General features: G+C 55.8%; 49 protein-coding genes and 2 pseudogenes (1 of these 51 running past the window's edge). 17 read left to right on the forward strand and 34 right to left on the reverse strand.

The genetic code is table 11. The features are described 5' to 3' along the window. Positions 1–404 precede the first annotated feature (404 nt). From AACY50_RS04850 to AACY50_RS04865, 4 genes are read left to right on the forward strand one after another with little or no spacing between them, the layout of a single operon-like run. On the forward strand, positions 405–1514 hold the full coding sequence (locus tag AACY50_RS04850; RefSeq protein ID WP_339538235.1) for a DegT/DnrJ/EryC1/StrS family aminotransferase: 1110 nt from the start codon (positions 405–407) through the stop codon (positions 1512–1514). Position 1515: 1 nt separating this feature from the next. Continuing rightward, a complete protein-coding gene (locus tag AACY50_RS04855) occupies positions 1516–2451 on the forward strand; it encodes a glycosyltransferase family 2 protein (RefSeq protein ID WP_339538236.1) in 936 nt (311 codons plus the stop codon). Next, positions 2448–3398 (forward strand): WxcM-like domain-containing protein, encoded by a 951-nt coding sequence (locus AACY50_RS04860; RefSeq protein ID WP_339538237.1) that lies wholly within the window; start codon positions 2448–2450, stop codon positions 3396–3398. Before AACY50_RS04855 ends, AACY50_RS04860 begins: the two co-directional genes overlap by 4 nt. A 1-nt stretch (position 3399) precedes the next feature. Next, positions 3400–3795: a GtrA family protein gene (locus AACY50_RS04865; protein WP_339538238.1), complete on the forward strand. Its 396-nt coding sequence runs from the start codon at positions 3400–3402 to the stop codon at positions 3793–3795. 229 nt (positions 3796–4024) lie between these two features. Here AACY50_RS04865 and AACY50_RS04870 read toward each other — a convergent pair whose 3' ends face one another. The 3 genes from AACY50_RS04870 to ltrA form a co-directional block, all read right to left on the reverse strand. Then, positions 4025–4771 carry an acyltransferase gene (locus tag AACY50_RS04870; RefSeq protein WP_339538240.1) on the reverse strand — a complete coding sequence of 249 codons (747 nt, stop codon included), beginning with the start codon at positions 4769–4771 and terminating at the stop codon, positions 4025–4027. Between the two features lie 113 nt (positions 4772–4884). After that, complete coding sequence (locus tag AACY50_RS04875; protein ID WP_339538242.1) at positions 4885–5748, reverse strand: 3-hydroxyacyl-CoA dehydrogenase family protein; 864 nt, start codon at positions 5746–5748, stop codon at positions 4885–4887. A gap of 258 nt (positions 5749–6006) precedes the next feature. Next, positions 6007–7689: a group II intron reverse transcriptase/maturase gene (gene ltrA, locus AACY50_RS04880; RefSeq protein WP_445261468.1), complete on the reverse strand. Its 1683-nt coding sequence runs from the start codon at positions 7687–7689 to the stop codon at positions 6007–6009. Between the two features lie 269 nt (positions 7690–7958). Between ltrA and tnpA the strand changes: the two genes are divergently transcribed. From tnpA to AACY50_RS04910, 6 genes and pseudogenes are all read left to right on the forward strand, one after another. Then, entirely contained in the window at positions 7959–8276 is a 318-nt protein-coding gene (tnpA, locus tag AACY50_RS04885; protein WP_095188479.1) for an IS66-like element accessory protein TnpA, read from the forward strand. Continuing rightward, a complete protein-coding gene (tnpB, locus tag AACY50_RS04890; protein ID WP_157815118.1) occupies positions 8273–8608 on the forward strand; it encodes an IS66 family insertion sequence element accessory protein TnpB in 336 nt (111 codons plus the stop codon). The genes tnpA and tnpB (AACY50_RS04890) overlap by 4 nt, the downstream gene beginning before the upstream one ends. A 49-nt stretch (positions 8609–8657) precedes the next feature. Next, positions 8658–10028, forward strand: a pseudogene (gene tnpC, locus AACY50_RS04895) (IS66 family transposase); the annotation flags it as partial. Positions 10029–10108: 80 nt separating this feature from the next. Beyond that, on the forward strand, positions 10109–10468 hold the full coding sequence (gene tnpB / locus AACY50_RS04900; protein WP_339538244.1) for an IS66 family insertion sequence element accessory protein TnpB: 360 nt from the start codon (positions 10109–10111) through the stop codon (positions 10466–10468). Positions 10469–10486: 18 nt separating this feature from the next. Next, entirely contained in the window at positions 10487–12031 is a 1545-nt protein-coding gene (gene tnpC / locus AACY50_RS04905; protein WP_339538245.1) for an IS66 family transposase, read from the forward strand. Between the two features lie 56 nt (positions 12032–12087). Next, positions 12088–12339: pseudogene (locus AACY50_RS04910) on the forward strand (transposase domain-containing protein); the annotation flags it as partial. Positions 12340–12629: 290 nt separating this feature from the next. On the opposite strand, the gene AACY50_RS04915 reads toward AACY50_RS04910, so the two are convergent. The 21 genes from AACY50_RS04915 to mtnA all read right to left on the reverse strand — a co-directional run bounded on the left by AACY50_RS04915 (position 12630) and on the right by mtnA (position 40210). Beyond that, the gene (locus AACY50_RS04915) at positions 12630–13646 is read right to left on the reverse strand and encodes an MraY family glycosyltransferase (protein ID WP_339538246.1); all 1017 of its coding nucleotides are present in this window, start codon (positions 13644–13646) and stop codon (positions 12630–12632) included. A 103-nt stretch (positions 13647–13749) separates the two neighbouring features. Further along, positions 13750–17940: a glycosyltransferase gene (locus tag AACY50_RS04920; RefSeq protein WP_339538247.1), complete on the reverse strand. Its 4191-nt coding sequence runs from the start codon at positions 17938–17940 to the stop codon at positions 13750–13752. Beyond that, a complete protein-coding gene (locus tag AACY50_RS04925; protein ID WP_445261470.1) occupies positions 17937–19247 on the reverse strand; it encodes an ABC transporter ATP-binding protein in 1311 nt (436 codons plus the stop codon). Before AACY50_RS04925 ends, AACY50_RS04920 begins: the two co-directional genes overlap by 4 nt. After that, positions 19234–20052 (reverse strand): ABC transporter permease, encoded by an 819-nt coding sequence (locus tag AACY50_RS04930; RefSeq protein ID WP_339538250.1) that lies wholly within the window; start codon positions 20050–20052, stop codon positions 19234–19236. The genes AACY50_RS04925 and AACY50_RS04930 overlap by 14 nt, the downstream gene beginning before the upstream one ends. A 118-nt stretch (positions 20053–20170) precedes the next feature. Continuing rightward, the gene (locus tag AACY50_RS04935; protein ID WP_339538251.1) at positions 20171–21175 is read right to left on the reverse strand and encodes a glycosyltransferase family 2 protein; all 1005 of its coding nucleotides are present in this window, start codon (positions 21173–21175) and stop codon (positions 20171–20173) included. A 432-nt stretch (positions 21176–21607) separates the two neighbouring features. Continuing rightward, positions 21608–22561, reverse strand: a complete 954-nt coding sequence (locus AACY50_RS04940) for a UDP-glucose 4-epimerase family protein (protein WP_339538283.1) — start codon at positions 22559–22561, stop codon at positions 21608–21610. After that, complete coding sequence (locus AACY50_RS04945; RefSeq protein WP_339538252.1) at positions 22558–23481, reverse strand: glycosyltransferase; 924 nt, start codon at positions 23479–23481, stop codon at positions 22558–22560. The genes AACY50_RS04940 and AACY50_RS04945 overlap by 4 nt, the downstream gene beginning before the upstream one ends. 56 nt (positions 23482–23537) lie before the next feature. Beyond that, positions 23538–24428: a glucose-1-phosphate thymidylyltransferase RfbA gene (gene rfbA / locus AACY50_RS04950; RefSeq protein ID WP_339538253.1), complete on the reverse strand. Its 891-nt coding sequence runs from the start codon at positions 24426–24428 to the stop codon at positions 23538–23540. Continuing rightward, positions 24425–25318: a dTDP-4-dehydrorhamnose reductase gene (gene rfbD / locus AACY50_RS04955; protein WP_339538254.1), complete on the reverse strand. Its 894-nt coding sequence runs from the start codon at positions 25316–25318 to the stop codon at positions 24425–24427. The genes rfbA and rfbD overlap by 4 nt, the downstream gene beginning before the upstream one ends. Further along, the gene (gene rfbB / locus AACY50_RS04960) at positions 25315–26391 is read right to left on the reverse strand and encodes a dTDP-glucose 4,6-dehydratase (RefSeq protein WP_339538255.1); all 1077 of its coding nucleotides are present in this window, start codon (positions 26389–26391) and stop codon (positions 25315–25317) included. Before rfbB ends, rfbD begins: the two co-directional genes overlap by 4 nt. Positions 26392–26617: 226 nt before the next feature. Beyond that, positions 26618–26857: a lipopolysaccharide assembly protein LapA domain-containing protein gene (locus AACY50_RS04965; protein ID WP_339538256.1), complete on the reverse strand. Its 240-nt coding sequence runs from the start codon at positions 26855–26857 to the stop codon at positions 26618–26620. Positions 26858–26884: 27 nt separating this feature from the next. Continuing rightward, positions 26885–27181 carry an integration host factor subunit beta gene (gene ihfB / locus AACY50_RS04970; protein ID WP_003189779.1) on the reverse strand — a complete coding sequence of 99 codons (297 nt, stop codon included), beginning with the start codon at positions 27179–27181 and terminating at the stop codon, positions 26885–26887. Positions 27182–27334: 153 nt separating this feature from the next. Further along, positions 27335–27613, reverse strand: coding sequence for a hypothetical protein (locus AACY50_RS04975; RefSeq protein WP_339538257.1), 279 nt, complete (start codon positions 27611–27613; stop codon positions 27335–27337). Between the two features lie 215 nt (positions 27614–27828). Next, positions 27829–29514: a 30S ribosomal protein S1 gene (rpsA, locus tag AACY50_RS04980; protein WP_221729258.1), complete on the reverse strand. Its 1686-nt coding sequence runs from the start codon at positions 29512–29514 to the stop codon at positions 27829–27831. A 119-nt stretch (positions 29515–29633) separates the two neighbouring features. Continuing rightward, positions 29634–30323 (reverse strand): (d)CMP kinase, encoded by a 690-nt coding sequence (cmk, locus tag AACY50_RS04985; RefSeq protein ID WP_339493573.1) that lies wholly within the window; start codon positions 30321–30323, stop codon positions 29634–29636. Continuing rightward, positions 30320–32527: a bifunctional prephenate dehydrogenase/3-phosphoshikimate 1-carboxyvinyltransferase gene (locus AACY50_RS04990; protein ID WP_339538284.1), complete on the reverse strand. Its 2208-nt coding sequence runs from the start codon at positions 32525–32527 to the stop codon at positions 30320–30322. The genes cmk and AACY50_RS04990 overlap by 4 nt, the downstream gene beginning before the upstream one ends. 28 nt (positions 32528–32555) lie before the next feature. After that, positions 32556–33668, reverse strand: coding sequence for a histidinol-phosphate transaminase (gene hisC, locus AACY50_RS04995; protein WP_339493574.1), 1113 nt, complete (start codon positions 33666–33668; stop codon positions 32556–32558). Positions 33669–33680: 12 nt separating this feature from the next. Continuing rightward, positions 33681–34775 carry a prephenate dehydratase gene (gene pheA, locus AACY50_RS05000; RefSeq protein ID WP_027620100.1) on the reverse strand — a complete coding sequence of 365 codons (1095 nt, stop codon included), beginning with the start codon at positions 34773–34775 and terminating at the stop codon, positions 33681–33683. Then, positions 34775–35860 (reverse strand): 3-phosphoserine/phosphohydroxythreonine transaminase, encoded by a 1086-nt coding sequence (serC, locus tag AACY50_RS05005; protein ID WP_339431146.1) that lies wholly within the window; start codon positions 35858–35860, stop codon positions 34775–34777. The genes pheA and serC overlap by 1 nt, the downstream gene beginning before the upstream one ends. A 110-nt stretch (positions 35861–35970) precedes the next feature. Continuing rightward, on the reverse strand, positions 35971–38760 hold the full coding sequence (gene gyrA / locus AACY50_RS05010; protein ID WP_221729263.1) for a DNA gyrase subunit A: 2790 nt from the start codon (positions 38758–38760) through the stop codon (positions 35971–35973). Positions 38761–39133: 373 nt separating this feature from the next. Continuing rightward, positions 39134–40210: an S-methyl-5-thioribose-1-phosphate isomerase gene (gene mtnA, locus AACY50_RS05015; protein WP_339431145.1), complete on the reverse strand. Its 1077-nt coding sequence runs from the start codon at positions 40208–40210 to the stop codon at positions 39134–39136. Positions 40211–40318: 108 nt separating this feature from the next. Here mtnA and AACY50_RS05020 point away from each other — a divergent pair, with 108 nt between their 5' ends. The 5 genes from AACY50_RS05020 to AACY50_RS05040 all read left to right on the forward strand — a co-directional run bounded on the left by AACY50_RS05020 (position 40319) and on the right by AACY50_RS05040 (position 45188). After that, positions 40319–41653, forward strand: coding sequence for a TRZ/ATZ family hydrolase (locus AACY50_RS05020; protein WP_339538258.1), 1335 nt, complete (start codon positions 40319–40321; stop codon positions 41651–41653). A gap of 56 nt (positions 41654–41709) precedes the next feature. Then, entirely contained in the window at positions 41710–42408 is a 699-nt protein-coding gene (gene ubiG, locus AACY50_RS05025) for a bifunctional 2-polyprenyl-6-hydroxyphenol methylase/3-demethylubiquinol 3-O-methyltransferase UbiG (RefSeq protein WP_339431143.1), read from the forward strand. A gap of 4 nt (positions 42409–42412) precedes the next feature. After that, entirely contained in the window at positions 42413–43084 is a 672-nt protein-coding gene (mupP, locus tag AACY50_RS05030; protein WP_339431142.1) for an N-acetylmuramic acid 6-phosphate phosphatase MupP, read from the forward strand. 75 nt (positions 43085–43159) lie between these two features. Then, positions 43160–43900 (forward strand): YciK family oxidoreductase, encoded by a 741-nt coding sequence (locus AACY50_RS05035; protein WP_339431141.1) that lies wholly within the window; start codon positions 43160–43162, stop codon positions 43898–43900. Between the two features lie 361 nt (positions 43901–44261). Then, on the forward strand, positions 44262–45188 hold the full coding sequence (locus AACY50_RS05040; protein WP_339431140.1) for a GGDEF domain-containing protein: 927 nt from the start codon (positions 44262–44264) through the stop codon (positions 45186–45188). A 116-nt stretch (positions 45189–45304) separates the two neighbouring features. Here the strand turns inward: AACY50_RS05040 and AACY50_RS05045 are convergent, their stop codons facing one another. The 7 genes from AACY50_RS05045 to AACY50_RS05075 form a co-directional block, all read right to left on the reverse strand. Further along, positions 45305–46063: a TenA family transcriptional regulator gene (locus tag AACY50_RS05045; RefSeq protein WP_260455454.1), complete on the reverse strand. Its 759-nt coding sequence runs from the start codon at positions 46061–46063 to the stop codon at positions 45305–45307. A gap of 79 nt (positions 46064–46142) precedes the next feature. Then, positions 46143–48602: an EAL domain-containing protein gene (locus tag AACY50_RS05050; protein ID WP_339431139.1), complete on the reverse strand. Its 2460-nt coding sequence runs from the start codon at positions 48600–48602 to the stop codon at positions 46143–46145. 209 nt (positions 48603–48811) lie between these two features. Next, complete coding sequence (locus AACY50_RS05055) at positions 48812–50629, reverse strand: ABC transporter ATP-binding protein (RefSeq protein ID WP_339493579.1); 1818 nt, start codon at positions 50627–50629, stop codon at positions 48812–48814. Beyond that, positions 50622–51224, reverse strand: a complete 603-nt coding sequence (locus AACY50_RS05060) for a DsbA family protein (RefSeq protein WP_339431269.1) — start codon at positions 51222–51224, stop codon at positions 50622–50624. The genes AACY50_RS05055 and AACY50_RS05060 overlap by 8 nt, the downstream gene beginning before the upstream one ends. Positions 51225–51259: 35 nt before the next feature. Continuing rightward, positions 51260–52201: an oxygen-dependent tRNA uridine(34) hydroxylase TrhO gene (trhO, locus tag AACY50_RS05065; RefSeq protein ID WP_339464827.1), complete on the reverse strand. Its 942-nt coding sequence runs from the start codon at positions 52199–52201 to the stop codon at positions 51260–51262. Between the two features lie 176 nt (positions 52202–52377). Then, on the reverse strand, positions 52378–52671 hold the full coding sequence (locus tag AACY50_RS05070; RefSeq protein WP_339431136.1) for a BolA family protein: 294 nt from the start codon (positions 52669–52671) through the stop codon (positions 52378–52380). A gap of 12 nt (positions 52672–52683) precedes the next feature. Further along, positions 52684–53205 (reverse strand): DUF2059 domain-containing protein, encoded by a 522-nt coding sequence (locus AACY50_RS05075; RefSeq protein WP_339538260.1) that lies wholly within the window; start codon positions 53203–53205, stop codon positions 52684–52686. Between the two features lie 194 nt (positions 53206–53399). On the opposite strand from AACY50_RS05075, the gene AACY50_RS05080 reads away from it, so the two are divergent. Next, positions 53400–54794 carry a class II fumarate hydratase gene (locus tag AACY50_RS05080; protein ID WP_339431134.1) on the forward strand — a complete coding sequence of 465 codons (1395 nt, stop codon included), beginning with the start codon at positions 53400–53402 and terminating at the stop codon, positions 54792–54794. Positions 54795–54898: 104 nt separating this feature from the next. Here the strand turns inward: AACY50_RS05080 and AACY50_RS05085 are convergent, their stop codons facing one another. After that, positions 54899–55858: a DMT family transporter gene (locus tag AACY50_RS05085; RefSeq protein ID WP_339538261.1), complete on the reverse strand. Its 960-nt coding sequence runs from the start codon at positions 55856–55858 to the stop codon at positions 54899–54901. A gap of 213 nt (positions 55859–56071) precedes the next feature. On the opposite strand from AACY50_RS05085, the gene AACY50_RS05090 reads away from it, so the two are divergent. Further along, entirely contained in the window at positions 56072–56257 is a 186-nt protein-coding gene (locus AACY50_RS05090) for a DUF6316 family protein (protein WP_339431132.1), read from the forward strand. Positions 56258–56331: 74 nt separating this feature from the next. Here AACY50_RS05090 and AACY50_RS05095 read toward each other — a convergent pair whose 3' ends face one another. Continuing rightward, complete coding sequence (locus tag AACY50_RS05095; protein ID WP_339431131.1) at positions 56332–57516, reverse strand: thiolase family protein; 1185 nt, start codon at positions 57514–57516, stop codon at positions 56332–56334. Between the two features lie 103 nt (positions 57517–57619). Then, positions 57620–57671 carry the 3' portion of a polyphosphate:AMP phosphotransferase gene (pap, locus tag AACY50_RS05100; protein ID WP_339431130.1) on the reverse strand. 1463 nt of this gene lie beyond the right edge of the window, so only the last 52 of its 1515 coding nucleotides appear in the window; its start codon lies off the right edge, out of view — the gene reads right to left on this strand; the stop codon is at positions 57620–57622.

A 57671-nucleotide genomic window follows, 5' to 3' on the forward strand; every position in this document is an offset into this window, starting at 1 on the left:
GAAGCAGCATCTTAAGTAATGCGGCTCTGCGTTCAGGTGAATAGTACGGCACGACCAGTCTCTTTCCGCCCCCGATATGCTTTTTTTGGAAAAACCGGAGAGGCGACAACTATCCTGACACCGGGGGTCAGTGGAAAAAGCGGTTGCTTTAAAGCTACCTATGACTGAGCCGTTGTGGCAACTGTATTTTGGACGACACGGCCCATGGATGTCCTATACAACGTATTTAATTAGTGGTGCCCTTATGTTGGTATTTTTCACCTCGTGGCTTCTAGCAAAAGACAAGGTCATCCCGAAAAAAATGGGTGCCGAACGGCGTTAAACCCAGTCGACATCGCACTTGAATTGTGTAGTAAAATTTCAGCCATTATCATGCGTGCAGTCAAAAATTTTCTGGATGGATCATGGACGTAAATCAACAAATTCCGTTGTTTTCTGCAGTTGCGGCCAATGCTGGCATCGATTTTTCTGAACCCTTGATGCGCGTAGTCAATCGGCATTGGTACATCATGGGTGAAGAAGTAAAGGCATTTGAACGCGAGTTTGCTGACTACGTTGGTGCAGAACACTGCATTTCCGTCGCCAACGGCTCCGACGCACTGGAGATCGCCCTCCTTGGTCTGGGCGTTGGACCTGGCGATCGTGTTGTTACAGTGGCCAATGCCGGGTTCTACAGCAGCACGGCCATCCGCGCAGTCGGTGCTGAGCCGGTGTACGTGGATGTCGACGATACTTCCCTGACGATGTGCCCTGCTTCGCTGAAGATGGCACTGTCCAAGCCTGCAAAGGTCGTTATCGTTACTCATCTTTATGGCCAGTTGGCTGATATCGAGACGCTGGCGGCCATTTCTCGCTCCGCCGGCGCTGCGGTATTGGAAGATTGCGCTCAATCCCACGGAGCAAAGTCCCCCAAGGGGCAATGCGGTTCTTTTGGGGATCTGGCCTGTTTCAGCTTCTACCCCACAAAAAACTTGGGAGCACTCGGTGATGGCGGTGCAATCGTCACTTCTTCCGCTGATATAGCACAACGCTTGCTCACATTGCGCCAGTATGGCTGGTCGACCAAGTATCACGTCACAGTACCACTGGGGCGCAATAGCCGACTCGATGAAATGCAAGCTGCTATTTTACGCGTGAAGCTCCCACTGCTGGACCAGTGGAACTCGGAACGTCGTTCGATAGCGAGCCGATACTGTGCTGCATTTGCAATGCTACCTGTAAAACTACCGGCGAGTTTGGGTGACGATTTTGTTGCTCACTTGTTTGTATTGCGCGTTGAAGACAGAGACGCCTTTATGTCTTACCTCAAAGTACACGGCGTCAGCACCGATGTTCATTACCCAGTTCCTGATCACCGGCAAACGGCTTATGTGTTAAACGAAACATTCGACCTGCCTGTGACCGACTTGGCGAGTTCCAAACTGGTCTCCCTACCCTGCTTCCCTGGGCTTACCAGCCACCAAATCGATCGGGTGATTGAAGTCGTTTCCAACTACTTCGATCAGGGGGTTTAGTGTGCTATCGCTCGTTATCCCGGTCTACCGAAATGAGGAATCACTTCCATCACTTTTGAAAGCTGTTGACGATCTTAATGCCCAGTTGCAGGGGGCATTGGAAGTAGTATTTGTCGTAGACGGTAGCCCGGATCGCTCCTACGAGATTTTGCGAGACAGCTTGCCCCGGCAGGCCTTCTCCTCTCAATTAATCTTGCTTTCGAAAAACTTCGGCTCGTTCATGGCCATCAGAATAGGATTGCAGCACGGCAAAGGTAGAACATTTTCTGTAATGGCCGCCGACCTGCAAGAACCGCCGAGCTTGGTTCTTACGATGAACCGCATACTCAATAGCGAACCCGTCGATGTAGTCGTGGGCGTCCGAGAAAGCAGGCAGGATCCATTTTTTTCCAAACTGGCATCAAATATTTTCTGGGGCTTGTACAAGCGATATGTAATTCCAGAAATGCCAGACGGTGGCGTAGATATGTTCAGCTGCAATCTGGAGTTCCGTAACAATCTATTGAAGCTAGAAGAACGCCACAGTTCGCTGATCGCACAAATTTTCTGGCTTGGCTTCCGTCGCCAAGTTGTCCCCTACTCTCGAGCAGCAAGAGAACACGGTAAGTCGGCCTGGACACTTAGAAAGAAAATCAACTATCTGATGGACAGTGTTTTCTCGTTCACAGACTTACCTATCCGCCTGTTGATTCGGGTCGGCGCTACCGGTTCCGTACTTTCTGCACTGTACGGTGTCAGCGTCATACTGGCCAAGCTTGGTGGACTGATTGATGTTCCGGGCTATGCGATGACACTTTTCACGATCACGCTACTGGGTAGCCTTAACCTGCTGGGCCTTGGCGTTATCGGTTCGTATGCATGGCGCACCTATGAAAATACTAAAGGACGCCCTCTGGCGATCCCTATGAAAGTTTCGGAATTTGGAGCGAACAAATGAGTGAGTCACGTAATTTCTTCGTTCATGAACGTGCGATTTGTGAATCCTCTGCAATCGGGTCCGGCTCAAAAATCTGCGCGTTCGCTCATGTACTACCAAACGCGCGCATTGGAGCTAATTGCAATATTTGGGACCACGTCTTTGTTGAAAATGATGTCGTCATAGGCTCCCGCGTCACCCTCAAATGCGGCGTATATGTCTGGAATGGCATAACAATCGAAGATGATGTCTTCGTTGGACCTAACGTAACATTCGCCAACGACACACTCCATCAAAACAACATCTATCCAACAGAATTAGCTAGAACTGTTATTAAAAAAGGTGCTTCGCTGGGTGCGAACTCCACAATTTTGTCAGGTATTACTATTGGCTCATTCGCGACAGTCGGTGCGGGAGCGGTAGTCACTAAATCAGTACCGCCCAATGCGATTGTGGTTGGTAATCCTGCAAAAATTGTTGGCTACGTGGACACTAAACCAACCGACGGAAAACTGGTAGAAAGCCCTACTAAGATTGGAACTTCAGAAGTTTACCCATGTGGCGTGACACTGCATCGCATGCTTGAGGCCGTTGATATTCGTGGCAGTTTGAGCGTCGGCGAGTTTGAGCGAGATGTTCCCTTCGCTGTAAAACGCTATTTTTTGGTTTCCAATGTGCCGACCGAAGAAACCAGGGGTGAGCACGCCCATCGCGAATGTCATCAGTTTCTGGTTGCAGTCAAAGGCACAGTTCATGTTGTCGCTGACAACGGCAGGAATAGACAGGAATTTGTTCTGAACTCACACACTCTGGGCCTTTTCCTTCCGGCTATGACATGGGGAATCCAGTACAAGTACTCTGCCGACGCAGTGTTACTGGTGTTTGCATCAGAACACTACGTAGCCGAAGACTACATTCGTGACTACGATCAGTTCTTGATTGAAAAGAAGAACAAATTGGCTAACTGACGTGAACATTACGAAACTGATAGAAATTAAATTTTTCCGGTTCCTCCTTACTGGAGGTTTGAACACCGGAATTACCTACGCGCTGTACCTGATAATGCTGAATTTCTTTCCATACATATGGAGCTATTCAATTAGTTATGTCTGCGGGATTTTGATGGCATTCGTCTTGAATCGGTTCTTCGTATTCAAGGAACATCAAGGGTTAAAATCCGTATTGTTTTTTCCTTTCATCTACGTCGCGCAGTATATCTTAGGGATATTTGTAGTTTGGTTCTGGGTCAAAAAACTGATGCTCCCCGAGTCCCTGGCTCCACTTGCTGCGATAATCCTATCACTACCGCTTACGTATGCACTGACCAAACTGGTGTTCGTCAAGGCCAAACAAAATACGCTTTGAGCTCATACCTACAAACACATTGAAAACCAGACTATCGAACAAAATAAAGCAAGCACATCTCAACCGGATGTTTGATTATCCGGTTGAGAACCTCATATTCCAAAACTTCTCGAACTCCATCTCAGTAGGACGCCACAGTGTCTCCGCAACTAACCCTGCTGCCACACTTGTGCTGCAGCAAAATAACCTTTAACTTTGCACTGAGTGCGACCTTAATAGATTACTAATCTTAAGAGGTAGCAAACTCTGCTACCCATGCAGCCACGGCCGCCTCTGGGTATCCCCTGTGAAAATGCCTTCTCCAGGGATACGCACTTTTCCCCGAGCCATCTTTGAGCTTGATTGCTTTAGTTTCACAAATGAATTTCGCGGGACTACCAACGACAACAGTGTCAGCCGCAACGTTTTTGCTGACGGAACTATGAGCCCCGACCAAAGCCCCAGACTTTACGGTAACGCCTGGTAGGATGACCGTCATAGTAGCGATAGCAACAAAATCCTCAATTGTAACGCCCTTCATAACATTACTTGGCGGATGTGGATCATTAGTCAACACTACGTATGGAAATATCCAAACATAGTTCCCAATTGTAGAATGCTGACCGATATGCACATTACTATGAAATTTGACGTACTCCCCGATTTCGCAATGACCCTGTATATCGCTGAGAGTTCCAATCTGAAGCCCGGCACCAGCTTTGGTCTGCTCCCGGACTGTAACTCTGTGGCCTGTTGAGAGCTTTTCTCCAAACACAGATCCTTCATAGAAAACGCTATGAGACCTAATCAGAGATGAGTTTCCGATAATTAACGGAGAGCCATCTGATAACGAAGAAGGAACACCAATTTCACAATGCGATCCAATTTCACAATTGTCGCCAATCACAACATTGCCGTGAATAATAGTATATGCACCTACGCGCACACCACTTCCCAACTTTGCGTCAGCATCAATCAGTGCAGTTGCATGTATCATAAGACACCTCGCTTTCGTAAGCAGTCCGTAATTTTTGAGGCGCCTTTAGCGCTCGACGCCTCGGTCGCTTTGCCTCTTTTTTGAGGCAGCGGCATTTACTCTAATTGGCAGCTTCAGTATTTATAAAAACCCTGGCCGGTTTTTCTTCCAAGATGATTTGCCCTTACCATTTTTCTTAGTAACGAGTGAGCCCTATATTTCGGGTCGCCTGTTTCATTATGGAGGGTTTCCATGATCGAGAGATTGACATCATTGCCTATCAGGTCAGCGAGCGCCAAGGGGCCGATTGGATGGTTTGCTCCATAGCGCATTGCCTTGTCTATCTCCTCGACGGTGGCAACGCCCTCGGCCAATATGCCTATCGCCTCATTGATCATCGGTATCAGCATTCTGTTTACAATGAACCCAGGAGCTTCATTTACCATGACAGGCACTTTATCCAATGACTTCGAGAACTCAAATGCCCAGTCCAGGGTAGTTTTGGATGTTGAAAGACCCGCGATAATTTCGGTTAACTTCATCACAGGAGCAGGATTAAAAAAGTGCAGGCCAACAACATTTTCCGGAAAGGGACAAAGTGATCCTAACTCTGTAATCGACAGAGAAGACGTGTTCGATGCCAAGATCATCTTATCGGTGGCGATACAGGAAAGATTTTTAAATATCTCTCTTTTTGACTCCATACACTCTGCCACAGCCTCTATCACAAGCGTTGAATCTATAACCGAATGGTAATCGTCAGATGGAATGACTTTACTTATGTACTCGCTGTACTGAGAGGCTGACAGTCGATTCTTTTTTACTTGCCGATCCCAATGATCGTTCAATGAAGAAAGCGCGCTGTCTACGCTAGAAATATTTCTGCCGATCCATACGACTGACACGACATGGTCAGACTGCGCCATGATCTGGACAATTCCCTTACCCATCACGCCAGTTCCAATGACGGCTACAGAGTATTTTTCAAGCGTATCCATTGTGTGTAGCTCACTTCAGCAAAAAATTGGCATCATAGCGAATGATGAGTGTCCAGTGATAGGGCTCAGCTTGAGCGAGGCTCAATAAGGAGCATTGATCGCTTGCGCGAAATCGATTTTTTACCCTATCACGGTGGTGATATTGGAAAATACGGAAAGTACAGGGATATAGCACCGCCCCCAGAAGCTCCCAACGAGGTCGCGGTAGGGACGGCAGTTACCTGCCGCCCCCCCCCGCACAGATCCGTACGTGCGGAACTACCGCATACGGCTCCTGCCTCGGGTATGTGACGCGAAGCGATCCTCAGGGTAAGGATGTGCATTTCTAGGTCTAGGTATGTAGAGGTCGACAAGGCGTCCGTAGCGTGACCATTGAAGCCTATTACGCTGGCTGCGCCGTTTGAGGGCTTGCCGCCATAGACGGCAGACCGCTGAACGAAAACCACCAAGACGTATCAGGTTTCCCGGCACCGCGTGGTAATTGAAGTAGCCCCTGACCACCCGAGTAAGCCATTGCCCTTGAGCCCGGATGGGCTCATGACGTCGGCGTTTCAGCTCATCCCGAATAGCCAGCAGCGTCGCACGCATTCGCTTCTTGACCGTCAGTCGCAGTATTTGAAAACCACCGCTTCTGTTGGTACTGCAACAGTGCGTGAAGCCCAGGAAGTCAAACGTCTCCGGTTTACCTAACCCTCGCTTCCTACGATTTCTCGCAGCAAAACGACCAAACTCAATCAGCCGTGTCTTCGAGGCGTTGAGGGATAAACCGAACCTGGCCAAGCGCTCCTGCAACTGCACCAGAAACTGCTGAGCCTGCCATTGCGTCCTGAAACCCACCACGCTGTCGTCCGCGTAGCGCACAACAATCACATCGCCACGGGCATGCCGCTGGCGCCACTGCCTTGCCCACAGATCCAGCACGTAGTGAAGATAGATATTCGCCAACAATGGCGATATCACTGCGCCTTGGGGAGTCCCCTTGGTCGCAACCACCCTACGACCATCCTCCATAACACCCGCCTGAAGCCATTTGCAGATAAGTCCGAGCATCCGCCGGTCTGCAATCCGGTGTCCCAGAAACATCAGCATCCATTCATGGTCGATCTCATCAAAGAACGACGTGATATCCGCATCCAATATCCAGTTCACCTTCTGGCCCTTGAGCGCGACCGTCAACGCATCCAGCGCATCATGCTGGCTACGTCCCGGCCGAAACCCATACGAGAATCCTAGAAAGTCTTCTTCATAGATCGCATTCAGAACGGTAACGACCGCCTGCTGTACGATCTTGTCCTCCAGAGAGGCAATACCCAACGGGCGCTGCCTGCCATCGGCTTTGGGAATGTAGACCCGCCGCGACGGCGTTGCCCGATAGGCTCCGCTGTGGAGCCTTCCGTGCAAATCGGTGACCCGCTGGAGAAGACCTTCCTCATATTCTCGCCACGACATGCCGTCCACGCCTACCGCTGCATCGCGGCGCAGGGCATAGAAGCTCTGCGCCAATAACTGCGGTGTGATGTGGTGCAGCAATGCCGTGAACTGCGTACCCTTGTTCCTTCGGGCTGCTTCACGTACACCTTCAAGTCCCATCGACGCGCAACTGATCCGGCTCAGTGTCCGGGGCGCGGGGGGCGTGTCGGTGTTTCCCTTGGCTACGTCCCTTTCCTCCACCATCTCCGCAGGGCTTGGCTCCTTGTTCGATGGCTTCTCAGGTACTACGGACGTATCCGACTTCTCAGCGACGTGAACAGCAGGGTTACGGCTTTTGGCCTTTCCTGCTCCGCCCGGTGCTTGCGCACTGGGCGCCGCTGAGATCTCCCAGTTTCTGTGCGGAGGACTTCCCGACGTGCACAGGGTCTCCGACCGCGCGGGATCAGAGCATGACTGGCGTATAACGCCATGCTCCGTGTTGCCTTCTGCTTCGCTTAACAGCATCGGCATCCCGAATTCCTGATTACGCGGCTCAATGGCTGGCCCATCGGTTTCCCCTGTCAACGCTTCACCCTGCACCTCACGGTGCAACGTGCATGACTCGGGGCCTGGTTGATTCGCCATTTCTTACCAGTATCGAACTTTCATCGACTATCCTCCGCCAGCTTTAACTGGCGCTCTAAGCGGCCAGCGAACACACCTTCAGAAATCCGGAATTAAGGGCGATGGTGTCCGCCTATTTTTAAGCGGACGCGATCACCCTTATCGCCAGGATTTCCATGCGCCAACGAAGCTCCTATCCCAAACCCTTCAAGGCCCAGGTTGTGCAGGAATGCCTGAAACCCGGTGCCTCAGTTTCCAGCGTCGCCATCAGCCACGGCATCAATGCCAACGTGATTCGCAAGTGGCTGCCGATTTACCGTGATAAACCTGTCGCGCCACTTCCCGCGTTTGTACCGCTGCAACCAATGCCTAAACGGCACGCTGATGAAGCGGTGGTGATCGCACTGCCGCTGGGCGACAAAGCCATCACGGTCAAATGGCCCATCACCGACCCGGACGGCTGCGCACGTTTTATCCGCAGCCTCTCGCAATGATACGCATCGACGCCATCTGGCTCGCCACTGAGCCCATGGACATGCGCGCCGGCACCGAAACTGCGTTGGCCCGCGTGGTCGCCGTGTTCGGTGCGGCGAAGCCGCACTGCGCTTATCTGTTCGCCAACCGCAGGGCCAACCGGATGAAGGTGCTGGTGCACGATGGCGTGGGCATCTGGCTTGCCGCACGGCGTTTGAACCAAGGCAAGTTTCACTGGCCTGGCACTCATCGCGGTTTGGAAGTCGGGCTCGACGCTGAACAACTTCAAGCGCTGGTGCTCGGTTTGCCATGGCAGCGAGTTGGCGCTAACGGCGCAATCACAATGATTTAGCCTTGCTTTTCAGCTGTGGCAGGTGGATCGCTTTGGTAAAAACCACGGCATGACTTCCTCTCCCAATCTCGACCAAATGACACCCGAACAACTGCGCGCACTCGCTGCGCAGTTGCTGTCGAAGGTCGACACCATGGGCCGAAAAATCCATCGTGACGAGACGATCATCGAGCAGCTCTCTCACGAGATTGCCATCCTCAAGCGCCACAAGTTCGCCAAGCGCAGTGAGCAGATCAGCCCGGCGCAAGGCAGCTTGCTCGATGACCTGCTCAACACTGACCTTGAGGCTATCGAGGCAGAACTGAACGCGCTTCGTCCCGCCCCAACGTCGGACGAAACCCGCCAAAAACCCAAGCGCGCGCCGCTGCCGCCGCAGTTCCCACGTACCGTCATTCGTCACGAGCCAGAGAACACCCAGTGTGTCTGCGGGTGTCAGCTTCAGCGCATCGGCGAAGACGTCAGCGAGAAGCTGGATTACACGCCGGGCGTGTTTACCGTTGAGCAGCATGTACGTGGAAAGTGGGCCTGCCGCCAGTGCGAAACACTGATCCAAGCACCGGTGCCGGCCCAGGTGATCGACAAGGGCATCCCGACCGCAGGCCTGCTGGCGCATGTGATGGTGGCCAAATTCGCTGATCATCTGCCGCTGTACCGGCAAGAAAAGATCTTTGGCCGTGCAGGCCTGGCGATCCCGCGTTCAACGCTGGCTCAGTGGGTGGGCCAAACTGGCGTACAGCTACAACCGCTGGTGGATGCACTGCGCGAAGCGGTGCTGGCTCAGCGAGTCGTGCATGCCGATGAAACGCCGGTGCAGATGCTGGCGCCCGGCGAGAAGAAAACGCACCGAGCTTATGTCTGGGCTTATTGCACCACGCCGTTCTCGGCACTGAAGGCCGTTGTCTACGACTTCAGCCCCAGCCATGCTGGCGAACATGCACGGAACTTCCTTGGCACGTGGAACGGCAAGCTGGTCTGTGATGACTTCGCGGGTTACAAGGCCAGCTTCGAGCTGGGCATCACCGAAATCGGCTGCATGGCGCATGCCCGCCGTAAGTTCTTCGACCTGCATGTGACGAACAAAAGCCAGTTGGCCGAGCAAGCGCTGCACTCAATCGGCGGGCTGTACGAAGTTGAACGGCAGGCCAAAGACATAAGTGATGAAGAACGATGGCGATTACGCCAAGAAATAGCGGTGCCCATTGCACAGAAATTACATGAGTGGATGCTGGCTCAGCGCGACCTCGTGCCCGAGGGCTCGGCCACGACCAAGGCTCTGGATTACAGCTTGAAACGCTGGGTAGCGCTGACGCGCTACCTGGATGATGGTGCCGTGCCCATCGACAACAACCCGGTGGAGAACACGATCAGGCCATGGGCGCTTGGGCGCTCCAATTGGTTGTTCGCCGGGTCTCTGCGTAACCGCTCCATGAACTACACATTCAAAGCACTCCCCTGACGCCGGATGCTGTGCTCCCGTTTTTCTCCGGAGCCAGCCCCACCATGATGCGACCCGACGCCAAAGTCGAAAAAGTGTACCTCTACCCCAAACCCGTGGACTTGCGAAAATCCATCGACGGCCTCGCCGCTCTGGTCGAACTGGACCTCAAGGTTGCGGTGTTTGACACGGTGCTTTTTGTCTTCCTCAACAAATCCCGCAACCGGGTGAAGATTTTGTATTGGGAGCGCAACGGCTTTTGCCTTTGGCTCAAGCGCCTCGAATCCGAGCGCTTTAAAACATCGCCCGATGTAACCGACGAGGCCATTGTGTTGAGCGTCCAGGAACTGAACTGGCTGCTCGACGGTTTCGACCTCTGGCGCAACCGCCCTCATCAGGTTTTGACGCCGCGCTACGTGGCGTGACCCGGTATAATCCGGGCCATGATTTCTCTGCCCGATGACCTTCCTGATGATCCTGTTTTGCTCAAGCAACTGCTGCTTGAGGCACTCAGTCGCCAAGAGGAATCGGCCCAGGCTTATCAGACCCACATCGTCGACCTGAAAGAACAGATCAAGCTGTTGCGCGACCGTCTGTTCGGGCGTAGGTCCGAGCAAACCATCGAGCCCAACACCCCGCAATTGGCCTTGTTCAACGAGCCCGAAAGCGAACCCATGCCGTTGGTTGGCGACGCTGATGAAGAAGTTGTTGCCGCGACACCGCGCCGAGGCAAGCGCAAGCCACTGTCGGCTGATCTGCCGCGTATCGAAGTCATCCACGAACTACCCGAACACGAACTGACCTGTGCCTGCGGTTGCCGCAAGCATGTGATCAGCGAAGAAACCAGCGAGCAGCTGGATATCGTGCCGATGCAGATCCGCGTCATCAAACATATCCGCAAGATCTACGGTTGCCGTGGTTGTGAACGTGCACCGGTCACCGCCGACAAACCGGCGCAATTGATCGAAAAGAGCATGGCCAGCCCGAGTGTTCTTGCCATGCTGCTGACCACCAAGTACGTCGACGGCTTGCCGTTGCACCGGTTTGAAACGGTACTGAGCCGACATGGCATTGATATTCCTCGTCAGACGCTGGCACGCTGGATCATCCAGTGCAGCGAACACTTTCAGCCGCTGCTGAATTTGATGCGTGACCGGCTGCTGGAAAGTGCGGTGATCCACTGCGATGAAACTCGCGTTCAGGTCCTCAAGGAACCGGATCGAGACCCGACCAGCCAATCCTGGATGTGGGTACAAGTCAGCGGCCCACCCGATCGCAAAGTCGTGTTGTTTGACTACACGTCCAGTCGTGCGCAGGAGGTGCCGTTACGGCTGCTGGAAAGTTATCGCGGTTATGTCATGACCGATGATTACGCCGGCTATAACGCCTTGGCGTTGCAATCGGGTGTGGAGCGCCTGGCGTGCATGGCCCATGCGCGCCGCAAATTCGTGGACGCGCAGAAGGTTCAGCCCAAGGGCAAGACCGGGCGGGCCGATATTGCACTGACGATGATCAACAAGCTGTACGGGATCGAGCGTGAACTTAAGGAAGCCGATGATGAACAGCGGTTTATCGCTCGCCAGGAAAAGAGCCTGCCGATCTTGGGGCAGCTGAAAGTCTGGTTGGATAAAACCCAATCCCAGGTGACGCCGCAAAGTGCATTAGGCAAGGCGGTGCATTATCTGGCGAATAACTGGAGCCGACTGGAGCGTTATGTCGAAGCGGGTTATTTGCCCATCGACAACAACGCGGCCGAAAGAGCGATCAAGCCGTTTGTCATCGGACGCAAGGCCTGGTTGTTCAGCGATACCGTCAACGGCGCCACTGCCAGCGCAAAGATCTACAGTCTGGTCGAGACCGCCAAGGTCAACGGCCAAGAGCCCTATACGTGGCTGCGCCACGTACTGGAGCGGTTGCCGCATGCCTCGTCGGTCGAAGAGTACGAAGCGTTACTGCCGTGGAACTGCTCGCCGCAGATGCCACGGTAGACCGTTGCCCCACCACAGGGTAGGTGGGGTTTATGGATCGCATACGGTTATTTGCCATCGACAACAACGCGGCCGAAAGAGCGATCAAGCCGTTTGTCATCGGACGCAAGGCCTGGTTATTCAGCGATACCGTCAACGGCGCCACTGCCAGCGCAAAGATCTACAGTCTGGTCGAGACCGCCAAAGTCAACGGCCAAGAGCCCTATACGTGGCTGCGCCACGTACTGGAGCGGTTGCCGCATGCCTCGTCGGTCGAAGAGTACGAAGCGTTACTGCCGTGGAACTGCTCGCCGCAGATGCCACGGTAGACCGTTGCCCCACCACTGGGTAGGTGGGGTTTATGGATCGCATACAGAAAGCCAGTGAGATCGAGCATCTACTGCCGCATCAATGGATGCCTGGCTGATCTACGCAAGGCGTATTCCCCATACGCTTACCCCAACGAGGCTTGAGCACCGAGACCACGCTTGGATTTTGGAACTCACAAGCTTCGTGATTCAGCTAACGCATGGCGAGACCGAAGGTGCTGGACTCCAAGAGAGAATTTGGAGCCCCCCATTAGGCCCTGTGTCGGTGCTGGAAGGGGGTCATCGCTCAATTATTCCACCTCGGACTTTCCTGCGTGATACTTCTGCGCAAGGAACACCAGAGGTGAATATGCCAACAGGACGCCCAGCAGCCCATCGAGCTTGTATCGGGTGATGCAGACGGCAATCGGCAACAACCAGAACAGGTTGATCAAACCGACCGCGATGGTTACCGGTAAGTGCTTACGATAGCGGCGAGAGGCGAACTGATAAGCATGACTGCGATGAGCCTCATACACCTTTTCACCACGGAGCAAACGGCGAAACAGTGTAAAGGTGGCATCGACGATGAATACCCCAAGGAGAATCATCCAACCCCAGAAAAAATCAAATGACGCCCATGCGGCCTGAAGCGACAGAACTGCCAGAACCACGCCGAGAAATCCGCTACCTGCATCGCCCATGAAAATCCTGGCTGGCGGAAAGTTCCAAACGAGAAAGCCTGCAGCAGAAGAGGCGAGTAAAAGTGGTGACCAGATCAGGTCATGAGCGCCAGCAATCCAATACAAAGTGCATGCACCAACACAGATAGTCACGGCTTCCACGCCAGCGATGCCATCAATGCCATCCATGAAATTGTACAGATTGAGCATCCAGACCAGGTACAGGGATGCAAGCAGATACCCTATCCAGCCTAGGCTGAATTCATGTCCAAATGCACTAACAAGGGGTAATCCTCCGAGCCAGTAGAGCGCCCATATTGCCGCGGTAAAATGCCCTAGCAAACGCCAGCGCGCAGCGATATGCCCATGATCGTCCATGAATCCGACTATCGCGACCAACGCCCCAGCACCAGCCCCCGCCAGAAAAAATGCGCCTGAGAGCAAATCGCTCGCAAACAACACACACAACGCTGCCAGGAAGGTAACAACGATAGCCACGCCTCCGCCTCTTGGTGTAGGGACGGAGTGAGAGCTGCGAGCATTGGGAATATCAATCAAGCTTCTGGAAAGGGCATATCTTCGTATTGCGGCAGTCAGAATGAACGCAGCAACAAAAGCTATAGGAATGAGCCATCCGTAGTTCATAACGTCAGTGGGTTCCGAAAAAATGCATTCATAAACAACTTCCGAACTGATTAAAGGCCGTCTTATTGCTGGACTTGGCAGACAATAAGACGGCTACACAGCTTCACCGTTTATGTATATCTACTATTTCATGCAGAGGTCGCCTGGTAAGCACTCTCTTGATCTTTTGCCTGACGCCATACGGCACGACATTGCTAAGTCGCTGCATGCGAGGATTACGGTATAGCGTCCAAAGAGCCAAAAGAGCGATCTCTTTGGTTGTTAGCGGTGCTTCTGATGCCATCGACGAAACTCGAAATTCCGGTAGCTCGACAGCAGTACTTTTTGGCAGTTTTTCAGCATTAAAATTCGAGCCACACATCGTTGTATATGTAGACGTATAAAACGTTCGATCGAGCAAACTATTGGCATGCTGCGGTGCAGTGACATTCTCTCCAGCTGCGAGTTTTTTCACGAACTCATTTATTTCAGCCACCAGCGCAGCGGGTTCGGTACCGTATTGGTACACGAGCGTATGATCTCTGCCGGAGAGGCGCTCAGGGAACGCACCGATATCAGGAGCAATAATTGGCAGGCCTGACTCCAATGCATAACTTAGCGTGTAGCTGTAAGTTTCAGGGCACTGGCTCGGAAACAAAATCAAGTCAAAATCGCTCTCGGTAATGAGAGAACTTAAGCGGTGCGAGTCGTAACGACCTGTGTTGAGAATACCTTTAAGCTCTCTGTAGCCGAAGCCGATGAGTCTAAAGTTCAACGGCGCGTTGACACTGGCTGCTTTTTCCGCAATTTGCTCCAGATAATCCGCACCTTTTTCCTTACCCAATGCACCAATAACACCCACGTTGTAGCGGAATTTGAGGGGCACGGAGGATACCGCCGAACTGATTGCACGTTTTTCTTCCACGTGCGCAGCCACTACAGGGTTACGTAACGCGTAATGCTGTTTATAAATCGCCAGTGTGTACTCGGAAGGGAAAACAATTGTTTTTGCGCTCTCGATGAAGCCTCGCAATTGATCGCGCCACAACTCAGTGGAGATACCCTCGGGTAACAGGAAGTTAGGGTTGACGGTGCCATCGACATACTGACCAGCATAGACTCCTTGTTCATTGGTCAGGGTTGGATTCCCGCAAAGCCAGTAATAATCATGAACGGTCAATGCATATTCGGTACCGAGCTGGGCCGGCAAGTCGAACAATTCGTTGTTCAAACCAAGCGAATGGTGAAAATGAACAAAGTTAACTCCACAGCCTTCAAGAAACGCCACAAGCCGTGGGTGCTCTTCTGGCAATCGGAACATCAGTACGTCGGCACCGGGGAAGTTCCCCATGCGCAGAGCAACCGCTCCCTGCCCTTTATGAGGGGTAAGGAACAGACAGTAAGCGTTCGGTTCAATGGATTCCGCCAACTCTTCAAGATGCTGTTCAACACCACCACCCGCCTCATGAGAAATCTGCAAAATCTTGGGTCGGTCCAGTACAGAAATAAGTTGGACCAGTCGTTTCACTCTGACAGATTTTAACGGATCTACTGCAATGAACCTCTGTATATCCAGATGGTATTCGGGGTGAAGCTCAGCAATGGCCTTGGAAGCATGCTCGGTCAATGCTTGCTTGGATGATGAAAAACTAACGCCGCCCTCATGGAACGCGTACAAGTTGGGAGTAATGATGTTCAGCCAACCAGCTTTGATCGCACGCTGACATAGATCATTCTCTTCCCCATAGCCCCTACCGAATTTCTCCTCGTTCAATAGGCCAATTACGTCAAGACAATCTCTGCGAACATACATGCAGAACCCAACGCCAGTAGGGGCTTTGACATTCGGCAGGCGCGACCCGGAAAACACAGCATCGATCTGTTCTACGCTCAGCCCGAAAGCAGATTCGTTTTCAAAAAGAAATGCCGGAAAACTACAAATCGTTGCGTTATTCGAAAATGGAGTAACCGTACCAATATTCTGCGAGATGTAGGCTTCGGCAGTCAGTCGAGTCAGCCAATCAGTTGGAACAATTACGTCACTGTTCAGAAAGACGACATCATCCTGCGGAGCATGGCGCATTCCACGATTGACGGTTTTAACAAAGCCCAAATTTACTTCATTTTCAAGAACTGTTAACACATCAGGCCATTGTTGCTGCAACTCAAGCAGCATGTCCTGCATGCCTGCATCCGGACTAGCGTCGTTGATGGCAATGAGTTTCGAATCAGCGAATGTGGTAATACCGGGCATCGCCGCCAAAATGCATCGCTTTGTCATCTCGACATCTTTATAGATAGGCAAGATCACACTAACGGCGCGGGCACGCTCAATGGGGGCTTCCAGTACATAGCTTTCTGACTCTGGCACCGGCCTCGTCAGCTCCTGCCCCCGTAGGTAAGCTGTTGCAGCAAGCTTGGAACGCTCCAGGTTACTGCGAAAACTTCCTTTACCATTGCGCAACGAACGAACCAAAAACCGGAAAGGTTTGGTAATAAACCAAGAGCTGGAATTGATCACGTCGTTATACGCCGAACCTACCTCAGCAAGTTCCGCCAATAATCTTTCGATTTCCAGCTCGGCAGCACTTTGCGCAATGGCGCTCGATGCTAGAGAGGTTTGCGATTTATTGAATGCCGAAAACAGATTGTCTTCAACGATAACCTGATCCTCACCCCACGTTAAAAACTCGACTGGGCTGCGCCCATTGATGGCGTTCTGGATAGAAGACTCAAGTAACAAAAACTCTTTTATGTCGTCGTCATCAATAGCGTAGCCAGCGGCTTCGCACGCGGCAAAAACGAAGGCTTTCTTTGTGAAAGGTCCCGCCTCAGCGCTTTTGCTAAAGCGACTGATCGAACCAAGCAACTGAAGCAACGCCCTGAAGAGCAAGAATTCGAGACGGAAGTTCTTGATTAACGACCACTCCTTGTCAATCAGCTCTGGCTTGCCGCTTTTATCGACAACGATATTCTGTGGCACGGCATCGATCATGGATCCAGGAAGCAGGTCTAGGATGCTCTCCGAGCAGCCCGAAATTTCATTCAATATCGAAACATAACTTTTCAGGAAGTCGCCAACTCTGGAGTACGTCCAACCTTCAGCATTGACAATATCAATCAGTTTTGTGGACAGTACAAATCCGTTTATATAGGGCTCTGACTCGCTCAGATTGAACTCAACGACAGGTTGATCGCTGGATGGCACACCGCCCGACTTCCCGAGTTTTTTATAGTGCACATTGATTGTATTAAGCGGGCCCTTCCTGAACTCGGAACGCTTGCAGTAGTTCGAACGTCGGTCGCTGCTGTAATGAAACGCTAATGTTCCCGCATCCAATGTCTTGCGAGACACAGGCGAAGCGCCAATCAAGAACGAGTTGGACAAGTCCATGCCAAGACCATTTTTAAAGATCTGCGGCCACGCCAACTCAAGGGAAAACGTGCAAAGCTCAGGAAGCTGTGGATCACGCTGAACACTTTGCCAAGCGAAGGCAGAAGCGTCGAAGCCAGGCGCCTTGAAGCCCTCTTCAGTCACAATTGACACGGGTAGCTTGTAATCAGGAAAAGGGGCAAAGAATTCGCTTGATGCGAAACCGGCTTCTGCGAGGAGCGACGTCAGCACCTGCTTGCCGTAAGTTTGCGGCGTTGAACTGTTATAGCGACCTTCAACGCCATACATCGGGGCAGCCACATGATCTTCAGGCGCGCCTGCAAAGTATTTCAAGCCTAGCTGATTCTCGATGGCGACAATCAGCAGTCCGTCAGGCTTTAGCAGTGAGCGCACTTTTTGAAGCATTCTTGATCCCGGGTTATCACCCGAAATAAAGAGATTGGCGTATTCGAATACGCCGATCAGGGTAATGACATCAAATTTTGTATCGATATTAAAACTTTCGAACGACTCCGCCAGAACAGAGACGTTCGGCAAATCCCTCGTTCGTGCCCGGGCAATGCTAGCTCTTCGGCTACTGCCTTCCAACGCCAGCACCCGTCCGCCTTGCTCCCCAAGATAACGGGTAATCGCTCCGCAACCCGCACCGATTTCGAGAATATCCCCGGAAAGATCGGCGTCAAATACACGAAGTAAATTGGATCGAGTACTCGAAAGATAATAAAGCGATGGCCAATCCGTACACGACTTCCGCAATTCGTCTGAAAAGACACTCACGTCGCTTGCTTGATCAATCAAGAATTTTATGCGCAGTTCGGTGCTATCACCATCACTATAATTGATACTCGCATAATCCGGCCTGGACCAGATCTTGAGCTCCTCATTCAGTTGATAGCCCGCTTGCTTCAATAAAATATTCAATTTGAAACCTTCTTCGCACGAATGCTGGAATCTAGATTTACAAGCCCAAAGAACTTATCTGTCGGACGAACCTGGAGGTGAATCGAGTCGTAACGCCTATCTCGCGGAGTAACCTCCTCCCCATCCTTGGTCGAAATGCCCAATGATATGAAGTAGTCACCAGGTGCCAGATCACAGGAAATAAATACTTCTGCTTCGACGATTTCGCCTTTCTGGCCACAGGTCCTAAACTCTAGGCAATCCAGGCTTTCGGTATTGACGCCGTAGACGGTAACGCCTTCCTTGGTTTTTATAGTCATCCCCAGGATCGGGCATACCAAGTCGGTGTCGAACCTCACAAACACTGAAAGCTTGACCTGAGCGCCGGTATCTACCGCGATCGGATAGTCGAGGCCGGCCGCACTCAAATGGAAGTCGATAATCGTTGCCGATCGATCGCCCCATCTATATTCGTTCGGATTGTAGTTGGGGTGCGTTTCAAACACGTCCGCACCGCCTTCAGGCGTCTTATAGGACGTCAGTTCGCTGCCCTCTTCCGCACTTTCAACCGAGGCTGACTTCTGGGTTTTACCAAAGAGCAGATCCAAATAACGATTCACTACTTTTCGTGGCTCGCCCTCTTCCAGTTGTAAGCCATCATTCAATAAGAAGGCGTGATCGCAGTGAGTAACAATTTGTTCACTGGAATGGGTAACCAACAATATGCTTGTGCCATTTTCCTTAAGCTTCTTCAGACGATCAAAGCAACGTGCCTGAAACTTGGCATCGCCAACCGCCAAAGCCTCGTCGACAATGAGAATATCAGGTTCCACTTGGGCTTGAACAGAAAAGGCAAGCCGCACCAACATACCACTTGAATAGGTCTTTACGGGCTGATTGATAAACTCACCAATATCAGCAAATTCTATAATCGCATCGTATTTCTCATCTATTTCTTCTTTGCTTAACCCGAGGATAGAGGCATTTAAGTAAACGTTCTCACGTCCTGTAAACTCTGGATTGAAGCCCGAACCCAACTCAAGCAAAGCAGCAATTCGACCGTGTGTTTCTACGGTGCCACTGGTCGGATTCAGTGTGCCGCACAGAATCTGCAGCAATGTCGACTTACCGCTGCCATTGCGACCGACAATGCCAACTGTTTCACCCTTACGTATTTCGAATGAAACATCACGAAGTGCCCAAAACTCTCGGCAATACTTTTTCTTGCCGCGACTGAGCATCTGAAGCAATCGGTCTCGCGGCTTGTCATAAATCTCATAGCACTTGCTGAGATTCTGAACTTTAATAGCGATTTCAGATGACATCAGCAAATCCTTTCCGAGTTTTCTGAAACCATGCAAACCCCAACCATGCAATCAATGTAGAGCCTAACAGGTAGACACCCAACACAGTAAAATCAGGCATCTTCCCCCAAAACAAGATATCCCGCGCATATTCAATAGCCGGCGTGAGGGGATTCAACATAAGCAAATGCTGGTATTTTTCCGGAAGTGCACTTGCCGGATAGAATATTGGAGAAAGGAACATCAGAACAGTGGTCAAAATTCCAATAAACTGCGCAACATCCCTCAAATATACTCCAAGCGAGGCTAGCGCCCACGTCAACCCCATAATCAATAGAAGCAATGGCAAAATAACCAGGGGAAACAACAACACCGTCAGATGAGGAGCACCAAACAATATCAGATAGGCCAGTAACCAAACCGTCAAACTGATGATCATATGAAACAGTGCCGAGCCCACCGTGATCCAAGGAAGAATCTCCAGGGGGAATACCACTTTTTTCACATAGTTTGCATTCGAAAGAATCAGCGTCGGGCTACGATTAAAACATTCGGCAAAAAGATTGAAAACGATCAACCCAGCGAACAGGATAAGCGCGAATTCGGTTTTCGAGTCGCTACCACCACTCCAGCGGGCCTTGAAGACGACACTGAACACGAATGTATAGACAACCAACATAAACACGGGGTTAAAAAACGACCAAAGAATCCCCATGAACGACCCACGATAGCGCCCTACAACCTCTCGCTGCACGAGAGCCTTTATGAGACTCCGGTTGCGCCAAAAGCTATTGACCATTTCCTTTGGCGACGTGGAAAAATTAAGCATTAAGCGCACACCTAAAAAAATCGAGGGAGATGAACTTCATCAGTAAACTCTCTTGTTCAAATACTACTTAATGCCTACAGAAAAATTCCCGAAGGAGCCTTCTAGGCTCGAATATGCATCAGATTCTATTGAATACTGCGGCCAGTATCAGCCCAAGGTTGCCCCAACGTGTCTGCCGGTAGACCCTGGATCGCCTTAGCCAAATGAAGCGGGCAATACCCCTAGAGCTACGCGCCTTTTTAAATTGTTCCAGCGTCAGCTGGCTTTCTTGACTCAGTCGAGTATGAATGGAGTCCAGAGCCGCGATATTTTGTTGATTCCAGCCACGGAAACGCCCACTGAACATCATTTGTAATCTCATCAAGCGTGCACGCATGCCTGAGTTGGAGCCGATCAGGTTCGCCTCGTGCTGCCTATAGAGGATGGTGGGGGACTGGTCATAAAAAACCTGCCCGCCCGCACCGGAAACAAGCAGATAAGCCCACCAGTCATGGGAAACGATCTCCAGATGCGATCCAGCGTTCTGAAAAAGCTCCCGGGCCACTCGATTGAACACCATGGTGTTCCCCCCACCAATACTCTGCACGAGTGCATTAGCGAAACTGACCGGCCGCCCAAACAATGGAGAGCAACCAATAATTGCACCGGTATCGCTGATCAATTCGGTACGAGCGCAATACAGCGCCGGGATATCCCTCGGCACTGCCTGCAACAACTGCAACGCAGTCTCCAGCTTGTTGTCCTGCCAAATGTCATCCTGGTCTGCCCAGGCATAAAAATGTGATTCGGCGGGCTCATCGCAAGTGACCGACATGAAGTTCGCGGCAAAGCCGCGCTTCGGCCCTTGGCGAACGGTTAGCTTCCCCTCCCCCCAGGATTCGCTGTATTGACTCAGGATTTCCAGTGTCGAGTCGGTTGAGCCGTCATCAGACACCACAACATTCCACTCGGAGTAAGTTTGACGAGCGATCGAGTCAAGCTGTTCGGCCAGAAAGCGCTCACCGTTGTAGGTACACATCAGTACCGTAACGCGCTCCAATCGCGTGTTTTCCCCCAGAGGGATACCACCGTCGCCGGAGCTTGATTCGTTTTTCTGAACAACTAGCAGAAGAGGGGCTACCACCGAGCACTCCATTGCGTTAAAGATAAAAAAATGACGACGTTGGTTCGTTCGACATAGAAATGCGCTCGACCAGCAGAATCAGCCTCACATGCTCTTCTCATGAGCCGCTCCCGACTGCGCAAAATTTGTCATTATAACGACTAGCCATTGCGATTTGATAGCCCAGTGACATCATCGCTTCAGGTAGCCCAAGCGAAGAAAAAGGAAGGTAAAGAGAATCCGTATGTAAATCGTATTCAGTAGAGCTGAAAATCCAGCTGGGGAGTTCTGACGGCACGCTTGTATAGGGTATCAAGTGCCCCCGATTGGCAAAAGGGTGGCAATATGCCAATGACTAAAACCAAGCAAAATGGGGCAGCTGCATCGCTTGATTCACTCCGTAGCGCCCCGAACAAGCACAGGTTCACACCGCCCCCACCACACTCAACGATTTCACTTTGCAGAGTAATGAGAAGCAGTGTTCTGCAATGCCCTGTCCACACTCACTGGTGGCAACCATCCCAAAATTGAACATGTCTTCTCAATATCCACCTGCAATGAACCACACAACCTTTGCGCCATTGCGTGCTTGCCTAGTAGCGATGCTCCGAGACGCAACGCCGCTTCCGGCACAGGCAACAAATACGCGCGCACCTTCAGCGCACCAGCCATGCGTCGAAGCAGCTGCGTTGTAGACAAGTCCTCACCATCACTCACCAGAAACGTCTGGTTTGCGGCATCAGGATGAGAGATGCAAGTGACAGCCAGATCCACCAGATTGCCAATTGCCACTAGACTGCGACGGTTATTTAGCGCACCCAGCGGTAGCGGCACTCCCTTGTCCAGCCAACGCATCATGCTTAGAAAATTGGCTTTAACACCGTGACCGTACACCAGTGGCGGCCGGATAATGACAACCTCCATTCCGGTATTCCGACTGACTTGTCGCAGAGCGTCTTCAGCCTCCTTCTTCGACACTCCGTACGGATCAGCGGGGGCAGGTTGATCGTCAGCCTTGAACGGCACACCCGGCAAGGTCCCTTCACCGTTGACTTTGATCGAACTGATGAAGATGAACCGCTTAACACCCGATTCGGCGGCCTTGCGAGCCAGTCGAACGGTCCCCTCCACATTGATCTTACGAAACTGCGCAAGCGGATCTGACGCCGCGTCATTCATCACGTGCACCCGAGCCGCGCAATGAATAACTACTTGAACCCCCGCCAAGGAAGGCAGCGCGATTTTGTCACTCAGGTCGAAGGGCACAACACTACACAGCCCACCCAATCGGGTCTCGCCACGCACGGCAGCGACAGGGGTGAACACCTTGTCGAGCAACAACCGGAACACAATAGCTTCGCCTACAAACCCGGTGGCTCCCGTTACTAAAACCCGAGGACCTTTCATTTGGCTTTTTTCCCAATCACAGCGGTGGCGCAACAAATACAAAAAAAGAACACCTTATCCCGGGTTCGCCGACGACATTTCCACGCACTCAGTGACAGCCTCAGCAACTGCAAGCGTCCTAGCGACAACCACTGTCGTACAAAGGGGTCATCGCCCCGCCCTACCAGACAAGCAATCATCCGCACTTGGGAAAACCACCAGCCGTCATGGATCATCTTGTAGCGCGCGATCAACGGGCTGATACCAGTATTGGCCCCAACCTGATTTCGTTCATGCTGGCGGTACTGCATGGAAGGCTGCGGATCGATAAACCAACCAAAACCTTGGCTGCGCGCAAAGGCGTAGCAGTACCAGTCATGCAGGCTGACACCTTGCAGGTCAGCCCAATTGACCAACATGGAGGTCTTTAAAGGTGCCACCATTTTCTGGCTCATTACATATGTGCAACCTGGCCCAGCAGCTTCAAAAAGGAAGTCCCACGCAACCTGAGGTTGAGCCTTGTCCAGCAACTGCGTTCTGCCGTCCGGCCAAAAAGCGGTGACATTGCTGGAGTACGCCTCTACTTTGCGGGACTGAATTGCATGGGTCGCACGCTGAAGCTTATCCACGTGCCATACGTCATCCTGATCGGCAAAGGCAACATAGTCGTACCCTTCAAAATCGACATCGCGAACCAACCTGAAAAAATTACGTGAAGCGCCGCCGAAGGTGCCAGCAGCGGGCAGCACAATAACGCCTGGTTGCTGAGCGGCGTAAGCCGCGCACCACGCTTCCGTACCGTCAGTAGAGGGGTCGATACTGATATGAACGGTTACGTCGACCCCTGACTGGCCGAGGATCGAGGCCAACTGCTCCTCGATCCACTGCATGCCATTGTAGGCAGCCAGCAAAACCGCAACCTTGGGATGTTTTACTGGCATGCCATTCCTGCTTGCACCGGTTAAACGCTACTGCTCGAAAAGATTGAGCGTTCGAATCAGTGGGAAGGCGAGTCCAGCAGCTTCTGCAAGTACTGACCGTAGCCAGTCTTCTTAAGGGCATTGGCTTGAGCGCCTAGCTGCTCGTCAGTGATCCAACCATTGTTGTACGCAATCTCTTCCAGGCAAGCCACTTTCAGGCCTTGGCGCTGTTCGATGGTGTGCACGAAGTGACTGGCTTCCAGCAGCGAATCATGGGTACCGGTATCGAGCCAGGCGAAGCCACGGCCCAGCATTTCGACATTGAGCGTCTTCCGCTCGAGGTATGCACGGTTAACGTCGGTGATTTCCAGTTCGCCACGCTCGGACGGCTTAATGCTCTTGGCGATCTCGACAACATCGTTGTCGTAGAAGTACAGGCCGGTCACGGCATAGTTGGATTTTGGTTTCAGCGGTTTCTCTTCAATGCTCAGCGCCCGACCGCTTTTGTCGAACTCAACAACACCGAAGCGCTCCGGATCGGAGACGTGGTAGCCAAATACAGTAGCGCCATGCTGTTGAGAGCTGGCGGAACGCAAGTTATCGGAGAAGTGCTGACCGTAGAAGATGTTGTCTCCCAGGATCAGGCAGCAAGGATCTTTACCAATGAACTCTTCGCCAATGATGAAGGCTTGTGCCAGACCGTCCGGACTAGGTTGTTCGGCATAGGTCAGCTTGATGCCGTACACGCTGCCGTCACCCAGCAGCTTGCGGAAACATGGCAAGTCTTCTGGCGTGGAGATAATCAGGACTTCACGCATACCCGCCAGCATCAGCACCGACAGCGGATAGAAGATCATCGGCTTGTCGTAGATCGGCAGCATCTGTTTGGACACGCCGAGGGTCAACGGATGCAGGCGCGTACCCGAGCCGCCAGCGAGGATGATGCCTTTACGATTTGTCGTGCTCATTTATTCAGAACTTCCCTAAGCATTCGGGTTACACCACTTTGCCAATCCGGCAAGTGCAGAGAAAAATTGTCACGCAGCTTCTGGGTATTCAATCGCGAATTCAGAGGGCGGCGCGCAGGTGTCGGATAAGCCGTCGTTTCAATCGGATTGATCGCCGTGACGGCGAGCTGCTCGCCGTTGGCATGGGCGAAACCGATCACATGGCTAGCATAGCCGTGCCACGACACTTCACCACTGGCCGCCAAGTGATACATGCCCGACAGCTCGGGACGCGGCAGAACTTGCTGGATGGCCAGCGCGGTCACGTCAGCAATCAGGTCTGCACCCGTCGGGGCTCCGATCTGGTCGGCGATGACGCTCAAGGTTTCGCGATCCTTGGCCAGACGCAGCGTGGTTTTGGCGAAGTTGTTACCGCGAGCGCCATAGACCCAGCTGGTGCGGAAGATCAGATGCTTGCAGCCCGACGCGGTAATCGCCTGTTCACCAGCCAGTTTACTGGCGCCGTAGTGATTCACCGGGGCGACTGTGTCTGACTCTTGCCACGGAGCAGAGCCCAGGCCGCTGAAGACGTAGTCAGTCGAATAGTGAATCAGCCAAGCACCCAAGGTCTTGGACTCTTCGGCCATGACTTGGCTTGCCTGACCGTTCACACGGTCAGCCAGTTCAGTCTCGGACTCAGCTTTATCGACGGCCGTGTAGGCCGCAGCGTTGACGATGACGTCAGGTTTGACCTGACGGATCGTTGTGCGCAAAGCGTCGAGATCGGACAGATCACCACACAAACCATCGACTGCATGACGGTCCAGGGCGATTAATTCACCCAGCGGCGCGAGGGAGCGCTGCAGCTCCCAGCCCACCTGGCCGTTTTTTCCGAACAGGAGGATTTTCATGCCTTGTTCGAACGATCTGCGTAGTTCTGATCGATCCACTGCTGATAGCTACCGCTCTTCACATGAGCGACCCATTCAGTGTTGTTGAGGTACCACTCGACCGTTTTGCGGATGCCGGTTTCAAAGGTCTCTTCCGGCGTCCAACCCAGCTCACGCTGGATTTTGCTGGCGTCGATTGCGTAACGCTGATCGTGGCCCGGGCGGTCCTGAACGTAAGTGATCAGGCTGGCATGTGGACGGTGAGCAGAATCGGGACGCAATTCGTCGAGCAGTGCGCATAGGGTATGCACCACTTCGATGTTTTGCTTTTCGTTATGGCCACCGATGTTGTACGTCTCGCCGATAACACCTTCGGTTACGACTTTGTACAGTGCCCGGGCGTGATCTTCGACGTAGAGCCAATCACGGACCTGATTGCCTTTGCCATAGACCGGCAGCGGCTTGCCTTCCAGGGCATTAAGAATGATCAGCGGGATCAACTTCTCAGGAAAATGGCACGGGCCATAGTTGTTTGAGCAGTTGGTGACCAGGGTCGGCAAGCCGAAAGTACGGCTCCAGGCGCGAACCAGGTGATCGGAACTTGCCTTGCTGGCCGAGTATGGCGAGCTTGGCTGATAAGGCGTGGTTTCAGTGAATAGGTCTTCCGGACCTTCGAGGTCTCCGTAAACTTCATCAGTCGAAATATGGTGAAAGCGGAAGTTGGCTTTACGTGCATCGTCTAGCGCTGCCCAATAGTGGCGCGCAGCTTCCAGCAAGGTGTAGGTGCCGATGATGTTGGTCTGGATGAATTCAGATGGGCCCGAAATCGAACGATCGACATGGGACTCTGCAGCCAGGTGCATGATGGCATCGGGTTGGTGTTCACGCAGGACACGGTCGATTTGATCGCGGTCGCAGATATCGACGCGCTCGAAAGCATAACGAGGATCCTGGCTCACTTCAGCCAACGACTCCAGGTTACCGGCGTAAGTCAGCTTATCGACGTTAACGACTGAGTCGGTGGTATTGGAAATGATGTGACGGATGACTGCCGAGCCGATGAACCCGGCGCCGCCGGTAACTAGAATTTTCACGCGAAACCATACCCTTGAGCTGCGGACAGTGACACCAACGATCACCGCCTAATCCATGAATGCAGAAACCATCAAAACCTGTGGCTTCTGTCAGAGTCAGTCTGAATCGATGTGGGAATGTGCCACTATCGAACAAGGGCTGCATTTTACAGCTTAATGAACGTTTTACTAATGGATATAGACAGGCTGAGGCGCAATTTCGACAGATGCCATGCACCTGTCGTTTTCAGACAATTCGTTTGCGTGCCGCCCTGGACGAACGTCCCAGAAACCAGCCTAGTATCGGGCCAATCAACATACCGATGAGCAATGCCAAAACCACTACCAGCGAGACCGGCAATTGAGGCCCGGAAAAGCCTAGAAACAATAACGACACCGATTGCTGATTTTCCAGAACAAACGCCAGAATCACCAACACCAGCAAAAGAATAAAAACGCCAAGAAGTATGCGCTTGAGGTTACGCATGAGTAACTCCTTGAGAGATAGCGACTGTCAAACCCCCTCCTCCTCTTCCTCGTTCACTCGATCACGCAATTCTTTACCCGGCTTGAAATGCGGAACGAATTTTCCATCCAGACTTACAGACTGGCCGGTCTTTGGATTGCGACCAACGCGCGGCGCACGGTAGTGCAGGGAGAAGCTGCCGAACCCACGGATCTCGATGCGATCACCAGTGGCCAGACACTGGGACATTTGTTCAAGCATGGTCTTGATGGCCAACTCCACATCCTTGGATGAGAGCAGCCCTTGATGGGTGACAATTCGTTCGATCAACTCCGACTTCGTCATATTTTTCCCTTCTTTTTCAAGCAGCTAGATCAGCGCTTGAAAGGTTTTAGCATGCCCGGAAGATTTTGAACAGCCCAGGGATTGACATATCTTCTTCAGCGCTGAAACGCCCGCTTTCAGGGCATAAACTCACTCGCCAGGATCACCCCACGCTCAACGGCATATCACCAGCATGGTCCGGGTCACGTACCCAGCAGGATTGAAACCAAACGGAAACTCATCTTCGTCTTTGGCATCATCAGATCGAGTGATCACCTTGTAACCCGCCCCCTTACACTCCTTCGCCGCTCGCTTTTGACACCTCTCCCAGCCAGAGCCCAGCCCAGAGCAATCAACTTCAATGCCGCTGACACCACGCACCGCATGGGTCTTGGCATTTGTAGTACAGCCTGCAAAAACCAGTACCGCTATGAGGACAATAAGCTTGTTCATCCACTTCCTTATGCCAGGCAACGCCCGACTACTACACGCTTAAGACCAAGCTTAGTCGCGAATAGGCGATTGATCCCATTAAAGAAACAGACAATCTGGCGACTGGAATGGTTTCACAGGCAGCACTGATTCGCGCAGAAGAAAACCAGGACTCATCAAATCGCAGGCACAAAAAAGGGCGACCTAAGTCGCCCTTTTTAATGATCAAGCAGAACTTAGTTCTGTTTGGCCATTGCCTGGCGCAGCAGTGCCGCCATGGTGGTTTCGCCGGTAGCAGCTTCCGGAGTCTCTTTCAGGCTCTGGATTGCTTCTTTCTCTTCAGCGTCGTCTTTCGACTTGATCGAGAGCTGGATTACGCGGCTCTTGCGGTCAACGCTGATGATCTTGGCTTCAACTTCCTGGCCTTCTTTCAGCACGTTGCGCGCGTCTTCAACGCGGTCACGGCTGATTTCGGAGGCTTTCAGGGTCGCTTCGATGTCGTCAGCCAGAACGATGATGGCGCCTTTGGCGTCAACTTCTTTCACGGTGCCAGTAACGATTGCGCCTTTGTCGTTAACCGAGACGTACTCGGAGAACGGATCGCTTTCCAGTTGCTTGATACCCAGGGAGATACGCTCGCGCTCTGGGTCAACCGACAGGATAACGGTGTCCAGTTCGTCGCCCTTCTTGAAACGACGTACGGCTTCTTCGCCCACTTCGTTCCAGGAGATGTCGGACAGATGAACCAGACCGTCGATGCCGCCGTCCAGACCAATGAAGATACCGAAATCGGTGATCGACTTGATGGTGCCGGAGATTTTATCGCCCTTGTTGAACTGGCCAGAGAAATCTTCCCATGGGTTAGATTTGCACTGCTTGATGCCCAGGGAGATACGACGACGCTCTTCGTCGATGTCCAGAACCATAACTTCCACTTCGTCGCCGACTTGTACGACTTTCGAAGGGTGGATGTTTTTGTTGGTCCAGTCCATTTCCGAAACGTGTACCAGACCTTCAACGCCTTCTTCCAGCTCAGCGAAGCAGCCGTAGTCGGTCAGGTTGGTTACACGAGCGGTAACGCGAGTGCTTTCTGGGTAACGGGCTTTGATAGCAACCCATGGATCTTCGCCCAGTTGCTTCAGGCCCAGGGAAACACGGTTGCGTTCGCGATCGTATTTCAGAACCTTAACGTCGATTTCGTCACCAACGTTGACGATCTCGGAAGGATGCTTGATGCGCTTCCAGGCCATGTCGGTGATGTGCAGCAGGCCGTCCACGCCACCCAGATCGACGAATGCGCCGTAATCGGTGAGGTTTTTGACGATACCTTTGACTTGCTGGCCTTCCTGCAGGGATTCCAGCAGAGCTTCACGCTCGGCGGAGTTCTCGGCTTCCAGGACGCTGCGACGGGAAACGACAACGTTGTTGCGCTTCTGGTCCAGCTTGATGACCTTGAATTCCAGCTCTTTGCCTTCCAGGTGCGTGGTGTCGCGCACTGGACGGACGTCAACCAGGGAACCTGGCAGGAACGCACGGATGCCGTTAACGTCGACAGTGAAGCCGCCTTTAACCTTACCGTTGATAACGCCCTTGACCACTTCCTCAGCTGCGAAGGCTGCTTCCAGAACGATCCAGCATTCAGCGCGCTTGGCTTTTTCACGGGACAGCTTGGTTTCACCGAAACCGTCTTCAACCGAGTCCAGCGCAACGTGAACTTCGTCACCGACATTGATAGTCAGATCGCCAGCGTCGTTGTAGAACTGCTCAAGCGGGATGAGTGCTTCAGACTTCAGGCCAGCGTGAACGGTTACCCAGCGAGCTTGGTAATCGATATCAACGATAACACCGGTGATGATGGAGCCTGCCTGAAGGTTCAGGGTTTTTAGGCTTTCTTCAAAGAGTTCCGCAAAGCTTTCGCTCATTTTAATTCCTGTAAATGAGGGCGAAGGATACGCCCATCTCCACACCCCAGACGGTGTGGGTTAGTTTCATATAGAAGAAGCGCCGCAGGACTATGACTGGTCCCCTGCAACCTTCTTGGTCACCCGGCGATATCGCGAATGGCGATCTCGCTCATGATGCGTTCAAGCACCTGATCGATGGACAACTCCGTGGAATCCAGCTGTATTGCGTCAGCCGCCGGTTTTAGCGGGGCTACCGCTCGCTGGGTATCACGCTCGTCGCGTGCACGGATCTCATCTAGCAGACTCGACAGACTAACACCCTCGACTTTGCCCTTCAACTGCAAATATCGGCGGCGCGCCCGCTCCTCGGCACTGGCGGTCAGGAAAACCTTCAGCGGCGCACTTGGAAAAACGACCGTGCCCATGTCGCGACCATCGGCCACCAGCCCCGGCGCCTCCTGAAAAGCACGCTGGCGCTGCAGCAGCGCCTCGCGCACAGCCGGCAATGCCGCCACCTGAGAGGCGCCGGAACCGACGCTTTCAGTGCGGATGACATCGCTGACTTCATCGCCTTCCAGAATGATGCGCTGCAGCTGACCGTCGGTCGCCGCGATGAACTGCACATCCAGATGAGCGGCGAGCTTCTTCAGCAGCTCCTCATTGGTCAGGTCTACACCATGGTTGTGCGCAGCGAATGCCAGCAGGCGATACAGCGCACCGGAATCCAGCAGGTTCCAGCCCAGACGCTTGGCCAGAATCCCGGCGACCGTGCCCTTGCCCGAGCCGCTTGGCCCATCGATGGTGATGACCGGTGCAATGTTTTTCACGACTGAGCCTCTTGTGCCACACGAATACCGACCTGCCCGCACAGCGCGAGGAAGTTCGGGAACGACGTCGCGACGTTGGCGCAATCATGGATGCGGATCGGTGCAGTGGCGCGCAGGGAGGCCACACTGAAAGCCATGGCGATACGGTGATCGCCGTGACCATGCACTTCGCCGCCGCCAATCTGGCCACCGTCGATGATGATGCCGTCCGGTGTTGGCTGGCACTTGACGCCCAGTGCCAGCAAGCCGTCCGCCATCACTTGAATGCGATCCGACTCCTTGACGCGCAGCTCTTCGGCACCGGTCAGCACGGTACGGCCTTCGGCACACGCCGCCGCCACGAACAGCACCGGGAATTCGTCGATGGCCAGCGGAACCAGCTCTTCAGGAATCTCGATACCTTTGAGTTTAGCTGCTCGCACGCGCAGGTCAGCCACTGGCTCTCCGCCGACTTCACGCTGGTTTTCCAGGGTGATGTCCGCCCCCATCAGGCGCAGGATGTCGATCACGCCAGTGCGGGTCGGGTTGATACCGACGTGTTCGAGCACCAGCTCCGAACCTTCAGCGATCGATGCCGCGACCAGGAAGAACGCCGACGACGAAATGTCGCCCGGCACTTCAATGTGAGTCGCGGTGAGTTTGCCGCCGGACTCGACCGAAGCCGTAGCGCCATCCACGGACACCGAGTAACCGAAACCGCGCAACATACGCTCGGTATGGTCACGGGTCGGAGCAGGCTCGGTGACGGTGGTCTTGCCTTCAGCGTACAGGCCGGCAAGCAGCAGGCAGGACTTCACCTGAGCACTGGCCATCGGCATGGTGTAAGTCAGGCCTTTTAGCTTGTGCCCGCCACGAATGGTCATCGGCGGACGACCTTCAGCCGCGGTTTCGATCACAGCGCCCATTTCACGCAGCGGATTGGCCACGCGATTCATTGGACGCTTGGACAGCGAAGCATCGCCCGTCAGGGTGCTGTCGAAGTTCTGCGCGGCCAGCAGGCCGGACAGCAGACGCATCGACGTGCCGGAGTTACCCAGATAGATCGGGCCCGGCGCAGGCTTCAGGCCGTGCAGGCCGACACCGTGAATGGTCACGCGACCGTGGTGCGGGCCTTCAATGACCACACCCATATCGCGGAATGCCTGCAAGGTCGCCAGGGCGTCTTCGCCCTCAAGGAAGCCTTCGACTTCGGTGACGCCTTCGGCCAGCGAACCGAGCATGATCGAACGGTGGGAAATCGATTTGTCGCCCGGTACGCGAATCCGACCGGACAGGCGGCCACCAGGTTGAGCCAGGAAGATCAGATCGTTGGAATTCATAGCGTCCACATAGGCCCTGCGGGCCAGGATTTTACTGAAATGCTCGCGGGCAACCCGGGCGCGTGTGAAAACGCCCAACAATTGGTGCCCATCCCCTGCATCGACCGCGTCGCGCAAGGCGTCGAGGTCGCTGCGAAATGTATCGAGTGTGCGCAGGACAGCCTCGCGATTGGCGAGGAAGATGTCGTGCCACATCACCGGGTCGCTTCCGGCGATTCTTGTGAAATCGCGGAAACCGCCCGCAGCGTAACGGAAGATCTCAAGGTTTTCATTGCGCTTGGCCAACGAATCGACCAAACCGAAGGCCAGCAAGTGCGGCAAATGACTGGTTGCGGCCAATACTTCGTCGTGGCGCTCGACTTGCATGTGCTCGACGTCGGCACCCAATTCACGCCATAGACGATCAACAACAGCCAGCGCGGCCGGGTCGGTTTGCTCAAGCGGCGTCAGAATTACTTTGTGACGACGGAACAATCCAGCGTTGGAAGCCTCCACCCCGCTCTGCTCGGAGCCGGCAATCGGGTGCCCCGGCACGAACCGCACCGGCATGCCGCCAAAAGCTTCGGTCGCCGCACGCACCACGTTGCCCTTGGCGCTACCGACATCTGTCAGGATCGCCTGCCCCAGATCCATGCCCGCCAGACGGGCCAGCACTTTCTCCATGGCCAGAATCGGCACTGCCAATTGAATCACGTCAGCGCCACGGCACGCCGCTACCAAGTCATCTTCGCAGCGATCAACCACACCCAACTCGACCGCGAGCTTGCGCGATTGCGGGTCGAGATCGACCCCGACCACCTCGCGGCAGATACCGCTTTCACGCAAGCCTTTGGCAAATGAACCACCGATCAACCCCAGTCCGACCACCACCAGGCGACCGATCATAGGTGCAGCAGATTGCAACGCAGTGACATCACCCACGAGCCAGAACCTTGCGCAGCGCTTCGAGCAAGCGGCTGTTTTCCGCCGGCAGACCGATGGTCACCCGCAGGTGATTCGGCATACCGTAGTTAGCCACCGGACGCACGATCACGCCCTCAGCCAGCAAGCCTTGAAACACCGGGGCCGCCACTTGGCCGAGGTCGACGCAAACGAAGTTGCCTTTGGATTCGATCCAGCGCAAACCCAACTCACGAAAACCTGCTTGCAGTTGTTGCATGCCGGCCTCATTGAGCTGACGGCTTTGCGCCAGATATTCCTCATCCTTCAGCGCTGCACAGGCCGCAGCCAAGGCCAGGCTGTTGACGTTGAAGGGCTGGCGCACGCGGTTCAGCACGTCCGCCACCACCGCCGTGGACAGACCATAACCCACGCGCAATGCCGCCAGACCGTATGCCTTGGAGAAGGTGCGCGAAACCAGCAGATTCGGATACGCCGCCAGGAAATCCAGACCATCGGGCAAGTCGCTGCCTTCGGCGTATTCGATATAAGCCTCATCGAGCACCACCAGCACATGCTCCGGAACGTCCTGCAGGAACTCGTCCAGCGCCTCTGCGCCGAACCAGGTACCGGTCGGGTTGTTCGGGTTGGCGATAAACACCACGCGGGTATTGGCATCAATGGCCGCGAGCATGGCCGGCAGGTCATGCCCCCAATCCTTGGCCGGGACTACTTTGGCCTGAGCGCCAACAGCCTGAGTCGCAATCGGGTACACCGCGAAAGCATGCTCGCTGAACACGGCGTTAAGGCCCGGCGCCAGGTACGCGCGCGCGACCAATTCGAGAATATCGTTGGAGCCGTTGCCCAGAGTGACCTGGTTCAGCTCGACACGACACTGCTCGGCCAGCAGGGACTTCAACGCAAAACCGTTGCCGTCCGGGTAACGCGTCAGCTCAGCCAGCTCTTCGCGGATGGCCGCCAAGGCTTTCGGACTGGCGCCCAGCGGGTTTTCGTTGCTGGCCAGTTTGACGATTTTCGCCGGATCCAGACCCAGCTCGCGCGCCAGTTCGTCCACAGGCTTGCCCGGAACGTACGGCGAGAGTTGTTGCACGCCCGGCTGTGCCAGAGCGAGGAAGTTGCCACTCATTTGCTACCGCCCTTAGAGAACTGCTTTCGGGTAGGAACCCAGCACCTTGAGTGCTACCGCTTCCTGACTGATCTTTTCCAGTACACCTTTGACCAACGGATCACGGTGGTGGCCGACGAAGTCGATAAAGAACACATAGGTCCATTTGCCGCTGCGCGATGGACGGGTTTCGATGCGCGTCAGGTCAATGCCGTTGTCATGGAACGGCACCAGCAGCTCGTGCAGCGCGCCAGGCTTGTTGCTCATGGACACTATGATCGACGTCTTGTCGTCACCGGTCGGCGGCACTTCCTGGTTACCGATCATCAGGAAGCGCGTGGAGTTGTCCGGACGATCCTCGATTTTCTCGGCCAGACGGGTCAGACCATAGAGCCCAGCCGCCATATCACCGGCAATCGCCGCCGAGTTCCATTCACCTTTAACCCGTTTGGCCGCTTCGGCGTTGCTGGACACCGCCACGCGCTCGACATTCGGGTAGTGCGCGTCCAGCCACTTGCGGCACTGGGCCAGCGACTGCGCGTGGGAATAGATGCGGCTGATGCTGTCGGTCTTGGTGTTTTCACCGACCAGCAGATGATGGTGAATGCGCAGCTCGACTTCGCCACAGATCACCATGTCGTGCTCGAGGAAGCTGTCCAGCGTGTGATTGACCGCGCCTTCGGTGGAGTTTTCCACCGGCACCACGCCAAAGTTCACCGCACCGGCGGCCACTTCGCGAAACACTTCGTCAATCGCCGCCATCGGCTTGCTGATCACCGCGTGACCGAAGTGCTTCATGGCCGCCGCTTGGGTGAAGGTGCCTTCAGGGCCGAGGTAGGCCACTTTCAGTGGCTGCTCCAATGCCAGGCACGAGGACATGATTTCGCGGAACAACCGCGCCATCTCTTCGTTGCCCAACGGCCCTTGATTGCGCTCCATCACACGCTTGAGCACCTGAGCTTCGCGCTCGGGACGATAGAACACCGGCACTTCGCCTTCGGCCAGCGAGGCCATCTTTACTCGCGCGACTTCCTGGGCGCAACGCGCACGCTCACTGATCAGCTCGAGGACTTTGGTGTCCAGAGCGTCAATGCGAACGCGCAGTGCCTTGAGTTCTTGCTCGGACATCAGCCGTGTTCCTTCTCGAATTCAGCCATGTAGGCCACCAGCGCATTGACGGCGGTGATGTCGACGGCGTTGTAGATGGAGGCGCGCATACCGCCCACAGAGCGGTGGCCCTTGAGGTTGAGCAAGCCGCGCTCATCAGCGCCAGCCAGGAACGGCTTGTCCAGACGATCATCAGCGAGACGGAATGGCACGTTCATCCACGAGCGATCCGATTTGTTGATCGGGTTGCTGTAGAGGCCGCTGGCGTCGATGAAGTCGTACAGCGTGCGCTGCTTGACATCGTTCAGCCTGGCGATGGCTTCAACGCCGCCCTGCTCTTTCAGCCACTGGAATACCAGACCAGACAAGTACCAGGCCAGAGTCGGCGGGGTGTTGTACATCGAGCCGTTATCGGCCGCGACTTTGTAGTTGAGCATGGTCGGGCACAGCGAGCGCGCCTTGCCCAGCAAGTCTTCGCGGATGATGTTGACCACGATGCCGCTCGGACCGATGTTCTTCTGCGCACCGGCGTAGATCATGCCGAAACGCGAAATATCGACCGGACGCGAAAGGATGTCCGAAGACATGTCGGCCACCAACGGCACGTCGCCGGTTTCCGGGATCCACTGGAATTCCAGACCGCCAATGGTTTCGTTCGGCGCGTAGTGAACGTAAGCGGCGTCCTTGGACAGATTCCACTCGTTCTGGCCCGGAATGGCGAAATAATCGTAAGGCTTGGCGGTAGCGGCGACGTTGACGTGACCGTAGCGCGAGGCTTCTTCGATGGCTTTCTGCGACCAGATACCGGTGTCGATATAGTCGGCCGAGCCATTTTCCGGCAGCAGGTTCAGGGGAATCTGCGCAAACTGCTGGCTCGCGCCACCTTGCAGAAACAGCACTTTGTAGTTCGAAGGAATATTCAGCAGGTCACGCAGATCCTGCTCGGCCTGATTGGCAATGGACACGAACTCATCGCTGCGATGGCTCATTTCCATGACCGACAGCCCCTTGCCGTGCCAGTCAAGGAGCTCACCTTGAGCGCGTTTCAGGACAGCTTCAGGAAGCGCCGCAGGGCCGGCGCAGAAGTTATAGGCTCGCTTGCTCACATCCAATCTCGCTCTGACTTGGTGATACACAATAATTCGGTCATTCTGAAACTTTCATAGCGGACAAATAACAAGGGGGCGAATTCTCATCCGCCCCCTCGCTTGCCCGCTTATTCCTGCGGTTCTTCGTCAGCTGCGGCGTCGAGTTGCTGATCTTCAACAGCGTCGTCGATCACGACCTCCGCGCCGGACACCAGCCCTTCTTCACCTTCAAGCTCCTCGCCCTCGACTTCCGACGGCTCCTGAACCCGCTCCAGACCGACCAGCGTTTCATCGGTGGCCAGCTTGATCAGGGTCACCCCTTGGGTGTTGCGACCCAGGCTGGAGACTTCATCAACGCGGGTCCGCACCAGCGTGCCCTGATCGGAAATCAGCATGATTTCCTCGCCTTCCTGAACCTGGATTGCACCGACGAGCTTGCCGTTGCGCTCTTTGGTGACCATTGCAATCACACCCTGACCACCGCGACCACGGCGAGGGAATTTGCTCAGCGCGGTGCGCTTGCCGAAACCACGCTCGGAAGCGGTCAGAATCTGCGCGCCCGACTCAGGAATCAGCATGGAGATCAGCTTCTGATCCTTGAGGATCCGCATGCCGCGGATACCGCGAGCGCCACGACCCATTTCACGCACGGCGGCTTCAGCGAAACGAATCACCTTGCCAGCGTCGGAGAACAGCATGATTTCTTTCGCGCCATCGGTGATGGCAGCCGCGATCAACGTGTCACCTTCCTTCAGCTTCAGGGCGATCAAGCCATTGGAGCGCGGACGGGCGAAGCGTGCCAGCGGCGTCTTCTTGACGGTACCGGAAGCCGTGGCCATGAAGATGAATTCGCCAGTCGGCTCAGCGACCAGTTCGGCCGTTTCGCCGTCGATTTCTTCCAGTTCGGCAGCTTCTTCAGCTTCAACCACTTCGCCTTCGATGATCACATCGTCGGCATCATCTTCATCGTCAGCACCGGCGCGTTTTTGCAGGGCTTCGAGGTCGATCTGCAGCATCGTGGTGATGGTTTCATCGGCTTCCAGCGGCAGCAGATTGACCAGCGGACGACCCCGCGCGGCACGCGATGCCTCAGGAATTTCGTAAGTCTTCAGCCAGTACACCTTGCCTTTGCTGGAGAACAGCAAGAGCGTGGAGTGACTGTTGGCAACCAGCAGGTGAGCAATGTAGTCCTCATCCTTGACGCCAGTCGCCGATTTGCCTTTACCGCCACGACGCTGAGCCTGGTACGCAGCCAACGGCTGGGTCTTGGCGTAGCCACCGTGGGAAATGGTCACAACGCGCTCTTCTTCCGGGATCATGTCGCCCAGAGTCAGGTCGAGGCGTGCATCGAGAATCTCGGTGCGACGCTGATCGCCGTATTCGGCACGGATCACTTCCAGCTCTTCGCGGATCACTTCCATCAGGCGCACGGCACTGTTGAGGATGCGGATCAGCTCGCCGATCTGGTTGAGGATCTCTTGATACTCGGCCAGCAGCTTTTCGTGTTCCAGGCCGGTCAGGCGGTGCAGACGCAGTTCCAGAATGGCTTGCGCCTGTTCTGGCGACAGGAAGTACTTGCCCTCGCGCAGACCGTATTGCGGATCAAGGTTTTCCGGACGGCACGAATCGGCACCGGCACGCTCAACCATCGCCACCACCGCCGAGGATTCCCAAGGCGTGCTGATCAGCGCTTCCTTGGCTTCCGACGGCGTTGGCGACGCCTTAATCAGGGCGATCACCGGGTCGATGTTCGACAGGGCAACGGCCTGACCTTCAAGGATGTGACCACGCTCGCGGGCTTTACGCAGTTCGAACACGGTGCGACGGGTGACGACTTCGCGACGGTGACGAACGAAGGCTTCCAGCAGATCCTTGAGGTTGAGGATCCGCGGACGGCCGTCGATCAGCGCAACGATGTTGATGCCGAACACCGATTGCAGTTGGGTCTGGGCGTAGAGGTTGTTGAGGATCACCTCTGGCACTTCGCCGCGACGCAGTTCGATCACGACGCGCATACCGTCCTTGTCGGACTCGTCGCGCAGTTCGGTGATGCCTTCGAGTTTCTTCTCTTTTACCAGCTCGGCGATCTTCTCGATCAGACGCGCCTTGTTCAACTGGTAAGGGAGTTCGGTGATGACGATCTGCTGACGGCCACCGACCTTGTCGATGTCTTCAACGATCGAACGCGCACGCATGTAAATGCGCCCGCGACCGGTGCGGTAGGCTTCGATGATACCGGCGCGACCGTTGATGATCGCGGCGGTCGGGAAGTCCGGACCGGGAATGTATTGCATCAGCTCGTCGACAGTCAGCTCGGGATTGTCGATGAGTGCCAGGCAACCGTCGATGACTTCACCGAGGTTGTGCGGCGGGATGTTGGTCGCCATGCCCACGGCAATACCGCTGGAACCGTTGACCAGCAGGTTGGGAATACGGGTCGGCATGACCGCCGGGATCATTTCGGTGCCGTCGTAGTTCGGCACCCAGTCGACGGTTTCCTTGTGCAGGTCAGCCAGCAGCTCGTGCGCCAGCTTGGTCATGCGCACTTCGGTGTATCGCATGGCCGCGGCGTTGTCGCCGTCCACCGAACCGAAGTTGCCCTGACCGTCGACCAGCAGATAACGCAGCGAGAATGGCTGCGCCATACGGACGATGGTGTCGTAGACCGCTGTATCACCGTGCGGGTGATACTTACCGATCACGTCACCGACAACACGGGCAGATTTCTTGTACGGCTTGTTGAAGTCGTTGCCCAGCTCGCTCATCGCGAACAGCACGCGACGGTGCACGGGCTTCAAGCCATCGCGCGCATCCGGCAGTGCACGGCCGACGATCACGCTCATCGCGTAATCGAGGTAGGACTGTTTCAGCTCGTCTTCGATATTGACCGGGAGGATTTCTTTGGCCAGTTCGCCCATGAGAAGCCTGATTCCTTTTTCTGGTGAAACCTCGTCATATCCATAGGGATCACGAAGCTCGTCGATGCAGGCTGAGTGCCATGCGCCGACTTACGACAAATCAACAAGTTGGACCCTGGATTTGCGCAGTGAAGACAACCCCGTGGGACTGCCTCGGAAAACGCCGGATGCTACCACAATCGCCGCCACGCACCTATCCCCCACAAGCGCATGGAGCATAGTTAGTTGGCCGGTAATCGCCTGAAAGGGGGACGAGAGACGCTTAGAGCCTCTTCGAATGCAGAATCGGAGGCTTGTTTACGTATGTTTATTGACTTTTAAGGCCCCATCGCTGACAAGCCAGCGATGGGGCCCTTTGAGGCACAACAGCCCGTTAATGCAGGCGTTTGCGACACATCAACTGGGCCATTTTCGCGGTATCCGGACGCTCGACGATGCCCTTCTCGGTAACGATCGCGTCGATCAGATCCGCCGGCGTCACGTCAAACACCGGATTGAACGCCTCGACATCTGCGCCGACACGCTTGCCGCCCACCTCCAGCAACTCGGCGCCGTCACGTTCCTCAATCGGGATGTCATCACCACTGGCCAGGTTCATGTCGATGGTCGAACTCGGCGCCACGACCATGAAACGCACGCCGTGGTGCATCGCATTGACCGCCAGTTGATAGGTGCCGATCTTGTTCGCCACGTCGCCGTTGGCGGTGATCCGGTCAGCACCGACGATTACCCAGGTCACACCTTTGGTTTTCATGATGTGTGCGGCGGCAGAGTCGGCATTAAGGGTCACCGGGATACCTTCATTGACCAACTCCCAGGCCGTCAGGCGCGAGCCTTGCAGCCACGGGCGGGTTTCGTCGGCGTAAACGCGCTCAACCATACCTTCAAGGAACGCCGCACGAATGACACCCAGCGCTGTACCGAATCCGCCCGTCGCCAGCGCGCCAGTGTTGCAGTGGGTCAGAATCGCCTGAGCATTGCCCTGATGCTTACGAATCAGGTCGACACCCAGTTGCGCCATGGTCAGGTTGGCTTCGCGGTCACTTTCATGAATTGAGATCGCCTCGGCTTCCAGTGCCGCCAGCGGATCGGCATTGTCTTTCAGGCGCTCAAGCCGATCACGCATGCGGCCCAGCGCCCAGAACAGGTTGACCGCGGTCGGACGAGAGCCGGCCAACAGCGCGAAGTCCTCTTCCAGCACCGCACGCCAATCGCCACCCTCGACAATCCGCGCACGAGCCGCGAGCACGATGCCATAGGCGGCACTGATGCCGATGGCTGGCGCGCCACGCACCACCATTGAGCGAATCGCCTCGGACACGCCGGCGGCGCTGGTGCAGGCGATCCAGGTTTCCTCGAACGGTAAAATACGCTGATCCAGCAGGTGGAGCGCGCCGTCTCGCCAATCGATGGCCTTCACTTTCTCCGCAGCCAACAGTCGATCGCGCATCCCTAACCCCGCACTCATGAACAAAAGCCGCCGATTATAGCGATCCCCCCGCGAAGACGCTCGGGTATACTTCGCCATCCTTTACAAAAGCACTGGAACCGACCCTCGATGCCGAAACCTGCCATTGCGCTCGACTTACTATTGCTGCCGACCTGGCTGGTACCCGTCGAACCTGCAGGCGTTGTGCTTAAGGAGCACGGTCTGGGCATCCGCGACGGTCGCATCGTGTTTATCGGCCCGCGCGCCGAAGCATTGAAGTGTAACGCCACACAAATCCGCGAATTGCCGGACATGCTGCTCAGCCCCGGTCTGATCAATGCTCACGGCCACGCCGCAATGACACTGTTCCGCGGTCTGGCCGATGACTTGCCGCTGATGACCTGGCTGGAAAATCACATCTGGCCAGCCGAAGCCAAATGGGTCGATGAAGATTTTGTCCGAGACGGTACTGATCTGGCCATCGCCGAACAGATCAAGGGCGGCATCACCTGTTTCTCGGACATGTATTTCTTCCCGAAAGTTGCCAGCGAGTGCGTGCACAAAAGCGGCATTCGCGCGCAGATCGCGATTCCTGTCCTCGACTTCCCGATACCCGGCGCCAGCAACACTGATGAAGCCATTCGTCAGGGCGTCGAGTTGTTCGGTGATCTGAAGCACCACGAACGGATCAAGATCACCTTCGGCCCCCATGCACCCTATACCGTCAGCGACGAGAACCTCGAGAAGATCCGCGTGATTGCCGAGGAACTGGATGCATCGATCCACATGCACGTCCACGAAACCGCCTTCGAAGTGCAGCAAGCTGTCGAACAACGCGGCGAGCGGCCACTGGCCCGCCTCGGCCGCCTGGGCCTGCTTGGCCCGCGCTTCCAGGCCGTACACATGACCCAGATCAGCGATGACGATCTGGCGTTACTGGTAGAAAGCAACACCAGCGTGATCCACTGCCCCGAATCGAACCTCAAACTGGCCAGCGGTTTTTGCCCGATCGAGCGATTGTGGCAGGCGGGTGTGAATGTGGCTGTCGGCACTGACGGTGCGGCGAGCAACAATGATCTCGACCTGCTGGGTGAAACCCGCACTGCCGCGCTGCTGGCCAAGGCCGTCGCCGGCTCTGCCACCGCGCTGGACGCCCACCGCGCCCTGCGCATGGCCACACTCAATGGTGCCCGAGCGCTGGGGATCGAAGCGCAAGTCGGCTCGCTGGAAATCGGCAAAGCCGCCGACATCGTCGCCTTCGACCTGTCGGGCCTGGCGCAGCAACCAGTCTATGACCCGGTTTCGCAGCTTATATATGCCACCGGCCGCGACTGCGTGAAACACCTGTGGGTTGACGGTAAGCAACTGCTCGACGACCGGCGCCTGACACGCCTGGATGAGGCACAACTGGGCGCCACCGCCCGTGCCTGGGGCCAACGCATCAGCGGCCACACCGAATCGTAAACACTGCGCATAACCTGCGCAGCTACAGCCTTTTTCAAGTTTTAGAGGAATGGAACATGAGCAACGTCGACCACGCCGAAATCGCCAAATTCGAAGCCTTGGCCCATCGCTGGTGGGACCGTGAAAGCGAATTCAAACCGCTGCACGACATCAACCCGCTGCGGGTCAACTGGATTGACGAACGGGTCAACCTGGCCGGCAAGAAAGTGCTCGACGTCGGTTGCGGCGGCGGCATCCTCAGCGAAGCCATGGCCCAACGCGGTGCCACCGTAATGGGCATCGACATGGGCGAAGCGCCTCTGGCGGTCGCGCAATTGCATCAACTGGAATCCGGCGTCAGCGTCGATTACCGCCAGATCACCGCCGAAGCTCTGGCCGAAGAAATGCCCGAGCAGTTCGACGTGGTCACCTGCCTGGAAATGCTCGAACATGTGCCGGATCCATCGTCGGTCATTCGCGCCTGCTTCCGCATGGTCAAGCCCGGCGGTCAGGTGTTCTTCTCGACCATCAACCGCAACCCGAAGGCCTACCTGTTCGCCATCATCGGCGCCGAATACATCATGAAGTTGCTGCCGCGTGGCACCCACGACTTCAAGAAATTCATCCGCCCGTCCGAGCTTGGCGCCTGGAGCCGCATGGCCGGCCTGACCGTCAAGGACATCATCGGCCTGACTTACAACCCGCTGACCAAGCACTACAAGCTGGCCAACGACGTTGACGTCAACTACATGATCCAGACCCTGCGCGAGGAATAAGCCGATGGTCATCAGAGCAGTCCTTTTCGACATGGACGGCACCCTGCTCGACACCGCACCGGACTTCATCGCCATCTGCCAGGCGATGCGCGCGGATCGTGGCTTGCCGCCAATCAACGACAAGCACATTCGCGACGAGATCTCCGGCGGCGCCAAAGCCATGGTTGCGGTGACGTTTTCGATGGACCCGGAATCGCCGGGGTTTGAAGAGTTGCGCCTGGAATTCCTCGAGCGCTACCTCGTCGGCTGCGCGGTGCACAGCAAGCTGTTCGACGGCATGGCCGAACTGCTGGCTGATATCGAAAAGGCCAACTTGATCTGGGGCGTGGTGACCAACAAGCCGCTGCGCTTCGCCGAGCCGATCATGCAGCAGTTGGGACTGGCCGAGCGTTCGGCGCTGCTGATCTGCCCGGATCATGTCAAAAACAGCAAGCCGGATCCGGAGCCGCTGATCCTGGCGTGCAAGATGCTTGATCTGGATCCGTCGACGGTTTTGTTTGTGGGCGATGATCTGCGCGATATCGAATCCGGGCGCGACGCTGGCACCAAGACTTGCGCGGTGACGTTTGGCTACATCCATCCCGACGACAACCCGCGGCATTGGGGCGCGGATGTGGTGGTGGATCATCCTCTGGAGTTGCGCAAGGTGCTCGATAGCGCGCTCTGCAGTTGCTGAGACTTGACGCAGAGCGTCATTGGCTGCTTTCCCATGCGGAGCGTGGGAATGATCTGACTCTTGATGAGGTTTTTTATGTTTGATTACACAGCTCGTCCCGAATTGCTCAAGGACCGGGTCATTCTGGTCACCGGTGCCGGTCGTGGCATCGGCGCGGCTGCCGCGAAAACCTACGCTGCCCATGGCGCAACCGTTTTGCTGCTGGGCAAGACTGAAGCCCATCTGACACAGGTCTACGACGAAATCGAAGCCGCCGGGCACCCCCAGCCAGCGGTGATTCCGTTCAATCTCGAGACCGCCCTGCCGCATCAGTACGATGAACTGGCCGCAATGATCGAGGCTGAATTCGGCCACCTCGACGGCCTGCTGCATAACGCCTCGATCATCGGCCCGCGCACGCCCATCGAGCAGTTGTCCGGCGAAAACTTCATGCGTGTCATGCAGGTCAACGTCAACGCCATGTTCATGTTGACCAGCACATTGCTGCCGCTGCTCAAGCTGTCGCAGGATGCTTCGGTGGTGTTCACTTCGAGCAGCGTCGGACGCAAGGGCCGTGCTTATTGGGGGGCCTATGGCGTTTCGAAATTCGCCACCGAAGGCCTGATGCAAACCCTGGCCGATGAAGTCGACGGCGTGGCGCCAGTGCGCTCCAACAGCATCAACCCGGGCGGCACTCGCACCAGCATGCGCGCGCAAGCCTATCCGGGGGAAAATCCGCTGAACAATCCGACGCCCGAGGAAATCATGCCGGTCTACCTGTACCTGATGGGCCCGGACAGCACCGGCATCAATGGTCAGGCATTCAACGCGCAGTAATGCCATACGTCGCATTTGTAGCCGTGGCGGATTTCCGTCACGGCATGCATTAACCGTTAGTGGCCGTCACAATACAGTCAAATATCCAGCACACCTTAGTCTTCCGAAAAGCCAAGCTATTGATTCGTATAGCTTTAAATAAAACAGAACTGAATGGCACGACTTTCGCTCTAATTTTCCTCAAAGCATGCCGTGTGAAGGCAATGGGGCAAGACCTGATTCGATAGCTCACTAATCGTCATCAGGCAGACTAGACTTACACCAAATGTCCTACGGGACTGATGGATCAGTACGACACGCAGCCCATAGCCGCTCTCACCCAGCCTGTAAGACAGACTTACTGCTTAGGGGCTCACGCCATATGAAATCACCTTCCCAGACCAATGCAATTGACTTCGACAGTGCCAAATTGCAGCGCCTGGGTTTCGGTCAGCAGCCGCCTCTTCTGGAGCGGCCCGCCAGTCTTGCGCAATTGCGCCAGCAACTGAGCCTGCAACTGCAAACCAGTCTTGAACCGCAACGCATTCTCGGTCTGTTCTTTCGCGAGGCTCAGCGCCTTGTACCACTGGATGCCTTGAGCTACACGCATCAAGGCAGTGACCTGCGCCTGGAGTTCGGCGCCCGAGGCCATCACTCGGTCAGCTACAGCCTCAGCCACGAAGGCGAGCACATGGGTGAACTGGTATTCCGCCGTAATCAGCGCTTCAACGATCAGGAGCAGGGGCATCTTGAATCGCTGCTGTCGTCGCTGCTGTATCCGATGCGCAACGCCCTGTTATACCGCGCGGCGACCCAGAGCGCACTGCGCGACTCCCTCACCGGTGCCGGCAACCGTATTGCGATGGACCAGACCCTGCAACGCGAAATCGAGATGTCACGTCGCCATCTGCAACCATTGTCGGTATTGATGCTGGATATCGACCATTTCAAGCGGGTCAACGACAGTCACGGGCATAGCGCTGGCGATGACGTACTCAAAGCCGTTGCCGCCTCAATCAAAGGTCAATTGCGCAACGTCGACATGGTGTTTCGTTATGGCGGGGAAGAGTTCCTGATCCTGCTGTCCAACACCAGCCGGGAAGCGGCTGCTCTGGTCGGTGAGCGTTTGCGCTACGCCGCACAGGCTAATGAATATTACGCTGACGGCCAGTTGATCGAGCTGACGGTGAGCCTGGGTTGCTCGACCCTGCTGCCGGGTGAATCGGCAGAAAGCCTGCTGCGTCGCGCTGACAGTGCGTTGTATGTGGCCAAGCGTGAAGGCCGGAATCGATTGGCAATGGCGGGTTAGTTCTACCGAACGACCAAACAGTGTGGGAGCGGGCTTGCTCGCGAACAGGGTGTGTCAGTCAGCAGTTGCTAGACTGCGACACCGCTTTCGCGAGCAAGCCCGCGCCCACAGTTACATCAGCTTTCGACTACTGCCCTGCGTTCGCGCACCAACAAACGCTCGGATGTTTCGAGCTGCATGCAACGCTCCAAAAACAGATACATGTAGTCGTAGCTCTTGCAGATCGCCTGACGCAACTCGACCTGCAGGGCCTTGCTCGGATTCATGCCGGCCAGGGTGCAAATGATTTCCAGCGCCTCCCAAGGGTGGGCATCGTCATACTGCGCGTGCATCTTCAACCACTTCATCGCCCGCTTTCGATCTTCCTCCGGGAATGCAGCAGCATACACGCCAGTAGAACAAACCAGTGCCGACCACTCCCCGGTCGCGCCCTCGATTGCATAGTTGGTGGCCGCGATAGCCACGATCAGCGAGTCCGCCGAACTGGTGTGCCAGCACCAATGACTCAAGGCGTGCAGCTCGGGCGGCACATGCTGGGCCTGCAGATCTTCCAGGCTCACACCGTGCGCACGACTCCAGTGCACCCAGTAATCGGCGTGATTCAGCTCGACGCGGATATTGCGCATCAGCCAGCGCCGCGCCATGTCTTCACCGGGGTGACGGGCGAATTTGGTCTTGGTCAGGTTCTGCGCCATGTAAAGAGCGAATTGCTCAACCACCGGCCAACCCCCGATCAGGTACTGGCGCATGGTTTTGGCGCTGAGCTTGTTATCACGCATGCGCAGGTACAACTCATGTTCGACAACCCGGCGCTTGCTCTCGCTGCAATCCTCAATCAGCTGTTGTGCCCAGCCTGGATAACTTGCAGCTTCCATGAGCGGTCCGGCTCGGTTGAATGTGTCGATCACTGTTCGGCTCCTTTTGATTTGTGATTGTAAGGATCGGCGAGAGACTTCAACGGAACGTGCCAGGCGCTTTGAACAACAACGGCTGCGGTCTGGCGGGCCGACTTTGCAAACTGTCACAGGTAAACAATTGCGGTCGTTCGATGACATAACCCTGAGCGTAATCCACTCCAATTTCAAGCAATGCCTGCTCGATCTGGGTTGTTTCAACAAACTCGGCAATTGTCTGCTTACCCATGACATGCCCGATGTGATTGATCACTTCGACCATTGCTCGGTTAATCGGGTCGTCCAGCATATCTTTTACGAAACTCCCGTCGATCTTCAGGAAGTCTACAGGCAAATGTTTCAGATAAGCGAATGAAGACATTCCGGCACAAAAGTCGTCCAACGAGAAATAACAACCCAAGCCTTTGAGTTCATTAATAAATCTAATTGCACTGCCCAAGTTTGAAATTGCACTGGTTTCAGTAATTTCAAAACAAATCATTTCAGGCGGTATCGAATAGTTAACAAACTGTTCGCGCAGAAAGTGCAAAAACGCATCATCTCCTATAGTAATACCTGACAGATTAATCGCACACATCGCTAATGGGCCTTTATGCTCTTGTGCAATACATTGAGCAATTACCTTAAATACGTTTTGCACGACCCAGCGATCCAACTGGCTCATCAAGCCATAACGTTCGGCGGCGGGAATGAAACTGTCCGGCAGAATCATCCGTCCGGCCTCGTCATGCAGACGCAGCAGGATTTCAATGTGCCCACCCTTGCCGTCACTCGGCTTGAGCGGTGAGATTTCCTGGGCGTAAAGACAAAAACGGTTCTCTTCCAGCGCCATGTGCAGACGCTGGACCCAGGCCATTTCACCAAAGCGCAGCGACAGTTCGGAATCGTCAGCGTGGTAGACCTGCACACGGTTGCGGCCCTTTTCCTTGGCCATGTAACAGGCCATATCAGCAGCACGCAGCGAAGCTTCCAGCGTCGCCGGGGTTTGCACGACATGCACCAGGCCGATACTCACCGTGGTCAGGAATGGCCGCCCTTTCCAGACAAAATGCAGGTTCTGCACGGTCTGGCGCAGCGCCTCGGCAATTTTCTCCGCCGCTTGCGGCGCGCAGTTTTCCAACAGAATGCCGAACTCGTCACCTCCGAGCCGCGCCAGGGTGTCGCCCTCACGCAGCCCCGATTGCAGCAAGGTGCAAATGTGCCGCAGCAGTTCATCACCCGCGGCATGGCCGCAGGTGTCGTTGACCAACTTGAACTGATCCAGATCGAGGAACATCAGCGCATGCCGCCCGGACTGGCGCGAAAGGTTATGCAGCGCTTGCTCCAAGCGATATTCGAACTCACGGCGGTTCGCCAGCCCGGTCAGCGCATCATGGGTGGCCTGCCACGAAAGATTGGCGATGTATTGCCGTTCCTGGGTCATGTCGTGCAGCACCAGCACGGTACCGCTGACGTTCCCGGCATTGCGAATCGGCGCACCGACCAGCGTCACCGACAGCGTGCTGCCATCCAGGCGCTGAATCAGTTTGGAGTGTTCACTGCCGCCACTGAGATGGCCACTAAGAATATGTTCGATCAGGGTCAGGCCTTCGGCCTGGGCATTGTCGTCAAGCAAGTTGAACAGCGCCGCCAGCGGCAGACCGGCTGCCTGCTCGGCCTTCCAGTGGGTCATGGCTTCGGCGGCGGGGTTCATGTAATCGATGGCGCCGGAAACGTCGGTGGTGATGACGCCATCGCCAATCGACTGCAGCGTGACATGCGCCCGATCCTTCTCCAACTGAAGGGCCTGGGCAAAAGCATGGCGTTGTTTGAGCAGTTTGTGCGTGCGCCATAAAGCCAGCACGATAAGCCCCAGCGCCGTGGCCAGGTTGGTGAACAAGAGCAGGCGCAAGATCATCCGCGAGCCTTCACCCAGGGCATCACTGAACGCTTTCGCCGCCGGGGTCACGCCATCGTTGATCGCCAGAATCCGCGTCTTCCAGCGCCGGATATCGGCACTGCTGGCAGTGTTCTGCAAGATGCTCTGGTGCATTTCGCGCGCCACGTCATTGAGTTCGACCAGATAAGCGTCACCCACCGTCCAGCGGTCGATTGCGGTTTCCAGATAACTGAAATGGCGGAAGTTGAGGTACAGCCAGATCAGGCTGGGGACGTCGTCCGGGTGGTTGCCGCCCTTGAGAATGCCTTCGCGTGCAGCGGTCAGGTCCGGCGGTTGGTGATCCAGTGCCAGGCGCAGCTCATGGCCGCCCTGAGGCACGGCAATCGCCTTTTTGTACTTGAGAAAAATCGTTTCGTCACGACTGTCGGCGTACAGATTGAGGTAGTAAATGGCGTCTTTCTGCCCCTTGGACCAGAGGCTCTCACCCGCGACATAACCGCGAACGGCCGACAGCACGTAAAGACTCATCCCTCCCAATAAAGCCTGAAACAACACGACAGCAATGAATGGCCAGACGATGCCCAACAACCGTGGCGTTCCGAGAGTCCGCTTCTGATTCATGAGGTCCCTTGCGCAAGCACTGCCAGATATACACCGGGAAATACCGCTCCTGACAGCTCAGCCTAGGCTAATTTTCGGCATGTCGAAGCGACTGCTAGGCCGTCTTCACTGCCGATTGCGCAACCTGCTGCCTGTCAACGCGTTTCGGAGTTTTTTATTTTAAGCAATTCAAACACTAAGCACACAAACGCGCAAAAAACTCAAGAGCACTATATCTGCTGCAAATGGCCATACAGTTTGGCGTACAGCCCGCCATCGGCAATTAACTGCTGATGATCGCCGTCTTCGGCCACTTGTCCGCCATCGAACACCACCACCCGATCCGCCTGTTTTACCGCCGACAAGCGGTGGGCAATGATCAGTGTGGTGCGACCATTGAGGAACCGCGCCATGGCTTCATGCAGGTTGTATTCGGTGGCGGCATCGAGGGCCGAGGTGGCTTCGTCGAGGATCACCACTTTGGGCTCGGCCAGGATCATCCGCGCAATCGCCAGACGCTGACGCTGCCCGCCGGACAGGCGCACGCCGGAGCGCCCGACGATGCTGTCGAGGCCGTCCGGCAAGGCACGGATAACGGGTTCGAGCTGGGCGATTTCCAGCGCCTGCCAACAGGCTTCGTCACTGCGTGTGCGCCCCATGGTCAGGTTGGCGCGCACGGTGTCGTTGAACAGCGCCGGATGCTGCAACACCACCGCAACGTTTTCCCGAACGATCTCCAGACCGATTTCCTGCTGGGTCGACCCACCGAAACGGACGGTGCCCGCGAGCGGCGTGTACAACCCCAACAGCAATTGCACCAAGGTACTTTTGCCACCGCCACTGGCGCCAACAATCGCGACTTTTTCGCCGGGCGCGATAGACAGGTTCATCTGATCCAGCACCAGCTCATCGCCGTAACCGAAACACAAGCCCTGCACTTCAATACCGACGGTTTCGCGCCCTTTGAACGGGTCGACACCCCCCGGATATTGTGGCTCATCGGCACGCGCCAGCAATTCGTTGACCCGCGCCAGCGCACCGCCCGCCGCGTAGTAGGCGTATTGCAGATTCAACAACTGTTCGACCGGGCCAATCATGAACCACAGGTAACTGAACACCGCGAGCATCTGGCCAATCGACAGATCGGAAAACAACACGGTGAGCATCGCCGCCGCGCGGAAGATGTCGATGCCGAACTGGAACAGCAAGCCACTGGCGCGGTTGGACGCGTCGGTTTTCCACTGCGAATTGACCGCGTAGTTACGCACTTCCTGTGCCCGCAGACCCAACCGCCCGAGGAAATAGCCCTGACGGTTACCCGCTCGCACTTCCTGGATCGAATCGAGGGTTTCGCTCAGCGCCTGAGTGAAGCGCGCGGTGCTGTCGTTCTCGAGTTTTTTCAGGTGTTTGACCCGCTTGCCCAACTGCACCGTGGCGTAGATCACCAGCGGGTTGAACAACAGAATCAGCAGCGCCAGTTTCCAGTGCATCCACATCAGAATGCTTGCTGTGCCAACCAGAGTCAGCATCGCCACCAGAAAACGGCTGAGGGTTTCGCCCACAAACTTGTCGAGGGTGTCCAGATCGGTGACCAGGTGCGTGGTCACGGTCCCGCTGCCCAGGCTTTCGTATTCGCCGAGGGAAATGCGTTTGAGGCGTTCGATCAGCCGCACACGGATGCGGTAGACGATGTCTTTGGCCAGACGCGCGAAGAGTCGCGCCTGCAACACGCCAAAACACAGGGCGCTGCAGCGCAGGGTCAGCGTGACCACCAGCATCAGGCCGATGTAGCCCGCCGCTTGCTGCCACATCGACGGCAGCACCTGATTCATGACTTTCAGCGCGGCGTCGCCGTGGCCGAGCAGCACTTCGTCCACCAGCAAGGGCAGCAATAATGGAATCGGCACGCTGCACAGCGTCGCCAGCACGGCCACGCCGTTGGCGATCCACAGGGATTTTTTATGATGCAGTGCCAAGCGCCGGACTTCTGCCCAGCTCAGCCGGTCGACACGCTTTACGGCTGGCGTGTCATCGGCCAGGTCAGGCACAGGCTGCGCGCTCCAGCCAGCGACCGAGCAACGGCGACAGCTCGCTGAGCGGTTGATAGCCATTGGTCAGCAGCGCCAGTTGGCCATTGCGTTCGGCCAGCAACGTCGGGAACCCGGCGATGCCCAGATCCTGCACCCAATTGAAATCCGCCGCCGTGGCTTCGTGCTGATCGGCGCGATCAAACAGTGCGGCAAATTCGATCCGTGGCACGCCAGCCTGCTCGGCCAGTTCCACCAGCACGCTGGCTTGGGTGACGTCGCGGCCTTCGGTGTAAAACGCCTGCTGAATCAGTCCGACCAATGTCCACGCACAATCCGGCGCCAGGCTGCGTGCGGTGACGATCGCACGGCAGGCAGGCTCGGTGTCGTAGACAAAACCATCGGGCAACGCGCCTTCAAACTTGAATGGCTGGCCGGTGGCCTCGGTCACTGCCTGCCAATGCTCGAGAATGTAGCGTCGAGTGGTCGGCTCCAGCGCCGAACCGCTGCCGGTACGCAACCCGCCAACGACAAGGTGCAACTCCACCCCGGCCGCCTGGGCCTGCTCGACCAGAGCCTTGGCCACCGGGGCAAACCCCCAGCACCAGGAACACATCGGATCCATCACGTAGAGCAGGCGCGCAGACATGGTTAAGCCTCGGTGGATGCTTGCTTGTAGTTGTAGCCGATCGGGTGCGGCTGGTTGCGGGCCTTGGCCAGTTCGATCTGCTTCTGCCGATCGATGGCGCTGCGGCGGGTTTTCTCGCTCAGCGTGTCCCAGCAATGCGGGCAACTGACGCCGGCGACGTAATGCTCGCTGGCGCGATCTTCAACGCTGACCGGCGTGCGGCAGGCATGACATTGATCGTAGTCGCCTTCGCTGAGGTCGTGACGCACGGTCACACGGTTGTCGAATACAAAGCAGTCGCCCTGCCACTTGGTTTCTTCCTGCGGCACCTCTTCGAGGTACTTCAAAATGCCGCCCTTGAGGTGGTAAACCTCCTCGAAACCTTCGCCGAGCATGTAGCTCGAGGCTTTCTCGCAGCGGATACCGCCGGTGCAGAACATCGCGACCTTCTTGTGTACGGCCGGATCGAAGTGTTCTTTGATGTAGTCGGGGAATTCGCGAAAACTGGTGGTTTTCGGATCGATGGCACCTTCGAAGGTGCCGATCGACACTTCGTAATCGTTGCGCGTGTCGATCAACAGCACTTCAGGGTCGCTGATCAACGCGTTCCAGTCTTGCGGATCAACGTAAGTACCGACTTTTTTGTTCGGGTCGACGCCTTCGACACCGAGGGTGACGATCTCTTTCTTGAGCTTGACCTTGGTACGGTAGAACGGCTGCTCGTCGCAGTACGATTCTTTATGATCGATGTCGATCATGCGCGGGTCATTCTTGAGCCAGGCGAGCAGGCCGTCGATGCCTTCGCGAGTACCGGAAACCGTGCCGTTGATGCCTTCTTCGGCAATCAACAGTGTGCCTTTGATGCCGTTGTCGACCATCGCTTGCAGCAGTGGCTCGCGCAGGTTGACGTAATCTTCGAGGGTGACGAACTTATACAGTGCCGCCACGACAATAGGTTGTGTCATGGGTATTTCTCCAGGTGGCTACCCTCGCAAAGGGTGAACCGGATGCGAAAAAAAACGCGCCGGGTGAGCGGCGCGTTGCGGATTCTAGCAAAAAAGCAGCTTCGAGCGGCTAGCTTCAAGCGGCCAGCCATGAACAAGGCGCCGTTAACTTGCAGCTTGCTGCTTGAAGCGTATAGCTACCCTCCTCCAGCACAGGTCGGCGACGCCGGGGCGGCGCCAATCTCTGCCCATTCCTGTGGGGTATAGGTGTGCAGCGCCAACGCATGGAACTCGCCCATCAACTCGCCGAGCGTGCCGTAGATTTTCTGGTGGCGCTTGACCCGGTTCAGGCCTTCGAACTGCGCACTGACCACCACAGCCTTGAAGTGGGTCTGCAACCCGCGACTGTGCATGTGGCTTTCATCCAGTACTTGCAGATGCTCAGGCTGTAACAGGCCCAGCGTTGATTCGATGCGTTGTTGCATGGTCATCGCGAACTCCGCTTACGGCTTTTTCTTGGCCGGAGCAGCGCCTTTCGGTGCCAGCTCGCTGGTCATGTCTTCCAGCAGTTTGTTGACGACAGGCACTGCGCTTTCCAGTTTGGCCTGAGTCATCTGGGCCGATTGCTGGGTCAGTTGCGGCATTTTTTCCAGGACTTTCTTGCCCAGCGGCGACTGATAGAACGCTACCAGGTCTTTGAGCTCGGATTCGCTGAAGTTGCTGGTGTAGAGCTTGACCATGTCCGGCTTGAGCTTTTTCCAGCCAATGGCTCGATCCAGGGCGGCGTTGGCCTTGGCCTGGTAGGTTTCCAGCGTGGCTTTCTTGGATTCCGGGGCCTTGGTCTGTTCAAAACGCTGGGCGAACATCTGCTGAACCTGCATGTAAACCGGAGTGCCCAGTTTGTCAGCGTGCGCCAGGGTCAGGAAAGCTTCGGCACTGGCGTTGTGGCTGGCGGTATCGGCAAGCACCTGGCCGCTGGCGCAAACCAGTGCTACCGCGGTACAGATGGCACGAAGACGAGTCATCGAGTTTCCTTTTCAGCTAAGCGAGGTAAAACCCCAAGGGCGCTCATTCTGCGCCTAACAATCGCTGCGGCTCAACCCCCCGGCCCTTGCCACACTGGATTGACCGGGTTTTACCGGTCAACAATCGGTTAGAGGGAACCACCGGGGCCGAAGCCGGCCTAAACTGCGCAAACAGACCAACAGGAGTGTGCATGATGAGCCGTATCGAAACCGACAGCCTGGGCCAGATCGAAGTCCCGGACGACGCCTACTGGGGTGCTCAAACGCAACGCTCGCTGATCAACTTCGCCATCGGTCAGGAACGCATGCCGCTACCAGTGCTGCACGCTCTGGCCCTGATCAAGAAAGCCGCCGCCCGCGTCAACGACCGCAACGGCGACCTGCCCGCCGACATCGCCCGTTTGATTGAGCAAGCCGCCGACGAAGTGCTCGACGGCCAGCATGACGACCAGTTTCCTTTGGTGGTCTGGCAGACCGGCAGCGGCACCCAGAGCAACATGAACGTCAACGAGGTGATCGCCGGTCGCGCCAACGAACTGGCTGGCAACCCGCGCGGCGGCAAAACGCCGGTGCACCCCAACGATCACGTCAATCGCTCGCAAAGCTCCAACGACTGCTTCCCCACCGCCATGAGCATCGCCACGGTGAAGGCCGTGCAGGAGCAATTGCTGCCGGCGATTGCCGAGCTGTCCGGCGGCCTTGCGGAACTGTCGGCGCGGCACATGAAATTGGTGAAAACCGGCCGCACGCACATGATGGATGCCACGCCGATCACCTTCGGCCAGGAGTTGTCCGGTTTTATCGCGCAATTGGATTACGCCGAACGGGCGATCCGCGCCGCGCTGCCGGCAGTGTGCGAGCTGGCGCAAGGCGGCACTGCGGTGGGTACCGGGCTCAACTCACCCCATGGTTTTGGCGAGGCGATTGCGGCAGAACTGGCGGCGCTGTCCGGTCTGCCTTTCGTCACCGCGCCAAACAAATTTGCCGCCCTTGCTGGCCACGAACCACTGACCAGCCTTTCCGGCGCGCTGAAAACCCTCGCCGTGGCGCTGATGAAAATCGCCAATGACCTGCGTCTGCTGGGCTCAGGGCCGCGTGCCGGTTTGGCTGAAGTGCGCTTGCCTGCCAACGAACCGGGCAGTTCGATCATGCCCGGCAAAGTTAACCCGACCCAGTGCGAGGCGTTGTCGATGCTCGCCTGTCAGGTATTGGGCAACGACGTGACGATCGGCATTGCCGCCAGCCAGGGCCACTTGCAACTGAACGTGTTCAAACCGGTGATCATCCACAACCTGCTGCAATCGATCCGCCTGCTGGGCGATGGCTGCAGCAACTTCCAGCAGCATTGCATTGCCGGGCTCGAGCCGGATGCCGAGGTCATGGCCAGACATCTGGAACGGGGGCTGATGCTGGTGACCGCGCTGAACCCGCACATCGGTTACGACAAGTCGGCGGAAATCGCCAAGAAGGCCTACAACGAGGGACTGACCCTGCGTGAAGCGGCGCTGGCGCTGGGTTATCTGACGGATGAAGAGTTCGATGCGTGGGTGCGGCCGGAAAACATGATCGAGGCGGGGGCCAAGGGCTAAGCCTTGTAGCGTTTGAAAAATAAGCTTCGCGAGCCAGCCCACTCCCACATTGGAATGCATTTCCTTGTGGGAGCCGGCTGGCTCGCGAAGAACGATGACGCCGTTTAGCTGGCTGCCATCTTCATCCGCCGTGCCTTGAACCCGGCAATCAATGAAGGCCCCAACGCCACCAGCGCCGAACCGAGCACGACCAGCACCGCCCCGCCATAGCCCAGGGCATTGATCTGCTCGGCATGCACATACTGCGGCCATATCCCGGCCGCTATCGCGACCGCCCCGAACGTCACCAGCGGTGTAATCGCCAACGTCGCACTGACCCGCGACGCCTCCCAGTGCGCCAGCGCTTCAGCGAACGCGCCATAAGCGATCAGCGTGTTCATGCAGCACGCCAGCAATAACCAGCGCTGCACCGGGCTCAGTTGCAGCGCCTCGAGCGGATGCACCCAAGGGGTGAGCAGCAACGCGCAGAACAGATAAATCACCATCATGACCTGCAGCGAATTCCACACCGTCAGCAATTGCTTCTGGCCCAACGCGTAAAACGTCCAGACGGTCGACGCCAGCAACACCAGCAATACGCCAGCGGTGTAGTCCGACAGCGAGGTCAGCAGTTCGGCCAATCGCTGATTGAAGAACAACACAAAACCGATCAGCAACACCGCCAGCCCCATCCCCTGGCCGATGCTGAAGCGCTCCTTGAACACAAACAGACTGGCGATCAGCAGCATGATCGGCCCCATCTGCACCACCAGTTGCGCCGTGCCGGGACTGAGCAGATTCAGCCCCGTCAGGTACAACACGTAGTTACCCACCAGCCCCAGTACCGCCATGAGCACCAACCAGCCACCCTTGGGGCCCAGCACCTTGCGGCTCGGCAGCCGCTTGACCGAGGCCAGATAAATGAACAGACACCCGCCGGACACCAGCAAGCGAAACCAGGTCACGGTGATCGGATCCATCACCTGCAACACCTGTTTGAGTTTGATCGGCAGGATGCCCCACAGAAACGCAGTCAGCAGCGCCAGGCATAAACCGTAAACCCAGCGACCGGATGAAATGTGCATGCGAACCTCAAGGCCTGCTGACGAGAGCCCTCATTCTAGGCGCGCCACCGACGGCGACACAGGGACAGTTGGGGCCTGGGCGCGAATAAAACTGTGCAGGTCGCCGTATTAAATTGACGCGCCCCCGTTGATCGGCTGAGCGGGCGGCCCAAGTGATTCAGGCATAAGCTTTTTGAATCACTTGGCCGACAAGAACCCTCAAGGAGCCCCGTCATGTTAGGCATGCGTAGGCAAGACCCCGCCCCTGCCACACACTTTCGCAGCGACCGGGTGTGTCGGGTCAACGGTGAACTGTTCTTCAGCACTCGGGAAAATACCCTTGAGGGGCCGTTCGAGAGCACTGAACAGATAGACAAAGAAATACAGGCTTACATTGCGCGAATGCAGCTTATGAGCTGAGACACATAAACCGAGTCACGTCATTCGCGAGCAAGCCTGCCACAGGGTTGTGTGGTGAACACCCTCTAACTGTCTTAACGCACCGCCTCAAACAACCCCGTCGCGCCCATCCCGCCGCCCACGCACATGGTGACGATGCCGTAACGCAGGTCACGCCGCTGCAACTCACGCACCAGGTGGCCGACCTGCCGTGACCCGGTCATGCCGAACGGGTGACCAATGGAAATCGAGCCGCCATTGACGTTGTATTTCTCGTTGTCGATTTCCAGCCGGTCACGGCTGTACAGGCATTGCGACGCAAACGCCTCGTTGAGTTCCCACAAATCGATATCAGCCACCTGCAAGCCCTTGGCTTTGAGCAGTTTGGGCACCGAGAACACCGGGCCAATGCCCATCTCGTCGGGCTCGCAACCGGCCACGGTGAAGCCACGGAAAAACGCTTTCGGCTTGAGCCCCAGTTGCAGGGCTTTTTCCAGACTCATCACCAGCGTCATCGAGGCACCGTCGGACAGTTGCGACGAGTTGCCCGCCGTCACCGAACCGTCTTCGGCAAACACAGGCTTGAGGCCCGCTAGGCTTTCATAGGTGGTGTCGGGGCGGTTGCAATCGTCACGATCCACGATGCCATCGAGGATCTGCACATCACCGCTGTTCTTGTCTTCGACGCGATACTTGACCGACATCGGTACGATTTCATCGTCGAACAGCCCGGCCGCCTGAGCCTGCGCGGTGCGCAACTGGCTTTGCAGGGCATAGCGATCCTGCGCTTCACGGCTGACACCATACCGCCGTGCCACCACCTCAGCGGTCTGACCCATCGTGTAATAGATGCCCGGCGTTTGTTGCTTGAGCAACGGGTTGATCAGGTGATCGGTGTTGACGCTTTTCATCGTCAGGCTGATCGACTCGACGCCGCCGGCAACGATGATGTCGCTGCAACCTGAAGCGATCTGGTTGGCAGCCATTGCAATCGCCTGCAACCCGGAGGAGCAGAAACGATTGAGGGTCATGCCGGCGGTGCCAGTGCCCAGACGCGAGAGCACCGCTACGTTGCGGCCGATGTTGTAACCCTGGGCACCTTCGTTGGAGCCGGCGCCGACGATGCAATCCTCGACACTGGCCGGGTCGACGTCGTTACGCGTCAGCAATGCGTTGACGCAATGGGCCGCCATGTCATCGGGGCGGGTCTGGTTGAACTTGCCGCGAAAGGATTTGGCCAGGCCAGTCCGGACGCTGTCGACGATCACCACTTCACGCATGGCATACCTCATTGTTGTGGTCGGTCGAGAGTGGACCTGAGCATAAGTCCACCGCATCAACGACCGCGACAATCATTCACCTCGCGTATGCGGATCTATTGGCTCAGTCCTTGTGCTTTTTCGCGTGTTTGTCGGATTTCTCGAACGCTTCTTCC

It is taken from the genome of Pseudomonas sp. RA_15y_Pfl2_54 (assembly GCF_963971015.1).
GTDB classification, from domain to species: domain Bacteria; phylum Pseudomonadota; class Gammaproteobacteria; order Pseudomonadales; family Pseudomonadaceae; genus Aquipseudomonas; species Aquipseudomonas baetica_A.

Excerpts from the sequence above, each read along its gene's own strand:
- gyrA (WP_221729263.1), bottom strand. The coding sequence starts at position 38,760 with ATGGGCGAACTGGCCAAAGAAATCCTCCCGGTCAATATCGAAGACGAG.
- AACY50_RS05060 (WP_339431269.1), bottom strand. The coding sequence starts at position 51,224 with ATGTGTTCCTGGTGCTGGGGGTTTGCCCCGGTGGCCAAGGCTCTGGTC.
- tnpC (WP_339538245.1), top strand. The coding sequence starts at position 10,487 with ATGATTTCTCTGCCCGATGACCTTCCTGATGATCCTGTTTTGCTCAAG.
- ihfB (WP_003189779.1), bottom strand. The coding sequence starts at position 27,181 with ATGACGAAGTCGGAGTTGATCGAACGAATTGTCACCCATCAAGGGCTG.
- AACY50_RS04870 (WP_339538240.1), bottom strand. The coding sequence starts at position 4,771 with ATGATACATGCAACTGCACTGATTGATGCTGACGCAAAGTTGGGAAGT.
- hisC (WP_339493574.1), bottom strand. The coding sequence starts at position 33,668 with ATGAGTGGCAACTTCCTCGCTCTGGCACAGCCGGGCGTGCAACAACTC.
- rfbD (WP_339538254.1), bottom strand. The coding sequence starts at position 25,318 with ATGAAAATCCTCCTGTTCGGAAAAAACGGCCAGGTGGGCTGGGAGCTG.
- ubiG (WP_339431143.1), top strand. The coding sequence starts at position 41,710 with ATGAGCAACGTCGACCACGCCGAAATCGCCAAATTCGAAGCCTTGGCC.
- AACY50_RS05035 (WP_339431141.1), top strand. The coding sequence starts at position 43,160 with ATGTTTGATTACACAGCTCGTCCCGAATTGCTCAAGGACCGGGTCATT.
- ltrA (WP_445261468.1), bottom strand. The coding sequence starts at position 7,689 with ATGCCGATGCTGTTAAGCGAAGCAGAAGGCAACACGGAGCATGGCGTT.
- AACY50_RS05085 (WP_339538261.1), bottom strand. The coding sequence starts at position 55,858 with ATGCACATTTCATCCGGTCGCTGGGTTTACGGTTTATGCCTGGCGCTG.
- AACY50_RS05075 (WP_339538260.1), bottom strand. The coding sequence starts at position 53,205 with ATGACTCGTCTTCGTGCCATCTGTACCGCGGTAGCACTGGTTTGCGCC.
- AACY50_RS05050 (WP_339431139.1), bottom strand. The coding sequence starts at position 48,602 with ATGAATCAGAAGCGGACTCTCGGAACGCCACGGTTGTTGGGCATCGTC.
- AACY50_RS05080 (WP_339431134.1), top strand. The coding sequence starts at position 53,400 with ATGAGCCGTATCGAAACCGACAGCCTGGGCCAGATCGAAGTCCCGGAC.
- trhO (WP_339464827.1), bottom strand. The coding sequence starts at position 52,201 with ATGACACAACCTATTGTCGTGGCGGCACTGTATAAGTTCGTCACCCTC.
- AACY50_RS05070 (WP_339431136.1), bottom strand. The coding sequence starts at position 52,671 with ATGACCATGCAACAACGCATCGAATCAACGCTGGGCCTGTTACAGCCT.
- AACY50_RS04965 (WP_339538256.1), bottom strand. The coding sequence starts at position 26,857 with ATGCGTAACCTCAAGCGCATACTTCTTGGCGTTTTTATTCTTTTGCTG.
- AACY50_RS05090 (WP_339431132.1), top strand. The coding sequence starts at position 56,072 with ATGTTAGGCATGCGTAGGCAAGACCCCGCCCCTGCCACACACTTTCGC.
- AACY50_RS04930 (WP_339538250.1), bottom strand. The coding sequence starts at position 20,052 with ATGCTTAATTTTTCCACGTCGCCAAAGGAAATGGTCAATAGCTTTTGG.
- mtnA (WP_339431145.1), bottom strand. The coding sequence starts at position 40,210 with ATGCGCGATCGACTGTTGGCTGCGGAGAAAGTGAAGGCCATCGATTGG.
- tnpB (WP_157815118.1), top strand. The coding sequence starts at position 8,273 with ATGATACGCATCGACGCCATCTGGCTCGCCACTGAGCCCATGGACATG.
- AACY50_RS04860 (WP_339538237.1), top strand. The coding sequence starts at position 2,448 with ATGAGTGAGTCACGTAATTTCTTCGTTCATGAACGTGCGATTTGTGAA.
- AACY50_RS04975 (WP_339538257.1), bottom strand. The coding sequence starts at position 27,613 with ATGAACAAGCTTATTGTCCTCATAGCGGTACTGGTTTTTGCAGGCTGT.
- AACY50_RS05020 (WP_339538258.1), top strand. The coding sequence starts at position 40,319 with ATGCCGAAACCTGCCATTGCGCTCGACTTACTATTGCTGCCGACCTGG.
- rpsA (WP_221729258.1), bottom strand. The coding sequence starts at position 29,514 with ATGAGCGAAAGCTTTGCGGAACTCTTTGAAGAAAGCCTAAAAACCCTG.
- pheA (WP_027620100.1), bottom strand. The coding sequence starts at position 34,775 with ATGTCCGAGCAAGAACTCAAGGCACTGCGCGTTCGCATTGACGCTCTG.
- AACY50_RS04990 (WP_339538284.1), bottom strand. The coding sequence starts at position 32,527 with ATGATCGGTCGCCTGGTGGTGGTCGGACTGGGGTTGATCGGTGGTTCA.
- AACY50_RS05040 (WP_339431140.1), top strand. The coding sequence starts at position 44,262 with ATGAAATCACCTTCCCAGACCAATGCAATTGACTTCGACAGTGCCAAA.
- AACY50_RS04915 (WP_339538246.1), bottom strand. The coding sequence starts at position 13,646 with ATGAACTACGGATGGCTCATTCCTATAGCTTTTGTTGCTGCGTTCATT.
- AACY50_RS04875 (WP_339538242.1), bottom strand. The coding sequence starts at position 5,748 with ATGGATACGCTTGAAAAATACTCTGTAGCCGTCATTGGAACTGGCGTG.
- rfbA (WP_339538253.1), bottom strand. The coding sequence starts at position 24,428 with ATGAGCACGACAAATCGTAAAGGCATCATCCTCGCTGGCGGCTCGGGT.
- mupP (WP_339431142.1), top strand. The coding sequence starts at position 42,413 with ATGGTCATCAGAGCAGTCCTTTTCGACATGGACGGCACCCTGCTCGAC.
- AACY50_RS04940 (WP_339538283.1), bottom strand. The coding sequence starts at position 22,561 with ATGAAAGGTCCTCGGGTTTTAGTAACGGGAGCCACCGGGTTTGTAGGC.
- AACY50_RS05045 (WP_260455454.1), bottom strand. The coding sequence starts at position 46,063 with ATGGAAGCTGCAAGTTATCCAGGCTGGGCACAACAGCTGATTGAGGAT.
- tnpB (WP_339538244.1), top strand. The coding sequence starts at position 10,109 with ATGATGCGACCCGACGCCAAAGTCGAAAAAGTGTACCTCTACCCCAAA.
- tnpA (WP_095188479.1), top strand. The coding sequence starts at position 7,959 with ATGCGCCAACGAAGCTCCTATCCCAAACCCTTCAAGGCCCAGGTTGTG.
- AACY50_RS04850 (WP_339538235.1), top strand. The coding sequence starts at position 405 with ATGGACGTAAATCAACAAATTCCGTTGTTTTCTGCAGTTGCGGCCAAT.
- AACY50_RS04945 (WP_339538252.1), bottom strand. The coding sequence starts at position 23,481 with ATGCCAGTAAAACATCCCAAGGTTGCGGTTTTGCTGGCTGCCTACAAT.
- AACY50_RS05095 (WP_339431131.1), bottom strand. The coding sequence starts at position 57,516 with ATGCGTGAAGTGGTGATCGTCGACAGCGTCCGGACTGGCCTGGCCAAA.